The organism is Stappia stellulata (assembly GCF_020176715.1).
GTDB lineage: Bacteria > Pseudomonadota > Alphaproteobacteria > Rhizobiales > Stappiaceae > Stappia.
The window spans coordinates 1-56,516 of the sequence record NZ_JAIVMF010000006.1; the positions used below are offsets into that span (position 1 = coordinate 1).

At 66.1% G+C, this 56,516-nt stretch carries 52 protein-coding genes and 1 pseudogene (1 of these 53 running past the window's edge); 22 read left to right on the forward strand and 31 right to left on the reverse strand.

Annotation, left to right across the window (positions count from 1 at the left end; all coding sequences use genetic code 11):
- Together LC092_RS09225 and hemA are read right to left on the reverse strand one after the other, a co-directional pair.
- Positions 1 to 461 (reverse strand): transposase (locus tag LC092_RS09225; RefSeq protein WP_224806229.1); only part of this gene is annotated, 461 nt, incomplete at its 3' end.
- Positions 462 to 567: 106 nt separating this feature from the next.
- On the reverse strand, positions 568 to 1,788 hold the full coding sequence (gene hemA / locus LC092_RS09230) for a 5-aminolevulinate synthase (RefSeq protein ID WP_224806230.1): 1,221 nt from the start codon (positions 1,786 to 1,788) through the stop codon (positions 568 to 570).
- A 383-nt stretch (positions 1,789 to 2,171) separates the two neighbouring features.
- On the opposite strand from hemA, the gene trpS reads away from it, so the two are divergent.
- Together trpS and LC092_RS09240 are read left to right on the forward strand one after the other, a co-directional pair.
- Positions 2,172 to 3,248, forward strand: a complete 1,077-nt coding sequence (gene trpS / locus LC092_RS09235; RefSeq protein ID WP_224806231.1) for a tryptophan--tRNA ligase — start codon at positions 2,172 to 2,174, stop codon at positions 3,246 to 3,248.
- A 177-nt stretch (positions 3,249 to 3,425) separates the two neighbouring features.
- Positions 3,426 to 3,920 carry an MmcB family DNA repair protein gene (locus LC092_RS09240; protein ID WP_318245915.1) on the forward strand — a complete coding sequence of 165 codons (495 nt, stop codon included), beginning with the start codon at positions 3,426 to 3,428 and terminating at the stop codon, positions 3,918 to 3,920.
- Between the two features lie 43 nt (positions 3,921 to 3,963).
- On the opposite strand, the gene LC092_RS09245 is transcribed toward LC092_RS09240, so the two are convergent.
- Positions 3,964 to 4,515 (reverse strand): ActR/PrrA/RegA family redox response regulator transcription factor, encoded by a 552-nt coding sequence (locus LC092_RS09245; protein WP_224806232.1) that lies wholly within the window; start codon positions 4,513 to 4,515, stop codon positions 3,964 to 3,966.
- A gap of 38 nt (positions 4,516 to 4,553) precedes the next feature.
- Complete coding sequence (locus tag LC092_RS09250) at positions 4,554 to 5,981, reverse strand: ActS/PrrB/RegB family redox-sensitive histidine kinase (protein WP_224806233.1); 1,428 nt, start codon at positions 5,979 to 5,981, stop codon at positions 4,554 to 4,556.
- Between the two features lie 254 nt (positions 5,982 to 6,235).
- Here LC092_RS09250 and secB point away from each other — a divergent pair, with 254 nt between their 5' ends.
- The gene (gene secB, locus LC092_RS09255; protein ID WP_224806234.1) at positions 6,236 to 6,727 is read left to right on the forward strand and encodes a protein-export chaperone SecB; all 492 of its coding nucleotides are present in this window, start codon (positions 6,236 to 6,238) and stop codon (positions 6,725 to 6,727) included.
- A gap of 534 nt (positions 6,728 to 7,261) precedes the next feature.
- Here secB and LC092_RS09260 read toward each other — a convergent pair.
- From LC092_RS09260 to LC092_RS09325, 14 genes and pseudogenes are all read right to left on the reverse strand, one after another.
- Positions 7,262 to 7,599 (reverse strand): annotated as a pseudogene (locus LC092_RS09260) (transposase); the annotation flags it as partial.
- A 125-nt stretch (positions 7,600 to 7,724) separates the two neighbouring features.
- A complete protein-coding gene (locus LC092_RS09265) occupies positions 7,725 to 9,827 on the reverse strand; it encodes a methyl-accepting chemotaxis protein (RefSeq protein WP_224806235.1) in 2,103 nt (700 codons plus the stop codon).
- 222 nt (positions 9,828 to 10,049) lie between these two features.
- Positions 10,050 to 11,027: an ABC transporter substrate-binding protein gene (locus LC092_RS09270; protein ID WP_224806236.1), complete on the reverse strand. Its 978-nt coding sequence runs from the start codon at positions 11,025 to 11,027 to the stop codon at positions 10,050 to 10,052.
- Positions 11,028 to 11,061: 34 nt separating this feature from the next.
- The gene (locus LC092_RS09275; protein ID WP_224806237.1) at positions 11,062 to 12,219 is read right to left on the reverse strand and encodes an ABC transporter permease; all 1,158 of its coding nucleotides are present in this window, start codon (positions 12,217 to 12,219) and stop codon (positions 11,062 to 11,064) included.
- Positions 12,216 to 13,085: an ABC transporter permease gene (locus tag LC092_RS09280; RefSeq protein WP_224806412.1), complete on the reverse strand. Its 870-nt coding sequence runs from the start codon at positions 13,083 to 13,085 to the stop codon at positions 12,216 to 12,218. Before LC092_RS09280 ends, LC092_RS09275 begins: the two co-directional genes overlap by 4 nt.
- Before the next feature lie 148 nt (positions 13,086 to 13,233).
- A complete protein-coding gene (locus tag LC092_RS09285; RefSeq protein ID WP_224806238.1) occupies positions 13,234 to 13,848 on the reverse strand; it encodes a hypothetical protein in 615 nt (204 codons plus the stop codon).
- Positions 13,845 to 14,405 carry a hypothetical protein gene (locus tag LC092_RS09290; RefSeq protein WP_224806239.1) on the reverse strand — a complete coding sequence of 187 codons (561 nt, stop codon included), beginning with the start codon at positions 14,403 to 14,405 and terminating at the stop codon, positions 13,845 to 13,847. Before LC092_RS09290 ends, LC092_RS09285 begins: the two co-directional genes overlap by 4 nt.
- Complete coding sequence (locus tag LC092_RS09295) at positions 14,395 to 15,186, reverse strand: ABC transporter ATP-binding protein (RefSeq protein ID WP_224806240.1); 792 nt, start codon at positions 15,184 to 15,186, stop codon at positions 14,395 to 14,397. Before LC092_RS09295 ends, LC092_RS09290 begins: the two co-directional genes overlap by 11 nt.
- A gap of 47 nt (positions 15,187 to 15,233) precedes the next feature.
- Positions 15,234 to 15,983, reverse strand: coding sequence for a molybdopterin-dependent oxidoreductase (locus LC092_RS09300; RefSeq protein WP_224806241.1), 750 nt, complete (start codon positions 15,981 to 15,983; stop codon positions 15,234 to 15,236).
- 5 nt (positions 15,984 to 15,988) lie between these two features.
- Positions 15,989 to 17,446 carry a dihydropyrimidinase gene (hydA, locus tag LC092_RS09305; protein ID WP_224806242.1) on the reverse strand — a complete coding sequence of 486 codons (1,458 nt, stop codon included), beginning with the start codon at positions 17,444 to 17,446 and terminating at the stop codon, positions 15,989 to 15,991.
- A 95-nt stretch (positions 17,447 to 17,541) separates the two neighbouring features.
- Positions 17,542 to 18,798 (reverse strand): Zn-dependent hydrolase, encoded by a 1,257-nt coding sequence (locus LC092_RS09310; RefSeq protein WP_224806243.1) that lies wholly within the window; start codon positions 18,796 to 18,798, stop codon positions 17,542 to 17,544.
- A 10-nt stretch (positions 18,799 to 18,808) separates the two neighbouring features.
- Positions 18,809 to 19,099, reverse strand: coding sequence for a cupin domain-containing protein (locus LC092_RS09315; protein WP_224806244.1), 291 nt, complete (start codon positions 19,097 to 19,099; stop codon positions 18,809 to 18,811).
- 8 nt (positions 19,100 to 19,107) lie between these two features.
- Positions 19,108 to 20,604, reverse strand: coding sequence for a CoA-acylating methylmalonate-semialdehyde dehydrogenase (locus tag LC092_RS09320; protein WP_224806245.1), 1,497 nt, complete (start codon positions 20,602 to 20,604; stop codon positions 19,108 to 19,110).
- Positions 20,605 to 20,710: 106 nt separating this feature from the next.
- Entirely contained in the window at positions 20,711 to 22,036 is a 1,326-nt protein-coding gene (locus tag LC092_RS09325; protein ID WP_224806246.1) for an aspartate aminotransferase family protein, read from the reverse strand.
- Positions 22,037 to 22,437: 401 nt separating this feature from the next.
- Between LC092_RS09325 and LC092_RS09330 the strand changes: the two genes are divergently transcribed.
- The 3 genes from LC092_RS09330 to LC092_RS09340 all read left to right on the forward strand — a co-directional run bounded on the left by LC092_RS09330 (position 22,438) and on the right by LC092_RS09340 (position 24,678).
- Positions 22,438 to 23,124, forward strand: coding sequence for a TetR/AcrR family transcriptional regulator (locus LC092_RS09330; RefSeq protein WP_224806247.1), 687 nt, complete (start codon positions 22,438 to 22,440; stop codon positions 23,122 to 23,124).
- On the forward strand, positions 23,121 to 23,753 hold the full coding sequence (locus LC092_RS09335; protein ID WP_412103549.1) for a TetR family transcriptional regulator C-terminal domain-containing protein: 633 nt from the start codon (positions 23,121 to 23,123) through the stop codon (positions 23,751 to 23,753). The genes LC092_RS09330 and LC092_RS09335 overlap by 4 nt, the downstream gene beginning before the upstream one ends.
- 106 nt (positions 23,754 to 23,859) lie before the next feature.
- A complete protein-coding gene (locus tag LC092_RS09340) occupies positions 23,860 to 24,678 on the forward strand; it encodes a lytic transglycosylase domain-containing protein (RefSeq protein ID WP_224806249.1) in 819 nt (272 codons plus the stop codon).
- Positions 24,679 to 24,699: 21 nt separating this feature from the next.
- Here the strand turns inward: LC092_RS09340 and LC092_RS09345 are convergent, their stop codons facing one another.
- From LC092_RS09345 to LC092_RS09355, 3 genes are all read right to left on the reverse strand, one after another.
- On the reverse strand, positions 24,700 to 25,614 hold the full coding sequence (locus LC092_RS09345; protein WP_224806250.1) for a DMT family transporter: 915 nt from the start codon (positions 25,612 to 25,614) through the stop codon (positions 24,700 to 24,702).
- Positions 25,615 to 25,648: 34 nt separating this feature from the next.
- A complete protein-coding gene (preA, locus tag LC092_RS09350) occupies positions 25,649 to 26,959 on the reverse strand; it encodes an NAD-dependent dihydropyrimidine dehydrogenase subunit PreA (RefSeq protein WP_224806251.1) in 1,311 nt (436 codons plus the stop codon).
- 69 nt (positions 26,960 to 27,028) lie between these two features.
- Positions 27,029 to 28,384: an NAD(P)-dependent oxidoreductase gene (locus LC092_RS09355; RefSeq protein WP_224806252.1), complete on the reverse strand. Its 1,356-nt coding sequence runs from the start codon at positions 28,382 to 28,384 to the stop codon at positions 27,029 to 27,031.
- Between the two features lie 369 nt (positions 28,385 to 28,753).
- Between LC092_RS09355 and maiA the strand changes: the two genes are divergently transcribed.
- From maiA to LC092_RS09370, 3 genes are all read left to right on the forward strand, one after another.
- Positions 28,754 to 29,401, forward strand: a complete 648-nt coding sequence (gene maiA, locus LC092_RS09360; protein ID WP_224806253.1) for a maleylacetoacetate isomerase — start codon at positions 28,754 to 28,756, stop codon at positions 29,399 to 29,401.
- A gap of 47 nt (positions 29,402 to 29,448) precedes the next feature.
- The gene (locus LC092_RS09365) at positions 29,449 to 31,032 is read left to right on the forward strand and encodes a fused MFS/spermidine synthase (protein WP_224806254.1); all 1,584 of its coding nucleotides are present in this window, start codon (positions 29,449 to 29,451) and stop codon (positions 31,030 to 31,032) included.
- 90 nt (positions 31,033 to 31,122) lie between these two features.
- Positions 31,123 to 31,443: a heavy metal-binding domain-containing protein gene (locus LC092_RS09370; protein ID WP_224806255.1), complete on the forward strand. Its 321-nt coding sequence runs from the start codon at positions 31,123 to 31,125 to the stop codon at positions 31,441 to 31,443.
- A 113-nt stretch (positions 31,444 to 31,556) separates the two neighbouring features.
- On the opposite strand, the gene cysK is transcribed toward LC092_RS09370, so the two are convergent.
- The 4 genes from cysK to LC092_RS09390 all read right to left on the reverse strand — a co-directional run bounded on the left by cysK (position 31,557) and on the right by LC092_RS09390 (position 35,696).
- Positions 31,557 to 32,519, reverse strand: a complete 963-nt coding sequence (cysK, locus tag LC092_RS09375) for a cysteine synthase A (protein ID WP_224806256.1) — start codon at positions 32,517 to 32,519, stop codon at positions 31,557 to 31,559.
- A gap of 203 nt (positions 32,520 to 32,722) precedes the next feature.
- Positions 32,723 to 33,172, reverse strand: coding sequence for a dUTP diphosphatase (gene dut, locus LC092_RS09380; RefSeq protein ID WP_224806257.1), 450 nt, complete (start codon positions 33,170 to 33,172; stop codon positions 32,723 to 32,725).
- Positions 33,169 to 34,416, reverse strand: a complete 1,248-nt coding sequence (gene coaBC, locus LC092_RS09385; protein WP_224806258.1) for a bifunctional phosphopantothenoylcysteine decarboxylase/phosphopantothenate--cysteine ligase CoaBC — start codon at positions 34,414 to 34,416, stop codon at positions 33,169 to 33,171. Before coaBC ends, dut begins: the two co-directional genes overlap by 4 nt.
- Before the next feature lie 68 nt (positions 34,417 to 34,484).
- Positions 34,485 to 35,696: a penicillin-binding protein activator gene (locus LC092_RS09390; protein WP_318245916.1), complete on the reverse strand. Its 1,212-nt coding sequence runs from the start codon at positions 35,694 to 35,696 to the stop codon at positions 34,485 to 34,487.
- A gap of 145 nt (positions 35,697 to 35,841) precedes the next feature.
- On the opposite strand from LC092_RS09390, the gene rsmI reads away from it, so the two are divergent.
- The 7 genes from rsmI to LC092_RS09425 all read left to right on the forward strand — a co-directional run bounded on the left by rsmI (position 35,842) and on the right by LC092_RS09425 (position 43,666).
- A complete protein-coding gene (gene rsmI, locus LC092_RS09395; protein ID WP_224806259.1) occupies positions 35,842 to 36,792 on the forward strand; it encodes a 16S rRNA (cytidine(1402)-2'-O)-methyltransferase in 951 nt (316 codons plus the stop codon).
- 22 nt (positions 36,793 to 36,814) lie between these two features.
- A complete protein-coding gene (locus LC092_RS09400; RefSeq protein WP_224806260.1) occupies positions 36,815 to 36,988 on the forward strand; it encodes a hypothetical protein in 174 nt (57 codons plus the stop codon).
- A gap of 15 nt (positions 36,989 to 37,003) precedes the next feature.
- On the forward strand, positions 37,004 to 37,396 hold the full coding sequence (locus tag LC092_RS09405; RefSeq protein ID WP_224806261.1) for a YraN family protein: 393 nt from the start codon (positions 37,004 to 37,006) through the stop codon (positions 37,394 to 37,396).
- 99 nt (positions 37,397 to 37,495) lie between these two features.
- Positions 37,496 to 38,458 carry a glutathione synthase gene (gene gshB / locus LC092_RS09410; protein ID WP_224806262.1) on the forward strand — a complete coding sequence of 321 codons (963 nt, stop codon included), beginning with the start codon at positions 37,496 to 37,498 and terminating at the stop codon, positions 38,456 to 38,458.
- Positions 38,459 to 38,570: 112 nt separating this feature from the next.
- Complete coding sequence (locus LC092_RS09415; protein ID WP_224806263.1) at positions 38,571 to 40,097, forward strand: YifB family Mg chelatase-like AAA ATPase; 1,527 nt, start codon at positions 38,571 to 38,573, stop codon at positions 40,095 to 40,097.
- A 102-nt stretch (positions 40,098 to 40,199) separates the two neighbouring features.
- The gene (locus LC092_RS09420; protein ID WP_224806264.1) at positions 40,200 to 42,503 is read left to right on the forward strand and encodes an ATP-binding protein; all 2,304 of its coding nucleotides are present in this window, start codon (positions 40,200 to 40,202) and stop codon (positions 42,501 to 42,503) included.
- A gap of 224 nt (positions 42,504 to 42,727) precedes the next feature.
- The gene (locus LC092_RS09425; protein ID WP_224806265.1) at positions 42,728 to 43,666 is read left to right on the forward strand and encodes a GNAT family N-acetyltransferase; all 939 of its coding nucleotides are present in this window, start codon (positions 42,728 to 42,730) and stop codon (positions 43,664 to 43,666) included.
- Positions 43,667 to 43,675: 9 nt separating this feature from the next.
- On the opposite strand, the gene LC092_RS09430 is transcribed toward LC092_RS09425, so the two are convergent.
- Complete coding sequence (locus LC092_RS09430) at positions 43,676 to 44,152, reverse strand: GNAT family N-acetyltransferase (protein WP_224806266.1); 477 nt, start codon at positions 44,150 to 44,152, stop codon at positions 43,676 to 43,678.
- Positions 44,149 to 44,451, reverse strand: a complete 303-nt coding sequence (locus LC092_RS09435; RefSeq protein WP_224806267.1) for a DUF1330 domain-containing protein — start codon at positions 44,449 to 44,451, stop codon at positions 44,149 to 44,151. Before LC092_RS09435 ends, LC092_RS09430 begins: the two co-directional genes overlap by 4 nt.
- A 193-nt stretch (positions 44,452 to 44,644) precedes the next feature.
- Here LC092_RS09435 and LC092_RS09440 point away from each other — a divergent pair, with 193 nt between their 5' ends.
- Positions 44,645 to 46,843, forward strand: a complete 2,199-nt coding sequence (locus LC092_RS09440) for a transglycosylase domain-containing protein (RefSeq protein ID WP_412103550.1) — start codon at positions 44,645 to 44,647, stop codon at positions 46,841 to 46,843.
- Between the two features lie 23 nt (positions 46,844 to 46,866).
- On the opposite strand, the gene LC092_RS09445 is transcribed toward LC092_RS09440, so the two are convergent.
- The 4 genes from LC092_RS09445 to hrcA form a co-directional block, all read right to left on the reverse strand.
- Positions 46,867 to 48,054 carry a multidrug effflux MFS transporter gene (locus LC092_RS09445; protein ID WP_224806269.1) on the reverse strand — a complete coding sequence of 396 codons (1,188 nt, stop codon included), beginning with the start codon at positions 48,052 to 48,054 and terminating at the stop codon, positions 46,867 to 46,869.
- Positions 48,055 to 48,123: 69 nt separating this feature from the next.
- A complete protein-coding gene (locus LC092_RS09450) occupies positions 48,124 to 48,858 on the reverse strand; it encodes a M48 family metallopeptidase (protein ID WP_224806270.1) in 735 nt (244 codons plus the stop codon).
- Positions 48,858 to 49,664 carry a molybdopterin-synthase adenylyltransferase MoeB gene (locus LC092_RS09455; RefSeq protein WP_224806271.1) on the reverse strand — a complete coding sequence of 269 codons (807 nt, stop codon included), beginning with the start codon at positions 49,662 to 49,664 and terminating at the stop codon, positions 48,858 to 48,860. Before LC092_RS09455 ends, LC092_RS09450 begins: the two co-directional genes overlap by 1 nt.
- Before the next feature lie 95 nt (positions 49,665 to 49,759).
- On the reverse strand, positions 49,760 to 50,827 hold the full coding sequence (gene hrcA, locus LC092_RS09460; protein ID WP_224806272.1) for a heat-inducible transcriptional repressor HrcA: 1,068 nt from the start codon (positions 50,825 to 50,827) through the stop codon (positions 49,760 to 49,762).
- A gap of 263 nt (positions 50,828 to 51,090) precedes the next feature.
- Between hrcA and rph the strand changes: the two genes are divergently transcribed.
- The 5 genes from rph to LC092_RS09485 all read left to right on the forward strand — a co-directional run.
- Complete coding sequence (gene rph, locus LC092_RS09465; RefSeq protein WP_224806273.1) at positions 51,091 to 51,804, forward strand: ribonuclease PH; 714 nt, start codon at positions 51,091 to 51,093, stop codon at positions 51,802 to 51,804.
- A gap of 7 nt (positions 51,805 to 51,811) precedes the next feature.
- Positions 51,812 to 52,471 (forward strand): RdgB/HAM1 family non-canonical purine NTP pyrophosphatase, encoded by a 660-nt coding sequence (gene rdgB / locus LC092_RS09470; RefSeq protein WP_224806274.1) that lies wholly within the window; start codon positions 51,812 to 51,814, stop codon positions 52,469 to 52,471.
- Positions 52,468 to 53,625, forward strand: a complete 1,158-nt coding sequence (gene hemW, locus LC092_RS09475) for a radical SAM family heme chaperone HemW (RefSeq protein ID WP_224806275.1) — start codon at positions 52,468 to 52,470, stop codon at positions 53,623 to 53,625. The genes rdgB and hemW overlap by 4 nt, the downstream gene beginning before the upstream one ends.
- 257 nt (positions 53,626 to 53,882) lie before the next feature.
- On the forward strand, positions 53,883 to 55,478 hold the full coding sequence (phaZ, locus tag LC092_RS09480; RefSeq protein ID WP_412103563.1) for a polyhydroxyalkanoate depolymerase: 1,596 nt from the start codon (positions 53,883 to 53,885) through the stop codon (positions 55,476 to 55,478).
- Positions 55,479 to 55,900: 422 nt separating this feature from the next.
- Positions 55,901 to 56,516, forward strand: partial view of a methyltransferase domain-containing protein gene (locus tag LC092_RS09485; RefSeq protein WP_224806276.1) — the 5' portion only. Its footprint extends 176 nt past the window's final position; only the first 616 of its 792 coding nucleotides appear in the window; it begins with the start codon at positions 55,901 to 55,903; the stop codon falls past the right edge of the window.

The following is a 56,516-nucleotide window of genomic DNA, read 5'->3' on the forward strand; positions in this document are numbered from 1 at the left end:
GCATTCGCCTTCAGGTGGGTGCTGTCCGTGTAAAGAACCGTGCCATCCACCAACCCATGAGAAATCGCCTGCTCGACAATGTGATCGAAGATGTCCTGGGCAACGCTCGCGTCGTTGTAGCGCCGCCGCCGGTTCTGGCTCAGCGTCGAGGCATCGAACACCTTGTCCGTCAGCTTCAACCGCAAGAACCAACGGTAGGCCACGTTCACCTCGATCTCCCGCACAAGCTGGCGCTCTGAGCGGATGCCGAACAGGTAGCCGAGGAACAAAGCCTTGAACATCAACGTCGGATCCAGCGGCGGACGGCCGTTGTCCGCACAATAAAGATCCGCAACACGATCATGAATGAACGAAAACTCGATCACCGCGTCAATCTTGCGCAAAAGGTGATCGGCGGGAACAAGCTGCTCAAGCGTCACCATCTCGAGCGCTGTCTGATCCGGGCCGGGCTTCTTCAACATAAAAACAATGAATCAAAAACCCCCGGCCAAAGCCAGGGGTTTGTCAGCAGTCTGACGCCGGCCCATCGGACCGGCGTTTCGTGTTTTCAGCGATGCGTGAGGCGCGTCAGGCGACGGCGCGGCTGAGCGCGCATTGCGACCACAACGCTTCCAGCGCCCGCACCAGATGCTCGATGTCGGCGTCGGTGTGCAGCGGCGACGGCGTGATGCGAAGCCGCTCGGTTCCCTTGGGAACCGTCGGATAGTTGATCGGCTGGATGTAGACGCCATAGCTGTCGAGCAGGATGTCGGAGAGCATCTTGCACTTCACCGGATCCTTGACCATCACCGGAACGATATGGCTGGGGTTCGGCAAATGCGGGATCCCGAGAGCGTCGAGCCGGCGGCGCAGCGTCGCGACGCGGTTGCGCTGACGGCTGCGCAGGGCCTCGCCATCCGCGGACTTGAGGAACTGGATCGACGCGCGCGCGCCGGCAGCGAGCGACGGCGGCAGTGCCGTGGTGAAGATGAAGCCGGAGGCAAAGGAGCGCACGAAATCGCAGAGCGCTTCGGAAGCCGCGATATAGCCGCCCATCACGCCGAAAGCCTTGCCCAGCGTTCCCTCGATCACGGTCAGGCGGTCCATCAGCCCTTCGCGCTCGGCGATGCCGCCGCCGCGCGGACCGTAGAGGCCGACCGCATGCACCTCGTCGAGATAGGTCATGGCGCCGTATTTGTCGGCGACGTCGCAGATCTCCTTGATCGGCGCGATGTCGCCATCCATCGAGTAGACCGATTCGAAGGCGACCAGCTTCGGGCGGCCCGGCTCGATCTCGGCCAACTGACGCTCCAGATCGGCGACGTCATTGTGCTTCCAGATCCGCTTTTCCGCGCGCGAGTGGCGAATGCCCTCGATCATCGAAGCGTGATTGAGCGCGTCCGACAAAACCACGCAGCCGGGAAGGCGCGCGGCCAGCGTGCCGAGCGCGGCCCAGTTCGAGACATAGCCGGAGGTGAATAGAAGCGCCGCTTCCTTGCCGTGCAGGTCGGCAAGCTCCTGCTCGAGCAGGACGTGATAGTGGTTCGTGCCCGAGATGTTGCGCGTGCCGCCGGCGCCGGCGCCGCAGCGCGTGATCGCCTCATGCATCGCATCGGTCACGACCGCATTCTGACCCATGCCGAGATAGTCGTTCGAGCACCAGACCGAAACCTCATGCGCACCGTCGCCGGTATAGCGTGTCGCCCTGGGAAACTGTCCGGCATGCCGCTCGAGATCCGCGAACACGCGATAGCGGCCTTCTTCGTGCAAACCCTCGATTTCGCTCCGAAAGAAGCTCTCGTAATCCATTCCGGCCTCCGGGACCTCGTGCTTCCGCCCTGACGGTTCGAACCGCCGTGTCGTTGCGCGCGCCGTGCAGCCGCGACTTCATTTCCTTGCAGTCTATATCGCAAAAAAACACATTTAGTGAATTGGGAATATACCGGAAGGGTCGAAACGACGCATCTGCGCGCCATCCAAGTGCCTCGACAGCATGACGCTTGCGCCGCGATTCGCATAGAAGCCCTGCGCAAGCCTGAGGATCCCGGACCTTCGGGGCGCATACCCCTTGCCTCTTTACGGCCGCTTCTTCATAAGTCCGCGCGGGAGGCGCACCGCAATCCGCGGTGCGTCCCCGCCGGCACATCCTGTTCCGGCGCCCATCCCAAAGGTCCAAACTGGGGGACTGTGTTTTGACCAGCTTTTCGCCGCGCGTGTTTTCGGGCGTCCAGCCCACCGGCAACCTTCACCTTGGCAATTATCTCGGCGCGATCTCGCGTTTCGTTCCGCTGCAGGACGAAATGCCGACCATCTATTGCGTCGTCGACCTGCATGCCATCACCGCAAAGCACGATCCGGCGACCCTGTCGCGGACGACGCGCGAAGTGACGGCGGCCTATCTGGCGGCCGGGATCGATCCGAAGAAGGCGATCATCTTCAACCAGAGCCAGGTCAAGGAGCATGCCGAGCTTGCCTGGATCTTCAATTGCATCGCGCGCATGGGCTGGCTGAGCCGCATGACGCAGTTCAAGGAAAAGGCGGGCAAGAACCGGGAAAACGCCTCGGTGGGTCTCTTTGCCTATCCGACCCTGATGGCCGCCGACATTCTGGCCTATCGGGCCACCCATGTGCCGGTCGGCGACGACCAGAAGCAGCATCTGGAGCTGACCCGCGACATCGCGCAGAAGTTCAACAACGACTTCGCCGAGCGGATTGCGGAGCTCGGTCTCGGCGTGCCCAACCCGACCCCGAGCCCGGAACTCCCCGACGAACTCTTCTTCCCGCTGACGGAGCCGTTGATCGCGGGACCGGCGACGCGCATCATGTCGCTGCGCGACGGCACAAAGAAGATGTCAAAGTCCGACCCGTCCGACCTGTCGCGCATCAACCTGCGCGACACGGCCGACGACATCGCCAAGAAGATCCGCAAGGCCAAGACCGACCCCGAGCCGCTTCCGGGCGAGCCGGACGGTCTGGACGGCCGTGCGGAAGCCGCCAACCTCGTCGGTATCTACGCAGCCCTTTCCGGCGGAACCCGCGAGACGGTGCTTGGCGAATACGGCGGCCAGCCGTTTTCGGTGTTCAAGCCGGCGCTCGCCGATCTGGCGGTGGAGAAACTCGCGCCGATCGCCGACGAGATGAACCGGCTGCTCGCCGATCCGGCAAGCATCGATGCGGTTCTCAAGGACGGCGCGGAACGGGCCGGCGCCATCGCCGAAACCGTGCTCAAGGACGTGCGCGCGATCTGCGGCTTCCTCGACTGCCGTTGACGTTCGAAGCCGCGCGGAGCTTCGGTTCCGCGCGGACACGCGTCCGTTTGCCTCTTTCGGGACGCCTTCGATTGCCTTGCCAAACGCCCAGCCTCTTGTCCTGACCGGCGCCCGCCGGTTAGACTGCGACTGAACAAACCATGAACTTCAGGCGATGCAGGACGAGGAGCGCAGGACATGATGGCGAACCGGATCGAGCTTGACCAGCCGCTGGTCGATGGACGTCAGTCCGAGATGGCGATCCGTGTCTGGCGCGGCGCGGCGCGCCTGCTGCGTGCGCAAGGATTCGCCTGTATCGGCGAACTGACGCTCGCTTCCGGACGGCGCGCCGATCTGGCGGCGCTCGGGCCGGGCGGGGATATCTGGATCGTGGAGGTGAAATCGTCGCTTGCGGATCTGCGTGCCGACGACAAATGGCCGGACTACCGCGCCCATTGCGACCGGCTGTTTTTTGCCAGTCACCCCGGCGTTGGCCTCGATCCGTTCCCGCTCGATGCCGGGTTCATTCTCTCCGACGGCTTTGGTGCGGAGGTGCTGCGCGAGGCGCCGGAGCACAGGCTGGCTGCCGCCCGGCGAAAGGCCGTGATGCTGCGGTTCGCGCAGGCGGCAGCCAACCGGCTTCATGACGCGCTCGACCCGGGGGTGCGCGCGATGTCTCTCGACCTGCTCTAGAGTATGATGCCTGCGCGGCGGATTGCCCCGTGGCGGCACGGGGTCAGCGCGGCGCGCGCTTTGCCAGGATGCGCTGCAGCGTGCGCCGATGCATGTTGAGCCGCCTTGCGGTCTCCGACACATTGCGCCCGCACAATTCGTAGACCCGCTGGATGTGCTCCCAGCGCACGCGGTCCGCCGACATCGGGTTTTCCGGCGGCGGCGCCTTGTCCCCGCCGGAGGACATGAGAGCTGCAAGCACGTCGTCCGCGTCCGCGGGCTTTGCCAGATAGTCGACGGCGCCGAGCTTCACGGCCGTTACCGCGGTCGCGATATTGCCGTAACCGGTGAGAATGACAATCCGCGCTTCGGGACGGCGCGCCCTGAGGGCTTCAACCACATCGAGGCCGCTGCCGTCCTCCAGCCGCATGTCGACGACCGCATAATCCGGGGCGTCGATGCGCAGCTTGTCGAGCGCTTCTCGCACGCTGTCGGCGGTCTCCGTGACGAAGCCGCGCTTTTCCATGGCCCGTGCCAGCCGCTGCTGAAAGGGGCGATCGTCGTCGACGATCAGGAGGGTTCCGAGTTCGCTATCCGTGCCGGGTTCGTCGCTCATTCTTGGCGCACCATCGTAATCGTTTCATCTGCACACTGTTATATGGAGCTTTCCGGGCGGGGCAATTGTACGTCCGTCCCTTCGGCTGCGGCAATTTCGCCTGCGCCATCATGCCACGTAACGGCACCTGCGCCACGACCGCTCTGCACGACCCCGCGCGGCCAGGCGATGCGCACCACCGCGCCGCGGGTCGGCGGCGTGCGGTTGCGCAGGCGCAAATCCGCCCCCGTGCGCTCCAGCAGCGTCTTGGCGATGAAGAAGCCGAGCCCCAGGCCACCGCCGGTGTCGCCCTGCCCGGTGCGTTCGTCGCGCGGGCCGCGGGCGGTCACATAAGGCTCGCCCAGCCGGGTGATCACATCGGGAGCAAAGCCCGTGCCGTCGTCGGCGATCTCGATGGTGAGCTGGCGCGCATCCCAGCGCCCGGTGATCGTCACCTTGCTCCTGGCAAAGTCGACGGCATTCTCCAGGATGTTGCCGAGACCGTAGTGGATTGCCGGATTGCGCATGCCGATCGGTTCCGCGCCCTCGCCTTGCATGTCGACGGCGATGTCGATGCCGAAGGCCCGGCAGGGTTCCACCACCTCCTCGATGAGATGCGACAGCGGCTCCCCGCGAAAATGCTCGTCGCGGTCGTCCGACAGCGAGGAGAGCTTGGAGAGAATGTCCCGGCAGCGCTCCGCCTGCGACAGGATCAGCGCCAGGTCGTCGCGCAGCGTTTCGGGCATGTCGGTCCCCTGCGGTGCGCGCTCCATGTCGCGCATCAGCTCCTTGGCCGTCAGATAGACGGTGGCGAGCGGCGTGCCCAGTTCGTGCGCCGCCGCCGCGGCGAGGCCGTCGAGCGCATGCAGGTGCTGCTCGCGCGCAAGCACGAGCTCGCTCGCCGAAAGCGCATCGGAAAGCTGGCGCGCCTCTTCCGCCACCCGGTAGGCATAGGCGCCCATGAAGGCGATGGAACACATGAGCGCGACCCAGACGCCGGTCGCATAGACCCGGGGGAGGTGGAAGGTCTCTTCCTCCGGCCAGGGCAGGGGCTGGTGAAAGACGGTGAGCAGCGAGGCGATCGCGGCGGCGAACGCGCCGAGCGCCAGCGTGTTGCGCGACGACAGCCCTGTGGCCGAGACCATCACCGGCGCAAGCAGCAGGAAGGCGAAAGGGTTGCCGAGGCCGCCTGTCAGATAGAGGAGGCCACCGACCTGGGTAAGGTCAAAGCCCAGTTGCAGCGCCGCCGAGCGTTCCGACAGCCGGTGCGACTGGGGGGTGCGCACCTTCACATAGATATTGAGCCAGGCGGAGGCGATCACCAGCGCCATGCAAGGAGCGAGCGGAAACGGATACCCGAGACCGTAGTGGACGACCAGCAGGGCCGCGCTCTGGCCGGCGATGGCAAGCCAGCGCAGCCGCACCAGCGTGTCGAGCTTGAGGCGACGGTGGGGCGAGCCGAGATCCGGAGTGTCGGTTTGAACCATGGCGTTTCCAGCGCATGCGTGGGGCGGCAGTTTGCAGCGGTTTTCGCCCGTGGGGACACCTGCGTCAATCAAACCTTGTGCAGCCTGTCTCCCCCATGCTAGCCACCCGTCGACGGGTTTGCAGGTCTCTCGCGTGAACCGCTGGACCTTGCGCGACGCAGTGGACGCGGCCGTGCCATCCTTGGCCTGGCCTGCCGAACGGCCGGACACCCGGATACGGGACCGATACGGCAAGACAACACAGGACACCGAAAATGACCGAGACGAACGACGCGGCCGCGGGACAGGCCAACGAGGGGGCTTCCGCTCCCGGCATGAGCATCGTCGCCCAGTACATCAAGGATCTTTCCTTCGAAAACCCCAATGCACCGGGATCGCTCCAGCCCAAGGAACAGCCCAAGCTCGACATCAACGTCAATGTCGCGGCCCAGCCGATGGGCGAGAGCCAGTATGAGGTGGTGATCACCCTCACCGCCAACGCCAAGACGGCGGATATGGCCGTTTTCGCGATCGAGCTGGTCTATGCGGGCCTGTTCCGTGTCACCGGCGTTCCGGAAGAGCACATTCATCCCTTCGTGCTGATCGAATGCCCGCGCATGCTCTTCCCCTTCGCGCGCAACATTCTCGCCGATGCCTCGCGCAACGGCGGCTTCCCGCCGCTGATGCTCGACCCGATCGATTTCGCCGCGCTGTACCGGCAAAACATGGGTCAGGCGAACGAGGCAGCGGCCCAGAAGCCGAACTGAGCCTGCCGAGCCTGAAGGGGCGGCCCGCACGGACGCCTTCTTGAAGCGAGATACGAAAAAGCCGCGGAGCGATCCGCTGCTTTGGCCCCCTGACAAACCCCGTCATTTTTGGCGGGGTTTTTCTTTGGCACGGGTTTGCGGTGTTTTTTTGTTCGGGAGGTCCGCCGGCGACGAGTCGCGCGGCCTTGCGCCGGTGTTGGGTGGGATTTTGCGGTCAGCGCCACTGCGATCTTCTTGATGTCTTGAGCGGTGGCGGCGAGGAGGCATTGCACCTGCACCATCCACAGACATCAAAACCGTGCGTGCGGTGACCGTGAAGCTGTTTGGCGTCGACGCGGTCGCGGTGATCGGCCCGGGCATGACGGTTGGGGGGGGGGGGCGCTGCGCCCTAGCGTTTGAGGTACAGGAGGCGAGACGCGGGCAGGCCTTGCAGACGGCGGGGCCGGAGTTGTAATGGCGGTATCCGTTCCGCTCGGTCGTGGCGTAGGCGGGCATTTGGCCGTCAGGGCAACGGTGGCCATCGACGGCGCCCTCGTCGGCGAACTGTTTCCTGCGCATCATGCCGAGCGCGGTGGTGTCGGCAGGCTTCAGCCGCAAGACCCAGCGATAGGCGACGTTCACCTCGATCTCGCGCAGCACCTGGCGTTTCGGCCGGACGCCGAACAGATACCCCACGAATAGGGCCTTGAACATCAAGGTCGCATCAAGCGCCGGGCGACCGTTGTCCGGACAGCAAAGCCCCTCGACACGGCCATGAATGACCAAAAAACGATCACCGCGTCGATCTTGCGAGGAAGGTGATCCTTCGGAACCAGACTGTCGAGCGTTACCATCTCGAGGGTCGTCCGATCCGGCGTCGCTTGTCTCAACATAGCTGAGTGAATCAAAAACCCCGGCAAAAGCCAGGGCTTTGTCAGCAGTCTGGCGAATGGCGCGCCCCCAAGGCGCGCCATTCGCTTTTTTCGTCGGGTTGGACCGTTCGCACGGGACGAGGCCGTCAGCTCGCTTCGCGGATCCCCGCGAGGAAGGACTCGACCTTCTGCCGCAGCCGCTTTTCCTCATTCTGCAGCGCCTCCGCATCCTGGCGAATGCGTAGCGCCACGCCGCCGGTTGTCCGCGCGGCTTCCGACACACCGGCGATATTGCGTGAAACGTCCTGCGTGCCGGCGGTCGCTTCCTGAACATTCATGGCGATCTCGTTGGTCGCAGCCCCCTGTTGCTCGACACTCGCGGCGATGCTGCCGGAAATCCGGTTGATCTCCTCGATGGTGCGCGAAATCTCACGGATCGCACCCACCGCACCATCGGTTTCCGTCTGCACTTGCTGGATCTGGGTGACGATCTCATCGGTGGCCTTGGAGGTCTGGGTGGCGAGCTCCTTGACCTCGGCTGCAACGACCGCAAAGCCCTTGCCCGCCTCGCCGGCGCGCGCCGCCTCGATCGTGGCGTTCAGCGCCAGCAGGTTGGTCTGTTCGGCGATGTCGTTGATCAGTTTCACCACCTCGCCGATGCGGCTCGCAGCGACCGACAGGCCCTCGATCTTGGTGTTGGTTTGCTTTGCCTGCGACACCGCGCTTTCCGCGATATCGGCCGAGGTGCGCACCTGACGCGAGATCTCGGAAACGGAGGCGGACAGTTCCTCGGCGGCCGCCGCAACGGTACCGACATTGGAGGATGCCTCTTCGGAAGCAGCCGCCACCGCCGTGCTTTGCGCACTGGTGTTTTCCGCCGCGCCGGTCAACTCGCCGGCGGCAGCGTTCAGGTTCTCCACGGAGTGAGCCACCGATCGCAAGAGCTGCGCGGCCGAGGCATCGAAGTCGCTCGTCAGCCGGGCGACCTGTTCCGCGCGGGCAATTCGGCGCTTCTGCTCATCTTCCTGCTGGGCCGACAGGGCTTCCGCCTGCGCGGAGTTTTCGCGGAACACCTCCAGCGCCTTGCCGATGCGGCCGATCTCGTCGGCGCGGTCGGCAGTGTCGATGTCCACATCGTAGTTGCCATCGATCAGCGCCTGGATATGCTCCAGCGTGCGCTCCACTGGCCTGCGGATGATACGTTGGCCAACGATATAGAGTGCCGCGCCGACCCCGATGAGCAGAACCAAGCCGACCCCGACGACCCACATCACGATGGTCTGGGACGCCGCATGCAGGCTCGACAGCGGCACGCTGACGAGAACCGACCAAATCTGGCCCGTCTCGCCGATCTTGACCGGAATGACCATGCGCATCACGTCCTCGCCGAGCGCGCGGGACCAGCCGGTGTAGTCGAGCGCCCGTCCATCGGAGATCGCCGCCAGAGCCCGATCGAGGCCGGCGACCTCGTCATCGGCAAAGGCGGCGCGGAACGGTTTGCCGATCAACGAGGTGTCGGGATGCGCAACCCAGGTGCCGGCCTGCGACACGAGCGTGATCATGCCCGTATCGAGCGGCTTGATCTGCGCCAGTTCCTCCGAAAAACCGGTGGCGAAGACGTCGATGCCGGCGACACCCATCACCTTCGCGCCCAGCATGATCGGAGCGGACATGGACACGCCGATCGCGGTGTCGTTGCCGACAGGCCAGGTATAGGGTTCGGTCGCAAACAGCTCGCCGGTGCGATAGGTGTGATTGAACCACTCCTTGTCGGGCGCATCGGTGATCTCGCCCGTCGGACGATGTCCCAGCGACTCGTCCGGCTTGCGGAAGACATAGGGCCGCCACTGGCCGGTCGCGTCGTGCCAACTGTCGGCGTTGGCGAATTCGGCATTGCGGCCGTCAAGCTCGTCGGTGATGACAACGCCCCAGGCGCCCGAGAGGGTCTTGTCGCCGCGGACCTTCTGTTCGATGACCGCCGTCCAAGCCTGACGATCGGTCACGCCCTTGGCCTTGAGCGCGGTGAAGGTCTGCGCCAGACCTTCCGTGGTGGTCAGACCCTTTTCGAGCTGACGACGAATCGACTGCGCTTCGCGCTCGCCGACCGCCCTGGCCTCGCCAATGGCAATGTCCTTGGCGATACGCGAGGATTGCCAGGCAATGATGGAGATACCGCAGACAAGCGTCAGGAACAGCACAAGGCTGCTCGTGACGACGAGCTTTATCGTGATTGACGCATTCTTGAACATGGGGGCATCCGGTCGCTATTGGGCTGCGCCGGTTTCCACCCGACGCCTCTCAACACCGCTACGTTGCGTCGCCATAACAAGTGGTAAATGGCAACCTGTATTCTTGCCCCGGCCCTTCTTTCCAAAAAAATTTAGCGATGAATGAAGTATTTTTGGTTGCAATCACGCTCACGGCGCAGGATGTGATTGCACACCCTGCGCCGTGAATTGTCAGTACACTTCCTACATCTTGTCGGTCACCACGGTTGTGGTGGCGCCTTCCGGCTCCTTGGTGATCACCGGATCCGACCCGCCGCTGAGAAGCGTCATCACCGTGCGCTGGTAGTCCTCCAGGTCGAGGGTCCCGTCGGTGCCTTCGGTCAGCTTGTTGATCTCGCGCACCATGCGCCGCTGATGCTTCTCGGTCTGGGCACCGGTCGCATCGTTTTCCAGAACGATATCGGCGGCCTCGTCCGGGTTCTCGCGGGCATAGTTCCAGCCCTTCATCGAGGCACGCACGAAGCGGGCCATCTTGTCGACGAAGGCCGGATCTTCGAGGTTCTCCTCCAGAACATAGAGCCCGTCCTCCAGCGTCGCGGACCCCTGCTCCTCATACTTGAAGACGATCAGCTCCTCCTCGGGAATGCCCGCATCGATCACCTGCCAGTATTCGTTGTAGGTCATCGTCGAGATGCAGTCGGCCTGCTTCTGCAGGAGCGGATCGACGTTGAAGCCCTGCTTGAGCACGGTCACGCCATTGTCGCTGCCGTCGGTCGGAATGCCGAGCTGGCTCATCCACGACAGGAACGGATACTCGTTGCCGAAGAACCAGACGCCGAGCGTGCGCCCGCGGAAATCCTCCGGCTTGGTGATGCCGGTTTCCTTCAGGCAGGTCAGCATCATGCCCGACTTCTTGAACGGCTGGGCGATATTGACCAGCGGAACGCCGCGCTCGCGGCTGGCAAGGGCCGAGGGCATCCAGTCGACAACGACATCGGCGCCACCGCCGGCGATTACCTGCGGCGGAGCGATGTCCGGTCCGCCCGGCTTGATGGTGACGTCGAGACCTTCCTCTTCGTAGAAGCCCTTGTCCTGCGCCACGTAATAGCCGGCGAACTGGCCCTGCGTGACCCACTTCAGCTGCAGCGTGACCTCGTCGGCCGCCTGAGCCGGCCCGAGGACCAGGGCCATAGCGGCCGCGGCTAGCAAAGTCTTTCTCATGTCCTACTCCCTCTGGTTTCGGCCCCGCCGTCCGTTATCCCCGGACTGACGGATGCCAGAAGGTGACGACCCGTTCCACGAGCGCCACCAAGCCGTAGAAAAGCGATCCGGCGAGCGCCGCAACGGCAATCGACGCCCAGACCATGTCGACATTCATGCGCCCGACCTCGGTGGAAATGCGGAATCCCATTCCGACGATGGGCGTGCCGAAGAACTCCGCAACAATGGCCCCGATGAGCGCAAGCGTCGAGTTGATTTTCAAGGCATTGAAGATGAAGGGCATTGCCATCGGCAGCCGCATCTTGATCAACGTCTGGCGGTAGTCTGCCGCATATGTGTGCATCAGGTCGTGCTGGATGCGATCCGCTGCGGCAAGACCCGTCACCGTGTTCACCAGCATCGGAAAGAACGTCATGATGATGACGACGGCGGCCTTCGACGGCCAGTCGAAGCCGAACCACATCACCATGATCGGCGCCACGCCGATGATCGGCAGGGCCGACACCAGGTTTCCGATGGGCAGCAGCCCGCGCCGCAGGAACGGAACCCGGTCGACCAGAATGGCGACCACGAAGCCCGAGCCGCAGCCGATGGCGTATCCGATGAGCACGCCCTTGAGGAAGGTCTGCTGGAAATCCTTCCAGAGAATGTCGGGAGAGGCCAGCAGGCGGACCCAGACCTCGGAGGGCGGCGGCAGGAGCACGCGCGGCACGGCGAAGCCGACGACCAGCAACTGCCAAAGGATCAACAACCAGATGCCGAAGGTGAGCGGGATCGCCAGCGCCACGAGCCGCCGCAACGCCGGATCGCGCGGCTCCAGCGCCGCCATTTCCTCCACGCTCAGCCAGGCCATCGCCCAGGCGACGACCAGATAGGCCCAGAACCCCGCTCCCGCATCGCCCGCGTGCGGCGTGATCAGCCCGATCAGGGCAAAGGCGAGCGCATAGGACACGCCGCCGAGCCCGATGCAGGCATAGACGCGACCGACCCGGGCAAACCGGTAGGCCGCAAGCAGCACGATGGCCGCCCCCACCGCCAGCGCGAGCGATGGCGTGTCGATCAGGTCGAGCCGAAGGCTTTCACCGCGGATGACCGGAAGCAGGATCGCCACCACGGCGAGGCCGAGCGCGCCGGTCGACAGGATCCCGGCGACGGGGCTCTTCGCGCTTGCACGTTGTGCAACAGATGTCATTGTGCCATCCCCATTCGCTTGAGAGCACTCCGCTCGGCCAGCCCGATCAGCGACACCAGCGCCGCGGCGAGGACCGCAGCGACGATCAGCGCCGACCAGATCTGTACGGTCTGACCGTAGTAGGAGCCGGCGAGCAGGCGCGCGCCGAGCCCGGCGACCGCGCCGGTCGGCAATTCGCCGACGATGGCGCCGACAAGGCTCGCCGCAACGCCAACCTTCATCGAGGCGAAAAGATAAGGCGCAGCCGACGGCAGGCGCAGCTTCCACAGCGTCTGCGACGCCGATGCCGAATAGGTCTTCATCAGGTCGAGCTGGATGATTTCCGGCGAGCGCAGGCCCTTCACCATGCCGACGGTAACTGGAAAGAACGACAGATAGGTCGAGATCAGCGCCTTGGGCAGAAGACCCGAAATCCCGATCGCGTTCAGCACCACGATGATCATCGGCGCGATGGCGAGGATCGGGATCGTTTGCGACGCAATCACCCAGGGCATCAGGCTCTTGTCGAGCACACGGCTGTGCACGATCCCGATGGCGAGCAGGATGCCGAGCACCGTTCCCATCAGGAAACCGAGCAGCGTGGAGGAAAGCGTGATCGAGCTGTGATAGACGAGGCTGCGCTTGGAGGTGATGCTCTTTTCCGCCGTGGTCTCCCAGATCTCGACCGCAACTTGATGCGGCGACGGCAGCACCGGACGGTCCTGCGCCAGCGTATCGGTGACGAGTTGGACGATGGAAACGTCCTCCACACCGCCGCGCTTGTAGATGTCGCGCTGGAACGGCGTGTTGAGCAGCACGGCGGCGAGATACCAGCCCGCCAGCAGCACGGCGACCACGACAAGGACAGGTCCGGCGGTGCCCGACATCAGTCCGGCAAAGGGGGAGCGGGCCAGGGGAGAGAGGGTCGCTGATGTCATGTCCGCACCTCCGCTCGGGCGTGTGGCGCACCAACCGCCTTGCCGGATGTCGACACGGTGCGCTTGCGGGACCGGCCGAGGATTCGGCTGTACCTCTTCATGCGGGCTCTCCCTGCTGTTTGAGCCAGGTTTCGATTGCTTCCATGAGGACCCCGGCTGCCGCGGGACCGAGCGCGGCGCCCAGATAGACCGTCTCGCCATCATGATCGAAGGCAAGCGCGCCATAGCGACCGAGTGGAATCCCGGCACCGTCTTCCTGCGGGGTCTCCGGATCGCCGGTAATCATGTTGCGCCGAAGATTTCGAATCAGGTCCGCGTGGTAGTGGCGGCTGACGCCGACCCAGGGGAGGATCACCCGCTTGGTCAGGATGCCGTCGCGCAGGATCACCACCTCGCGCCCGACAAGCATCCAAAGGAAGGCCGCAGCGGTTGCGACCCATCCACCCGCCCAGACCACGCACCACACACCGATGAACATCGCAAAGACCGCCGGCCCGGCGAGCGAGCCAAGAAAGGCGAAGAACGACACGACGCCGGCAAAGGTCCACGCCGCCAACCAGACCCCCAGAAAGACCACGACCGGGCCCGGGCGACGCGAGGGAATATCGATGCGCGTTCCAACGTCATCGGAATAGACACATACGCGACCGAACTGGAGCGTGTGTCCCGCCTGCGGCACGTCATTGCGCGAATCGAGCGACGTCGCGGTCATTCCTCGCGTCCCCGTTCCATCCGCTCCAGAAGCACAGTCCGCACGGCCCCGGCCTGCTCCAGCGAGATGCCGGACACCAGGCGCCGGGACGCGCCGTCGGCGGTCTTCACGTCGAGACCGTAGCCCGGCCAGTCGACCGGTTTGGTCTTGGCCTTGCCGTATTCCGTCTGGCCCATCGACACACTGGCGAGCTCGCTGAAGGGCCACCGCCGCGTCGGAGCGAGCGGCACGGCGCCAAGGCCGGGCAGCACCAGCATCGAGGTTGCCTCGACGTCCGATTGCCGGATCTTCAGCAGGACCGTTCCAAAATTCGCCCGTGCGAGCTCATAGAGCATGTAGCCGAGCAGACCGGCCATCGCGAGGGTCACGATATCGAGATGCGACGCGGCATAGGCCGCCGTCGCGACGGCGAGAAAGACGACGGGAATGCCGGCCACCACGGTGGCGATCGGCCTTTGATGCGAGGCCACCGTGAACCGCTCGACGTCGCCGTCGCGCGTCCGCGTCATCTCGGTCGCCCGCCAGCCGATCCCGAACCGCATGGTCTCAGTCATCATAGGAATGCCCCGCCCTGAGGCCTTCGCGCACCCGGTGGGCGATTTTCAGGAACTCCGGCGTTTCGCGGATGTCGAGCGTGCGGTCGCGCGGCAGGTCGCTTTCGATCACGTCGTAGATACGGCCGGGTCGCGGACACAGCACGACGATCTTGGTGGAGAGGAACACGGCTTCGGGAATCGAGTGGGTGACGAAGACCACCGTCTTGTTGGTCTTGTCCCACAGCTTCAGGAGCTGTTCGTTGAGGTGATCGCGGACGATCTCGTCCAATGCGCCGAAGGGCTCGTCCATCAGGAGCAGGTCGGGATCGAAGGAGAGCGCGCGTGCGATGGAGGCGCGCTGCTGCATGCCGCCGGAAAGCTGCCAAGGGTACTTGCGCTCGAAGCCGGCGAGATTGACCAGCTCCATGTTCTTCCTGATGCGCTCCTCGCGCTCCGCCTTTCCCATGCCCATGATCTCGAGCGGCAGCGCGATGTTGTCGGAGATGGTACGCCAGGGATAAAGGGCGGCGGCCTGAAAGACGTAGCCATAGGCGCGCTTCAGCCGCGCCTCGTCCGGCGTCATGCCGTTGACGGAGATCGATCCGCCGGTCGGCTGCTCCAGATCGGCGATCACGCGCAAGAGCGTGGTCTTGCCGCAGCCCGACGGGCCGATGAAGGAGACGAACTCGCCCTCGCCGATGGCGAGATCGATGTCGGAGAGCGCGTGGACGGGACCGTCGTTGGTCTCGAAAGTCAGCGACAGGTTGGCGATGTCGATGACTGTATCGGCGTTTGTTGACATTGACTCTCTTCCCTTGGGTGCCGCTCCGGCGACGGCCGCGGCCCTCGTCATTGCTGCCCCGCGCTGAGATCGGTGTTTTTGTCCCCAACGTCACCGCCGGACGATGTCCCAAGCGAACGCCGGGCGTCATATTTCCTCATCGCGCGACGAAACAGAAAGGCGTTTGGAGCGATCAGGGGACGATACAGGTATCTCAGGATCCACCCCGGCACCCCGGACCCGCGTTCCTCGAGGGCGACACGCCCCCTCGGGTGGACGAGAAAGCCGAGACCCGGAGGGCGGAAATCGCTCTGCTCCCTGACGAACTTCAGTTTGGCGACGTGTTTGGCATTCTTGTAGCCATAATGTGCCGGAGCCACGAGACGCAGCGGCGCGCCGTGCTCAACCGTGAGCGCCACTCCGTTCAAACGGTCGGCGAGAAGCACATCCGCGGCGCGCAGGTCCTCAAGCGGGAGGGACGTCGCGTAGCCGTCTTGGCACGTCACGATAACGACGCGCGCCGCCTCCCCGATGCCCGCGACCCGGTCGATCTCCGCCAGCACATCGGCAAGCAGATACCCTTCCCAAACAAGGCCGGTACAGGACCATGAGGTCACGCAATGAAAGTCGCTGACCTGGCTTGTTCTCCGGACATGGGGCAGCAGGTCTTCCAGACGCACCTCCCGCTCAACCTCGCCACAGATCCGAACGCCGACCTCCCCGGCGTCGTCGGGAAACCGGTGCGCGAAGGGTGTCAGGCCAAACCTGGGGAAATCCCGCCTTCGTCGCTGTCCGACCGGAAGGGATGTCTCGCCCATCGCGATCAAACGCCGGTTGCCGGAATGCCGGTGCGCTCCACCTTGCGCGGCGCGGTGAGTTCTTTCCAGGTCGACAGCGCCCTGTTCACCGCCTGGAACGGCGTGCGCTTGACGAACTGGCCGTGGCCCTGCTTTTCGATGACCTTGCCGTCCGCGAAGCCGACGCGGCCGCGGGTCAGCGTGAAGCGCGGCAGGCCCTTCACATGCTTGCCCTCGAAGACGTTGTAGTCGATCGCCGAGACCTGATTGGCCGCCGTAATGGTTTTTTCCTTCGCCGGATCCCAGACAACGATATCCGCATCGGCGCCGACCAGGATCGCGCCCTTTCTGGGATAGATGTTGAGGATCTTGGCGATGTTGGTCGAGGTCACGGCAACGAATTCGTTCATCGTCAGCCGCCCGGTGGCGACGCCATGGGTCCACAGCATCGGCATGCGGTCTTCCAGACCGCCGGTGCCGTTGGGGATCTTGGTGAAGTCGCCGACGCCGTAGCGCTTCTGTTCGGTGGAGAAGGCGCAGTGGTCGGTCGCAACCACCTGCAGCGTGCCCGCCTGAAGGCCGGCCCAGAGGCTGTCCTGATGCTTCTTGTCGCGGAACGGCGGCGACATCACGCGGCGTGCGGCGTGGTCCCAGTCGGGGTGGCGGTATTCGCTGTCGTCCAGCGTCAGGTGCTGGATCAACGGCTCGCCGTAGCAGCGGATGCCGTTCTGCTTGGCCCGGCGGATCGCCTCATGCGCCTGTTCCGACGAGGTGTGCACCACATAGAGCGGCACGCCGGCCATGTCGGCGATCATGATCGCGCGGTTGGTCGCCTCGCCCTCGACCTCGGGCGGACGGGAATAGGCATGCGCCTCCGGCCCGTTGTTGCCTTCCGCCAGAAGCCGCGTGGAGAGATCGGCGACGACATCGCCGTTTTCGGCATGCACCATCGGCAGCGCGCCGAGGGCCGCACAGCGCTGGAAGGAGGCGAACATCTCGTCGTCCTCGATCATCAGCGCGCCCTTGTAGGCCATGAAGTGCTTGAAGGTGTTGATGCCGCGCTCGTGAACGACGGTCTCCATCTCGTTGAAGACCTGCTCGCTCCACCAGGTGATCGCCATGTGGAAGGAGTAATCACAATGGGCCATCGTCGACTTGTTGTCCCACATCTGGATGGCTTCCAGCAGGGACTGCTGCGGTGCGGGCAGGCAGAAGTCGACGACCATCGACGTACCGCCGGCAAGGGCGGCCTTGGTGCCACTGTCGAAATTGTCGGTCGAATAGGTGCCCATGAAGGGCATTTCCAGATGCACATGCGGGTCGATGCCGCCCGGCATGACATAGCAGCCGGTGGCATCCAGCACCTCGTCGCCGGAAAGGTTCGGGCCGATCTCGACGATCTTGCCGCCCTCGACCTTGACGTCCGCCTCATAGGTCAGGTCTGCCGTGACGACAGTTCCGCCCTTGATCACTTTGCTGGTCATGGCTTGATCCCTCTGTCTGGTGTGTCCGCGAGGCCTCTTGTCGGACCTTTCGGTTGTCTAGGGGGCGGCGCGCCAATCGGCGCGCCAAATGGTGTTCATTCCGCGATCTCCGCCGCGTCCAGCACCGCGTGCAGCAGCACGTCGGCGCCGGCGGTGGCCCAGTCCTTGGAAATCTCCTCCGCCTCGTTGTGCGACAGGCCGTCGACGCAGGGGCACATGATCATCGCCGTCGGCGCGACGCGGTTGATCCAGCAGGCGTCGTGACCGGCACCCGAGATGATGTCCCGGTGCGAATAGCCGAGCCGTTCCGCCGCATTGCGCACGGCCTTGACGCAGGTCTCGTCGAAGGTGACGGGATCGAAATGGCCGACGGATTCAATCTCGACGGAAAGGCCCAGTTCCTCGGCGATCTTCGGGGCCTTGGCCTCGAATTCCGCCTTCATGCCGTCGAGCGTGTCCTGGTCGGGCGAGCGGAAGTCGATGGTGAAGACCACCTTGCCGGGAATGACGTTGCGCGAGTTGGGATGGACATCGCAATGGCCGATGGCGCCGACCGCGCGCGGCTGGTTCTTCATCGCGATCTCATGCACCAGCTCGGTCATGCGCGCCATGCCGAGACCGGCGTTCCTGCGCATCGGCATCGGCGTGGAGCCGGTGTGGCTGTCCTTGCCGGTCACCGTCACCTGCAACCACCACAGGCCCTGGCCGTGGGTGACGACGCCGATGTCCTTGTCCTCCGCTTCCAGGATCGGCCCTTGCTCGATGTGCAGCTCGAACATGGCGTGGATCTCGTCCTTGCGCGATCCCACCGGCTCGTCGCCGACCCAGCCGATCCGCTTCAGCTCGTCGCCGAACTTCTTGCCGTCCGCATCGACCCGGTCATAGGCCCAGTCCTCGTCGTGCATGCCGGCGAAAACGCCGGAGGCAAGCATGGCGGGCGCAAACCGCGTGCCTTCCTCGTTGGTCCAGTTGACGACGACGATCGGCCGTTTGGTCTTGATGTTGAGGTCGTTGAGCGTGCGGATCAGCTCCAGCCCGCCGAGAACGCCGAGGACGCCGTCGTATTTGCCGCCCGTCGGCTGCGTGTCGAGATGCGAGCCGACATAGACGGGCTTTGCGTCGGGATCCGTTCCCTCGCGGCGGGCAAACATGTTGCCCATCGTGTCGACGCCCATCGACATGCCGGCCGCGTCGCACCACGACTGATAGAGCCTGCGGCCCTCGTTGTCGGCATCGGTCAGCGTCTGGCGGTTGTTGCCGCCGGCAACACCCGGTCCGATCTTCGCCATCTCCATCAGGCTGTCCCACAGCCGGTCGCCGTCGATGCGGATGTTCTTTCCAGGTGCGCTCATCACGCCTCTCCTAACTCTTGAGTTCGACTTCGACGAAGCTCATCGGAGCATCGCCGCCGTTGACGACATTGTGTTCGACCCCGGCGGGACGGCGGTAGGCCGCCCCTGCCGGCATCTCCACCCGGCGGGCCGCGCCGCCGGGCTCCTCCAGCAGGAAATGACAGTCCGTCACGGGCGTCACGACATAGTCCATGTCGTGACGGTGCCAGCCGGTCTCCGCGCCCGGCGCGAAGTCCCAGCGGGTGACGCGCACCCGCTCGTCGTCGACCAGCACCTCAGATGTGGCGGAAGGACGGGTCATCGCTGCCGTCAATCCATGTTCGGGAAGGTGTAGACCGCCCCGTCCTTGATGCCGGCGGGCCAGCGGGTCGTGACCGTCTTGAGCCGGGTGTTGAAGCGCACGCCCTCCTCACCGTAGATCGAATGATCGCCGAACAGCGAGCGCTTCCAGCCACCGAAGGAAAAGTAAGCGACCGGCACGGGGATCGGCACGTTGATGCCGACCATGCCGACCTCGATGCCGTCGGCGAAGGCGCGGGCGGCATCGCCGTCGCGGGTGAAAATCGCCGTGCCGTTGCCGTATTCATGCTCGTTGATCAGCGACAGGGCTTCCTCGTAGCCCTTGGCGCGCACCACCGAGAGCACCGGACCGAAGATCTCTTCCTTGTAGATCGTCATGTCCTTCGTGACGCGGTCGAACAGCGTGCCGCCGACGAAATAGCCGTTCTCATAGCCCTGAAGCGTGAAGCCGCGCCCGTCAACCAGAAGCTCCGCGCCTTCCTTCTCGCCCTGGTCGATGTAACCCAGCACCTTGCGCATGTGCTGTTCGGTGACGACCGGGCCCATTTCGGCATCCTTGTCGGTGGCCGGGCCGATTTTCAGCGCCTGCACGCGCGGGATCAGCTTTTCCACCAGCCGGTCGGCGGTTTCCTCGCCGATGGGAACGGCAACCGAGATCGCCATGCAGCGCTCGCCGGCGGAGCCGTAGCCCGCGCCCATCAGGGCATCGGCGGCCTGGTCCATGTCGGCGTCGGGCATCACCACCATGTGGTTCTTGGCGCCGCCCAGCGCCTGGACCCGCTTTCCGTGCGCCGTGCCGGTGGAATAGACGTATTCGGCAATCGGCGTGGAGCCGACGAAGGAGAGCGCCTTCACGTCCGGGTGGGTCAGGAGCACGTCGACGGCTTCCTTGTCGCCATGCACGACGTTCAGCACGCCATCGGGGAACCCGGCCTTCTGGAAGAGATCGTAGACCACCATCACGGCGGAGGGATCGCGCTCGGACGGCTTGAGGACGAAGGTGTTCCCGCAGGCAACCGAGATCGGATACATCCAAAGCGGCACCATCGCCGGGAAATTGAACGGCGTGATGCCGGCGACGACGCCGAGCGGCTGGCGGTCGGAATAGCTGTCGATGGCCGGACCGACGTTGCGGGCGAAATCGCCCTTCAGCAGATGCGGGATGCCGCAGGCGAATTCCACCACCTCGATGCCGCGCGCCACTTCGCCCAGCGCATCGTCATGGGTCTTGCCGTGTTCGGCGGAAATCGCGCGGGCGATGTCGTCGGCATGGGCGGACAGAAGTTCCTTGAAGCGGAACATGCAGCGTGCCCGCTTCGCCGGAGGCGTGTCGCGCCAGGCCGGGAAGGCCGCCTTGGCCGCGGCAATCGCCTCGGCGACTTCGTCGGCGGTCGACAGGTGCAGCGTCGCGCTCTGTTCACCGGTGGCGGGATTGTAGATCGCGGCCGTGCGGGCGGAACGGGAGGGGGCACGTGTGCCGCCGATGGCATTTTCAATGACTGTCATGTTCGGTTCCTGGTCCGTGGCCGGGCCGAAATCTGCCGCCCCGCCATCGTTTCGTGTGAGCTTGCGCAGGCCGCACCGGTGACCGGTGCGGCCTGCGGTCCGGGATCTAGTCCAGGGCTTCCAGAACGGTGCGGAGGGTATCGACCAGCCGGTCGATCTCGCTCTTCTCGATGATCAGCGGCGGCGACAGCGCGATGATGTCGCCGGTGGTGCGGATCAGGACGCCGGCCTCATAGGCATTGAGGAAGGCGGTGAAGGCCCGCTTCGTCGGCTCACCGGCCATCGGCTCCAGCTCGATCGCGCCGATCAGGCCGATGTTGCGGATGTCGATGACGTGGCGCGTGCCTTTCAGCGAATGCAGCGCGTCGGCCCAATAGTCCTCAAGCTCGGCGGCGCGGGTCAGGAGCCCCTCTTCCTCATAGGTGTCGAGCGTGCCGAGCGCGGCTGCGCAGGCCACCGGATGACCGGAATAGGTGTAACCGTGGAAGAACTCGATGAGGTGTTCCGGCCCGGTCATGAAGGCCTGATGCACGTCGCTGGAACAGAACACAGCCCCCATCGGAATGACGCCGTTGGTGATGCCCTTGGCGGTGGTGACCAAGTCCGGCACCACGCCGAAATGATCGACCGCGAAGGGGGAGCCCAGGCGTCCGAACCCGGTGATCACCTCGTCGAAGATCAACAGGATGCCATGCTGGTCGCAGATCTCGCGCAACCGCTTGAGATAGCCCTTCGGCGGGATCAGCACGCCGGTGGAGCCGGCAACCGGCTCCACGATCACCGCCGCGATGGTCGACGGGTCATGCAGCTGGACGAGACGGATGAGTTCCTCGGCATATTCCGCGCCATTGTCCGGCTGGCCGCGCGAGAAGGCGTTGCGCTCCAGATCGTGGGTGTGGCGAATGTGGTCGACGCCGCCGAGAAGCGTGCCGAACATCTTGCGGTTGGCGACGATGCCGCCGACGGAAATGCCGCCGAAATTGACGCCGTGATAGCCGCGCTCGCGGCCGATCAACCGGGTGCGGGAGCCCTCGCCGCGAACGCGGTGATAGGCAATCGCCATTTTCAGCGCCGTCTCGACGGATTCGGAGCCGGAATTGGTGAAAAACACATGGTCGAGCGGCGAGGGCATCAGCGCCGACAGGCGCGCGGCCAGCTCGAAGGCATGCGGATGACCCATCTGGAAGGCCGGCGCATAGTCGAGCTCGGCAATCTGGCGCTGCACCGCCTCGGTGATGCGGGGCCGCGCATGACCGGCGTTGCAGCACCACAGCCCGGCCGTACCGTCCAGCACCTGACGACCGTCGGCGGTCTTGTAGTACATGCCCTCCGCGCCGACAAAGAGGCGCGGGTTCTTCTTGAACTGGCGGTTTGCCGTAAACGGCATCCAGAAGGCGTCGAGATTGTTGCTGGTCAGCGCCGGCTGCGACATGGGTCCTCCGATCGCCCGCGCTTTGTTCCCGGCGGGCGCCCTGTTGTCTGTGATGCGATCGGCTTCGCGACAGGGCGCGGGACAAATCCCGCGCGCACGGCCGCTTGGTGCCGGCACGAAGCCTAGCACCGCCCATCGTTCCCCGTCTTCCCGCGCGTCGCGACCTTGCACAGCATGACAGCTTGCGCGCCGCACAGGCAGCTCCCGCACCGGAGCGCGAGGGCTGAAATCTGGAAGGTCGCGGCCGTCGGTCTTGTTGTTTTGTGCCGGCGGTCCGTCTCATGTTATCCATTGCGTCAGGCCAAAAAACCTGACCAAATGGTCAAAATGAGCCTAGGAAGGCTTGACCACATGGTCAAGATCAATTTTTGGCTGTTGTGCCGAATTGGCGATCAGGGACGATGCGCGCCAGGGACAAGACACAGAAGAGCGCCGTTCGCGAAGAGAACGAACGCGCCATCCTCAAGGCGGCCGAGGAGGTCTTCGCCGAACGCGGCTTCCGGGGCGCGACCACCGGCGTGATCGCCGACCGCGCCGGCATCCCCAAGGCCAACCTGCATTACTACTTCCCGACAAAGGAAGCGCTCTACCGCCGCGTGGTGGAGCACATCTTCAATGTCTGGCTCGATGCGGCCAACACCTTCGACGAGAGCGACGATCCGGTCGAAGCGCTCACCGCCTATATCTCGGCGAAAATGGACATCTCCCGCGCGCATCCGATGGGGTCGAAGGTCTGGGCCAACGAGATCCTGCACAAGGCGCCGGTGATCCAGGACTATCTGGAGACCACCTTGCGCGACTGGACCGCATCGCGGGCCGCCGTCATCGACCGCTGGGTGACGGAGGGCAAGATCGCGCCGGTCAACGCCCGCTACCTGCTCTACATGATCTGGGCGACGACCCAGCATTACGCCGACTTCAATCACCAGATCGATACGCTGAACGGCGGCACGCCGTTGGACGATGCCCAGTTCGAGGACGCCAAGAAGACGGTGATCGGCATCGTCCTTGCCGGCATCGGCGCCAAACCGCCCGCAGCCCCCTCCCCTGCGCCCGCGCCGGCCGAACCCGCGCGTGCGGAGGCATGAGCGTGGACGACCAGCCGCGGCGCACACGCATTCAGGAGAGAAACCGGGCGCGCATCCTGGAGGCGGCGCTCGGGACCTTCGCCCGCTTCGGCTATCGCGGCACCCGTGTCGACCAGATCGCCAGCGACGCGGGCATGTCGAAGTCGAACCTGCTTTATTATTTCGGCTCCAAGTCGGAGATCTACAAGGCGGTGCTCGCCGGCCTGCTGGACCGCTGGCTCGCCCCCTTGCGCACGCTTGACCCCGACGGCGACCCGCGCCGCGAGCTGACGGCCTATATCGAGCAAAAGCTGCGCTTTTCCGCCAACGAACCGGAAGCCTCGCGCCTCTTTGCCAATGAGGTGATGCAGGGCGCACCGATGATCCGCGACGTGCTCGAGGGGCCGCTCAAGGCGCTTGTCGAGGAAAAGGCGGAGGTGCTGCGCCACTGGGCGAAGGCGGGAAAGATCCGCGACGTTGATCCCTATCACCTGATCTTCCTGATCTGGGCGACGACCCAGCACTACGCCGATTTCGCGCCGCAGATCGAGGCGCTGACCGGGTCCGGCATTCACGACGACCGGTTTCGCAAGGGCGCGCTGGAAACCCTGTCGGCGCTTCTCCTTGAGGGGCTCCTGCCCCGCGCTTGATCTGAACGCCCGCGCGGGTCATCCTCAACAGACACAGTCGCGCGTGCGCGGCCGACCCTTGACTGCGCACGCCCGAGCGCGACGCGCCAAGCTTGCGAGGATACCCATGCGTGGTTCTCAGATTCTTGTCGCCGGCGCCCTGTGTCTCGGCCTCTCCCTCGGCGCGACCGGCGCGCTGGCGGCCTCCTGCGGCAACACCGCGCAGGGTTTTCCGGCCTGGCTTGCGGATTTCCAGCGCAAGGCGGTGGCGTCGGGGGTTTCCTCCAGAACGGTGAAGGCCGCGCTCGGCGGTCTGCGCTACAACACCAAGGTGATCCGCCGCGACCGCAACCAGAAATCCTTTAAACTGAGCTTCCAGCAGTTCCTGGCGCGCCGCGCGCCGCCGAGCACCATCGCGATCGGCCGCAAGCGGCTGCGCCAGCATGCGGTCGTGCTCGACCGGGTGGAGCGCAAATACGGCGTGCCGAAGGAAATCATCGTCTCGATCTGGGGGCTTGAGTCGGGCTTCGGTCGCTTCATGGGCGACATTCCGATTTTCTCGTCGCTGGCCACCCTTGCTTACGACTGCCGGCGGTCGGCATTCTTCACCAACGAGCTTATGAGCGCGCTCCGGATCGCCGACCGCGGCGCCATGAGCATTCGCGACATGAAGGGCGCCTGGGCCGGCGAGATCGGCCAGACGCAGTTCCTCGCCTCCAGCTATGAGCGCTTTGCAGTCGATTTCGACGGTGACGGCCGGCCCAACCTGATCCGCAGCAAGCCGGACGTCTTCGCCTCGACGGCGAACTTCCTGCGCCGGCATGGCTGGCGCAAGGGCGCTGACTGGTCGCCGGGCACGGCGAACTACGGGGTGCTGCGCGACTGGAACCGGGCGGAGGTCTATCGCAAGACCATCGCCTATATGGCCACGCAGCTGCGCAACTGACCGGCGCGTCTTCCGACCGGGTCAGCCCCTTTTGTGCGTGTCTCGCTGCAGGATCAGCGTCGCGACCGCCGTCACCGCAACGCCGGCGAGCGTCAGCATGCCGGGCCAGGGCGCGCCCAGCGCCAGCGTCTCGAACAGGACGAAGGACGGCAGCAGATAGGTGTAGGCCATCACCGGACCCGACGGCAGGCGCAGGCTCGCATAGGTGGCGAAGAAGAAGCTGGACGCGGTCGGGAAGACTGCCAGATAGGCAACGCCGATGAAGGCGCGGGCCGGCACCTCCGGCCAGTTCGTCTGCAGCAGGTCGTCGTGGCCGTAGACCAGCAGGATCACCGCGCCGCAGGCGAGGATCCAGAAATTGAACACCTCCAGCGGTTCGCCGCGATTGAGGAGGCGCATCAGCGGCGAATAGAACGCGTAGGACATCACCCCGAAGAGAAAGATCGTTTCTCCTGTGCCGATCTCGAAGCGCAGGAGCCGGCCGATGTCTGACCCGAACAGCACCAGGATCGCGCCCGCCGCACCGAGGGCAAGACAGGCCGCCTGACGGCGCGACACGGTCTGGCGGAGCAGGAGATAGCCGGCAATCGCGGTGAAGGCCGGCAGCAGCGTGAAGACGGCGCCGGCATTGAGCGCGCTGGTGTAGCGCAGCGCCTCGAACATCGTCACGAAGAAGATGTTCAGCACCACCGCGATCAGGATATAGACCGGAAAGCGCGACAGTTTCGGGCGCTGCCAAAGCCCCTTCCAGGTGGCGATACCAGCGAAGATCGCCGCCGCCAGACAGAAGCGCAAGGCGGTGAGCACCGCCGGAGCCAGGTCCCCGGTGATGGCATGGCCGACCGGAAAGGACGTCGAGACGAGGAACACGAAACCGAGCATCGCCAGATGGGCGCGCCCGGTTCCCATATCTGCCCTGTCGGCGGAGACGCTCATCGCGCGCTCCGCCGGCACGGTTCCAGGAGCGATGTCACTCGGCCGCTTCCATCACCCGGTTCGGATTGTTGGGATGCGTGGTCCAATTGGCGTAATCCGGTTCGATCTTCTTGCCGGTTCGCGGATCCGTGCCCTCGGTCATCTGCACCATGGAGATGCAATCCTCCACCGGACAGACCGAGACGCACAGATTGCAACCGACGCATTCCTCGTCGATCACCTCGAAATGACGCAAGCCGTCCTTCATCGAGGTGATGGCCTGATGCGAGGTGTCCTCGCAGGCGATATGACAGCGGCCGCACTTGATGCAAGCGTCCTGGTCGATCTGCGCCTTGACCACATAGTTGAGGTTAAGCTGCTGCCAGTCCGTCACATTGGGCACGGCCCGGCCGACAACCTGGTCGACGCTGGTGTAGCCCTTCTCGTCCATCCAGTCGCTGAGGCCGTCCTTCATCTCCTCGACGATCTTGAAGCCATAGGTCATCGCCGCCGTGCAGACCTGCACGGTGCCCGCGCCCAGGGCCATGAACTCGGCCGCGTCCTTCCAGGTGGTCACCCCTCCGATGCCGGAGATCGGCAGGCCGTGGGTTTCCGGGTCGCGGGCGATTTCCGCCACCATGTTGAGCGCGATCGGCTTGACCGCCGGACCGCAGTAGCCGCCATGAGCGCCGCGTCCGTCGATGGTGGGTTCGGGCGCCATCTGGTCGAGGTCGACCGAGACGATGGAGTTGATCGTGTTGATCAGCGAAACGGCGTCCGCACCGCCGGCCTTCGCCGCCTGGGCAGGCTTGCGAATGTCGGTGATATTCGGCGTCAGCTTGACGATGACGGGCATGCGGCTGTGCTGCTTGCACCAGCGGGTGACCATCTCGATGTATTCGGGCACCTGGCCGACGGCCGAGCCCATGCCGCGTTCCGACATGCCGTGCGGGCAACCAAAGTTCAGCTCGATGCCGTCGGCCTCGGTGTCCTCGACCTTCTTGAGGATGTCGATCCAGCTCTGCTCCTCGCAGGGCACCATCAGCGAGACGACCATCGCCCGGTCCGACCAGTCGCGCTTGACCTGCTTGATCTCGCGCAGGTTGACCTCAAGCGGCCGGTCGGTGATCAGCTCGATGTTGTTGAAGCCGATCAGGTTGCGGTCGCGTCCGTGGATCGCGCCGTAGCGCGGGCCGTTGACGTTGACCACCGCCGGGTCCTCGCCCAGCGTTTTCCAGACTACGCCGCCCCAGCCCGCCTTGAAGGCGCGCACGACGTTGTATTCCTTGTCTGTCGGCGGCGCGGAGGCCAGCCAGAACGGGTTCGGCGACTTGATGCCGATGAAATTTGTGCTGAGATCAGCCATTTCGTGATCCTCCCCACGGGATTTCGACCGCGGTTGAACTATGAGGGTGACGCACGCGGTGCTTGTCGGTCAAGCGCTCAACGCGGCGTGAATGGAACGGGCGGCAACCTTGCCATCCTCGACGGCGGCAACGGTGAGGTCCTCGCCCCCGGCGATGCAGTCGCCGCCGGCCCAGACCCCGGCCACCGAGGTGCGGCGGTCGTCGTCGACGTTGATCCGGCCGCTGTCGAGCGACAGCGCCTCGGCTCCGCCGAGCGCATCGGGGACGAAGGTCTGGCCAATGGCCTTGAAGACTTGATCGGCCTCAAGCGTCACTGTCTCTCCGGTGCCGGAAAGCCGTCCGGAGGCATCCTGCGCGGTGCGTTCCAGTTCGATGCCCGCGACATGGCCGCCCTCGCCGAGAAGTCGTTTGGGCTGGAACCACTCGCGGATCACGACGCCGTTGGTCAGCGCCACTTCCTGCTCGTAGGCACTCGCCTTCATCGCATCCCGGTCACGGCGGTAGGCGATGGTCACTTCCTCCGCGCCCAGCCGCTTGGCCTGGACGGCGATGTCGATGGCGGTCATGCCGCCGCCGATCACCACGACCTTGCGGCCGACCGGCAGCTTCGCAAGGTCCTTTGCCTGGCGCAGCTCCGCGATATAGGCGACCGCGTCGATCACCCCGTTGAGGTCCTCGCCTTCGGCTCTGAGCGCGTTGACGCCGGGAAGGCCCATGCCGAGAAACACCGCGTCGAACTCCTTGCGCAGTCCGGCGAGCGTGATGTCGCGCCCCAGCGCCTTGCCGCACTGGACGTCGATGCCACCGATCGAAAGCACGAAGTCGACTTCGGTTTGCGCGAAGTCGTTGGTCGTCTTGTAGGCGGCGATGCCGTATTCGTTGAGACCGCCAAGCTTCTCGCGCGCGTCGAAGATGGTGACGTCATGCCCCTCGCAAGCAAGCGCATGGGCACAGCTCAACCCGGCCGGACCGCCGCCGACGATCGCGACCGTCTTGCCGGTCGACGCGGCGCGGCTGTAGGGGTGCCGGTCGGGCCGCTCGAGATAGGTGTCGGTCGCATAGCGCTGTAACAGGCCGATCTGGACCGGCTTGTCCTCCGCCAGATTGCGGACGCAGGCTTCCTCGCACAGCGTTTCGGTAGGACAGACGCGGGCGCACATCCCGCCCAGGATGTTTTCCGCGAAGATCGTCTTGGCCGAGCCGACGGGGTTCCCCGTCGAGATCTGGCGGATGAACTTCGGGATATCGATCGAGGTCGGGCAGGCGATCGTGCAGGGCGCGTCGTAGCAGAAGTAGCAGCGATCCGCCTCGACGCTGGCCTCATGCGTGCCGAGCGGCGGGTGCAGATCGTCGAAGTTTTCAAGATAGTCGTCAGGCGAGAGGCGGCCCGTGCGGATATCGGGCCCCGGGAGTGCGTCAGCCATGGCTGCACCTTATGCGAAGGCCGGAGCCGCGAAGGGACCTCCGGCGCAGTGTTCTCCTCAAGAAGCCGACGGTGCGACGCATTTCGCGTTCTTCGGTCGCCGGCCAGGCGATTGCGCGCGGCGCGTCTCTCGTTGGGCGGAAACGCGTCCACAGTCGATATTGGAGCCGAATTTTGACCAAATAGTCAAATTTTTTGTCGTACAAGTATTTCCGGGCGGTTCGGGCCTGCGCAAGCCCATGATTTCGGGCGGGTTTTCGACGGCAGGCTGCCGCGCCCCCTTGGCCTTGTGAGATGCCCGTGCGATACGCTTTGTGCAAGGACCATTCGGCGGGTGCCATGCGACCTCGCCACCACAGGAGGACAATCCGTGACCCGACCCGTGCTTTTCGACTACTGGCGTTCCTCGGCAAGCTACCGGGTGCGGATCGCGCTGAACCTCCTCGGCGTCGCGCATGACACCGTCGCCGTCGACCTGCTCAAGGGCGCGCAGCGGGACGCGGACAACCGGGCCCGCAACCCGCAAGGCCTGGTGCCGTCGCTGGAAATCGACGGCAGCGTCCTGACGCAGTCGCTCGCGATCATCGAATATCTGCACGAAACCCGGGAGGGGAGCGCCCTGCTGCCCGCCACGGCGTTTGAGCGGCAGCGCGTACGGGCGATCAGCCACGCGATCGCGATGGAGATCCATCCGGTCTGCAATCTCAATGTCGTCGCCCATGCGGTGAAGCTGATGGGCGGTGGAGATGCGGAAAAAATCGACTGGATGCAGACCTTCATCACCAAAGGGCTGACCGCCGTCGAGCAGATGCTGAGCGACGGCAAGGCCGGCACCTTCTGCCACGGCAACGCGCCGACGATGGCCGACCTCTGCCTCGTGCCGCAGCTCTACAATGCCCGGCGCTGGGGCGTCGACCTGACGGCCATGCCGCGCATGGTCGAGATCGATGCGGCCTGCAACCAGATCGAGGCCTTCGCCGCCGCGCATCCCGACCGCATCGGCCCGCCGGCCGACTGACATGCATGAGGCTGGATGGTCCGGCGGCGACGGGCTAGGCTTGGTCCATGGCAGTTGAACCCGCTTCCGCGCAACCCGCGAAATCCGCTTCCCGGTCCGACACCGTGCCGCTGTGGTTCCTGCTGGCCGCACAGTTCCTTGTCGCCGCCGCCGGCCTCGTGGTCGAAATCGTCGCAGGGCGGATGCTGGCGCCCTATGTCGGCATGTCGCTCTACACCTGGACCGCGGTGATCGCCGTGGTGCTTGCCGGCTTTTCCGCCGGACACTGGATCGGCGGGCTGGTCGCCGACCGCCCCCAGCGCACGGCTCTTGCGTGGCTTGCCATATCGGGCGCATTGGGCGCGCTCACGACGCTCGCCGCACTTCCGCTGATCCGGCTGGTGTCCGCCCCCGTACTCGGCGCAATCCCCGGACCCATCGGCGGCATTGTCGCCCTCACCGCGCTGCTGTTCTTCCTGCCGAGCTTCGCCGCCGGCATTCCCTCGCCGATCCTGGCGCGGCTTGCCATTGAGGACCGGGCGCGCAGCGGACGCGCGCTCGGCGCGCTGCATGCGCTCAGCGCCATCGGCGCCATCGCCGGAACCCTGTCGGCGGGCTATCTGTTCATTTCGTGGATCGGCACGGTCTGGACGCTGGTGGTCGTTGCGGGCGCCTATGCCGCCTTCGCCCTTGCCTGCCTGGCGATGCTGCGTCGCCACGCCAGACCGGAGCCTGCGGGGCGCGACATCGCCTCCGCAGCGACGGCGCTCACGCTTTTCGCCCTCGCAGCCCTTGCCGCGACGCCCTTCACGCCGGCGAGCGCCTGTACGGTGGAAAGCCGCTACTATTGCATCCGCTCCATCGATGTCGGCGCCGACGTCGGCGCGCCGGCGCGTCTGATGGTGCTCGATCATCTCGGCCACGGGCTGAACGTGCTGGGCGAGCCGACGCGCCTTGAAATGCCCTATGCGGCGACCATCGACGCCATCGCCCGCGCCCGGCTGGGCGGAGCGCCGGAGCGCGCCTTCTTCATCGGCGGCGGTGCGCTGACGTTGCCGCGCGCCTGGAGCGCGGATGGCGCGCGGCCCGGTCTCGTCGTGGCCGAGATCGACCCGCTGGTGACGGCCATCGCCAAGGCCGACTTCGACGTCGACACATCGCGCTTCACCATCACCCATGCGGATGCACGGGTGGCGCTTGCGGGTCTCGACGGATTTCAGGTCGTCGTCGGCGATGCCTTCACCGATATCGCCGTTCCGGCGCATCTCGTCACCCGCGAATTCTACCAGGAAATCGCAGGCAGTCTGGCGCCGGACGGCTTCTACCTGATGAACCTGATCGACCATACCGACAGCCTGAAGGCGCTGGCCGCCAGCGTGCGCACGCTGAAACAGGTGTTTCCCGCCGTGGAAGTCTGGGTCGAGGTGGAGGATTTCTCCACCGGCGGACGAACGACCTTCGTGTTGATGGCCGGCTCCGCGCCATCGCCGACCGGTCGCATGACGCTCGCCCCGACCGCGCCGGACGTGCCGGGCCGGATTATCGGACGCATCCCGCCGCACCGCGTGGATGGCCTTGTCGCCACGCTCGATCCGCCTGTGCTGACCGACGACTACGCGCCCATCGACCGGCTGATCGGGGCACGGCCGTAGCGCGCCCGCCGGCGAACCCGGCCGTCTTGATCTGCCGCCGCCGACCCGCCACATCCTTCTCGCACACCGGCCGAGAAAGGACCCGACGACATGCTGATGACGACCACCAACACCCTGCAGGGACACGAGATCTCCGACTACAAGGGGATCGTGACCGGGGAAGCCATCCTCGGCGCCAACATCTTCAAGGATCTCTTCGCCGGTATCCGCGACATCGTCGGCGGTCGATCCGGCGCCTATGAGGAAGAGCTGCAGCGCGCCCGCCAGATCGCGATGGACGAAATGCAGGCGCGCGCCGCAAGCCTCGGCGCCAACGCCGTGATCGGCGTCGACCTGGACTATGAAACGGTCGGGCAGAACGGCTCGATGCTGATGGTCAGCGCAACGGGAACGGCCGTGGTTGTCCGCTGACATCCGCCTCGACCCGCACCGGGATACGAAAACGGCGGGACCCGAGGCCCCGCCGTTTGATTGCGCTGGTTGTTCAGTCCTGCACCCGATAAGGCCGGCGCTGGTTTCGGCCGTCACTCAAGCCCGTCGAACAGCGCCGTCGACAGATAGCGCTCGGCGAAGGACGGAATGATCACCACGATGCGCTTGCCGGCCATTTCGCCGCGCGCGCCCAGCTTGAGGGCGGCAGCAAGAGCCGCACCGGAGGAGATCCCGACCGGCAGCCCCTCGATCCGCGCGGCCTTGCGCGCCATCTCGAAGGCTTCGTCATTGCTGATCTGAACCACCTCGTCATAAACTTCGGTATTGAGAACACTCGGCACGAAGCCGGCACCAATGCCCTGGATCTTGTGCGGCCCGGGCGTGCCGCCGGACAGGATCGGGCTGTCGGTCGGCTCGACGGCGACGACATGCAGGTCGGGCTTGCGCGCCTTGAGGACTTCACTCACGCCGGTGATCGTGCCACCGGTGCCGATGCCGGACACGAAGGCGTCGATCTTGCCGCCGGTGTCGTTCCAGATTTCCTCGGCCGTCGTCTTGCGGTGGATCTCGGGGTTGGCCGGATTGTCGAACTGCTGCGGCATCACCGCGCCGTCGATTTCAGAGACGAGTTCCTCGGCGCGGGCGATGGCGCCCTTCATGCCCTTCGGGCCTTCGGTCAACTCCAGTTCCGCGCCGAGCAGCTTCAGCATCTTGCGGCGCTCGATGGACATGGTCTCCGGCATCACCAGGATCAGGCGGTAGCCCTTGGCGGCGGCGACGAAGGCAAGCGCGATGCCGGTGTTGCCCGACGTCGGCTCGACCAGCGTCGTCTTGCCCGGCGCGATGGTGCCGCGCGCTTCCAGCGCCTCGATCATGGCGACGCCGATGCGGTCCTTGACGCTGGAGATCGGGTTGAAGAACTCGAGCTTGCCCAGGATCTCGGCCTTGACGCCCGCGTCTTCCGCCAGCCGGTCCAGCCGCACGAGCGGCGTATCGCCGATGGTCTCGGTGATCGAGGCATAGATCCGGCCACGGCCGGGAGTGCGTTCGCTCATGTCAGGCTCCCAGATTTTTCGCGGCGCACGGGGCGCGGCGCTTCGTTCATGTCGACGAACTTAGGCATTCGTCCAGGACGAGGCGAGGAATGCAATTTTCCCGAAACGCCTCTTCGCCGAATGTGATTTCGATAAGGCCGGCATGCAAGGCAATGATTTGCCCGACCACCGCCCGCAGGCACCGCAGCTCGGGGGCACCGGTGTCAGCGTGGACCCGTCGAGCCGAACCCGCCGGCACCGCGGGCCGTGTCGTCGAGATCGGCGACCTCGACAAGCTCCGCCCGCGCAACCGGCGCCACCACCATCTGCGCGATGCGGCTGCCGCGCTCGACGGTAAAGGGCGCGTCGCCGAGGTTGATCAGGATCACCTTGATCTCGCCGCGATAATCCGCGTCGATGGTTCCCGGCGTGTTCAGCACGGTCACGCCGTGCTTCGCCGCCAGCCCGGAGCGGGGCCGCACCTGCGCCTCCGTGCCCTCGGGCAACGCAATGGCGATCCCCGTCGGCACAAGCGCACGGGCCCCTGGCTGCAGCACCAGCGGGTCGTCATTCGCAGCCAGCAGGTCCATGCCGGCCGCCGCCGCGCTCTGATAGGCGGGGAGCGGCAGGTCCTTCCCGTGCGGCAGACGGCGCAGCCGAAGAGACAGTGTCATGCCGATCCTCGCGAAAGAGACGAGAGCCGACGCGCGATTTCGGCGACGAGACGCCGCGCGACCTCTTCCTTGGGAAGCGTCGGCCAGTCCGTCACCCCTTCCGGAGCGACCAGGTAGACGGTGTTGGCATCGCCACCCATCACGCCACGCTCGGGAGAGACGTCGTTGGCGACGATCAGATCGGCCCCCTTGCGCGCCAGTTTGGCGCGGGCGTTTTCCACCACATCGCTGGTTTCGGCGGCAAAGCCGACGACCAGGCGCGGGCGCAGGGTCTGATGGTGACCGACGCTTGCGAGAATATCCGGGTTTTCGGCAAGCTCCAGCGGCGGAACTCCGCCGCTGCCGTCCTTCTTGATCTTGCCGCTGCTTGCGGTGGCCGCGCGCCAGTCGGCGACCGCCGCCGCCATCACGCCGACATCGGCCGGCAGCGCCGCATCCACGGCCGCCAGCATCTCGCGGGCTGTTTCGACGCGAACGACGTCGACGCCCGGCGGATCGGCAAGCGTCACCGGTCCGCTCACCAGCGTGACCCGGGCCCCCGCGCGCACCATTTCGGCAGCGATGGCATGCCCCTGCTTGCCGGACGAGCGATTGGCGATGTAGCGCACGGGGTCGATCGGCTCATGGGTCGGCCCGGAGGTGATCAGCACGTGCCGGCCAGAAAGCGGCCCTTGTGCGGGAGGGTGGCCCGCCTCGCCACGCAGCACGCGCTCCGCCGCCGCCACGATTTCCAGCGGTTCGGACATGCGCCCGACGCCAGCCTCGCCGCGCTCCGCCATTTCGCCAACGCCCGGCCCGACGAAATGAATGCCGTCGGCCGCCAGCGTCTCGCTGTTGCGGCGGGTCGCCGGATGGGCCCACATCGCCGGATTCATGGCCGGCGCGAGAAGCACCGGCTTGTTGCAGGCCAGAAGAACCGCCGTCGCCAGATCGCCGGCAAGGCCCGTCGCCATCTTGGCCATCAGGTCGGCCGTAGCCGGCGCGACGATCACCAGATCGGCCTCGCGCGACAGACGGATGTGGCCAACGTCATGTTCGTCGTCCCGGTCGAAGAGATCGCAAAACACCGTGTCGCCGGTCAGCGCGCCGACGGACATCGGGGTGATGAACTGGCGCGCACCCTCGGTCATCACCGCCCGCACCCGGGCGCCGCGTTCGCGCAGGCGCCGGATCAGGTCGAGGCTCTTGTAGGCCGCGATCCCGCCGCCAATGATCAGGAGAATACGGCTGTCTTCAAGGCTCACCAGAGGGTCTCCGGGATCGATATCGGCGGCGACATGCCGCGATCGGAAGGAATGACGCCCAGCGCGCCTCAGCCGCCGGCGCCGAAGGAGCGCGGCGCGGGCGCGATGATGCGCGATCCGGACCCGGTGACCTCGTAGATCGCCAGTCCGCGTTCGTTGGTTCCCTGCCGGTCGAAGCGGAACACGCCGTCGATGCCGAGGAAGCCGTCGCGGTTGGTCAGCACCCGCTCGGAGAAGCGCGCCGCGCCTGCGGACCGCACGAGACCGGCTGCGAGGATCGTTGCGTCATAGGCGAGCGAGGCATTGCGCGGCGGACGGCTGCCGTAGGCACTCTGGTAGCGCTCGGCGAAAGCCTGGAAGCCGGTGCCGTCGGGCCCCGGATACCAGGCGCCGGTCAGCGGCGGCGCATTGAGCACCTGCGGCGTGTCCCACTGGCCGCTGCCGAGCAGTCTGGTCGAGGCGAGATTGACCCCACCCGACGACAGCGCCTGCGCGACGAAGGGCGCAACATTGCCGGCGGGAACGAAGACGGCGTCGATCTGGCTGGCGTTTGCCGCAATGCTCGCTGCCTTGGCCGCGATATCCGTCGTGTCGTTGCCCTGCACCTTGTAGCGCTCGATGGAGACGATACGCGCGCCGGCGCGCCCGACGTCCTGGCGGAACGCGGCTTCCACCACCGCGCCATAGGTGTCGTCCGGCAAAAGCGCGGCGAAGGAGCGCTTGCCCTGGCGGGCTGCATAGGAAACCACGCGGGTGACGTCGCTGCGCGGCAGGAAGCTCAGCAGATAGACGCCACGCGAGGCAACGGATTCGTCGCTGGAAAAGGCAACCACCGGAACGCCGGAAGACCGTGCCACGGAGGCCGCGCCGCCGACGGCCGGCGCGAACACCGGCCCGATGATCAGCTCCGCGCCTTCGGAGATAGCCGCCTGCGCGGCCTGTTGTCCGCCCTGCGCCGTGCCGCCGGTGTCCTTGATCAGGATCTGGATGTCCGCGCCCTGAAAGTCCTGAAGCGCGAATTCGGCGGTGTTGCGGAACACGGTCGCGATCGAGGTCGCGCTGCCGCCGCCGCTCATCGGCAGCAGCATGCCGACCCGCACGGACCCGGTGCCGATGGTCTGGCCGCTTGGCACCGGCTGTCCGCCGGGCGTCGAGGGATAGCCCGGATAGTCGCCCAGCCCCGATCCCGTGCAGCTTGCGAGCAGGGTCGCCGCGGCCAGCGCCGCACCCAGCGCGGCCTTGCGCGCCCCGTGTTCGACGTCGCGAATGATACGAAACACTGCGCCAGATCTCCCCGATATCCGCAGTCCCAGACCCGCCGGCACCGACCATGCGGGAAAAGATGCTTATCAGCCTGTTCCCGCCGCTGCAAATTCTCAAGCGAAGCTTGGCGTGTCAGGTGTTTCCTGTCAAAACGATCCCATCATGGCTTCTTCCAACGCACCCAGCCCGCCGCCGGATGGCGACGACGATCCGCGGCCTTCTGAAACGCCTCGCGGCGAGGGCGGTTTTCACATCGGCCGGCAGGCGTTTCAGGCGCCGAGACCCGCATCCGCGCTCTATATCGTCTCGACGCCGATCGGAAATCTCGGGGACATCACCGTGCGGGCGCTGGAAACGCTTGCCGCCTGCGATCTCGTCGCCTGCGAGGACACGCGCGTCACCGCCACGCTGATGCAGCGCTTCGGCCTGCGCACGCCGCTCACCGCCTATCACGAGCACAATGCGGCCCGCGTGCGCCCGCGCCTGCTTGCAACGCTCGAGAATGGCGGCAGCGTCGCGCTTGTGTCCGACGCCGGCACGCCGCTGATCTCCGATCCGGGCTACCGTCTGGTGCGCGACGTCGTCGAGGCGGGGCACCGCGTCGTTCCGATCCCGGGCGCAAGCGCGCCGCTCGCCGCGCTGGTCGGCGCCGGCCTGCCGTCCGACACCGTGTGCTTTTCCGGCTTCCTGCCGCAAAAAAGCGGCCAGCGCCGCACGCGGCTCGGCGAACTGGCCCGCCTGCCGGCGACGCTGGTGATCTTCGAAAGCCCGCGGCGCCTTGCCGCGTCGCTCGCCGACATGGCCGATGTGCTCGGCGGCGAGCGCGAGGCTGTCGTCGCCCGCGAACTCACCAAACGCTTCGAGACCTTCGAGCGCGGCACGCTCGCCGAGCTTTGCGAACGCTACGCGGATACCGCCGTCAAGGGCGAGATCGTCGTCTGCATCGCGCCGCCCGGCGATCAGACCGAAGCCGATCCGGAAGACGCCGATGCGCTCCTCACCGAGGCGCTCAAGGACATGAAGGCCGCGGCCGCTGCGAAACACGTCGCGCAGATGACCGGCGTCGACCGCAAAACGCTCTACAAGCGGGCGATGGAACTGAAAGCGCAATGACGGCCACGCGCCGGGGGGATGAATGACCAAGATCATCATGGTGTTTTTTGCGCTGGTGGCGACGATCCAGGTGATCAAGCCGCTTGGCTGGCCCGGCCTGAAACGGCGCAAGGACGCCTGGAAACTGGCCGTCGGCGGGTTTCTGGTGACGCTCTTCGCCGTCATCCTCGCCGCGACCTTCCAGCCGAGCCTCTAGGCGGAGCAAGATGCAATGGCCGGCGCACCCCAGCCCTCTGCCAGCCGCAAACGCCGCTCCGCCTATCTGTGGGGCCTGCGCGCCGAAACGCTGGCTGCCGTCGCGCTGCGCCTGAAGGGCTGGAAGCTTCTGGCGCGCCGCTACAAGGCGGGCAACGGCGAGATCGACATCATTGCCCGCAAGGGCGACACCATCGCCTTCATCGAGGTCAAGGCCCGCGCCACCCGCGAGGCGGCGCTGGCGGCCATCACCGCACAGGGGCAACGGCGGATCGCGGCCGCCGCACGCGTCTGGCAGGCCGGGCGCGAGGACACGGATGCGGCCACGCTGCGGTTCGACGCGGTGCTTGTTGTGCCGCGCCGCTGGCCGATCCACATCGCCGACGCCTTCACCGCTGCGGAGCGATGACGCTTCGTCCGGGCGCGCGCGTCTGGACAAAGCCCCCCCGTGCCCGCATATGCTGGGGCAACCCTCTTTCCCTTGCCGCTTCCGGCGCCGGAGTTCCCCATGCCCTCGACGACACCGCTCAAGATCGCGGTCCAGATGGACCATATCTCCTCGATCAACATCGCCGGCGACAGCGCCTTCGCGCTGATGCTGGAGGCACAGGCGCGCGGTCACACGCTCTATCACTACACGCCGGACAGGCTGGCGATGACCGGCGACCGGGTCACCGCCGCGCTCGAACCGGTCAAGGTGCGCGACGAGGCGGGGCGCCACTTCGAGCTGGGCGAGGCCAGCGTCACGGACCTTCTCGAGATGGATGTCGTCCTGATGCGCCAGGACCCGCCCTTCGACATGGCCTATGTCGCGGCAACGCACATGCTGGAAAAGATCCATCCGAAGACCCTTGTGGTCAACGATCCGGCCTCGGTGCGCAACGCCCCGGAAAAGCTCTTCGTCACCGAATTCGCCGATCTCATGCCGCCGACGCTGATCACGCGCGACCGGGCCGCGATTGACGCTTTCCGCGCCGAACACAAGGACATCGTCATGAAGCCGCTGTTCGGCCACGGCGGCGCGGCGGTCTTCCGCATCACCCAGGACGACCTTAACTACGGCTCGCTCTACGATTTCTTCGCCGCGACCTTCCGCGAACCCTGGGTGATCCAGCGGTTCCTGCCCAATGTCGACAAGGGCGACAAGCGCATCCTGCTGGTCGACGGCGAATTTGCCGGCGCCGTGAACCGGGTGCCGCAAGCCGGCGACCTGCGCTCCAACATGGTGCGCGGCGGTGCCGCGCGCGAGGCCGACCTGACGGAGCGCGAACGCGAGATCTGCGCGCGGCTCGGACCGGCCCTGCGCGAAAAGGGGCTGATCCTGGTCGGGATCGATGTCATCGACGGAAACCTGACCGAGATCAACGTGACCGCCCCGACCGGCATCCGCGCGGTCGCAAAGCTCGGCGGCCCGGATGTCGCAGCAATCCTGTGGGACAGCGTGGAAGCCAAACGCACGGCGCGCGGCTGATCTGACCGGCGGCGGGCCGCACAGACGTGCGGTTGTGCACCCTCTCCGGTTGCGCTAGGTTGCAATTTTTCCAAATTGCAAGTGACCGAGGCGCGGCTGGAGGGGTTGTAAGATGGTGTCACGCGTCGCGACGGTGGCGTTTCAGGGCATCGAGGCCAAGCCGGTAGACGTCCAGGTTCAGATCGGCCCGGGACAGGTCGCCTTCACCATCGTCGGACTTCCCGACAAGGCCGTGGGCGAAAGCCGCGAGCGGGTGCGCTCGGCGCTGCTCGCCTCAGGCCTGGCGCTTCCGGCCAAACGCGTCACCGTCAATCTGGCTCCCGCTGACCTTCCCAAGGAAGGCTCCCACTTCGACCTGCCGATTGCCCTTGCCCTGATGGCGGCGATGGGGGCTGTCCCTGCCGCCGATCTCGACGGCTACATGGTGCTCGGCGAGCTGGCGCTGGACGGTTCGATTTCCCCCGTCGCCGGGGTTCTGCCGGCGGCCATCGCCGCCAATACGGCGGACAAGGGCCTGATCTGCCCCGCCCCTTGCGGACCGGAAGCCGCCTGGGCCGACGAGGCGATGGATATCCTCGCACCGGCCTCGCTGATTCAGCTGGCCAATCACTTCAAGGGCACGCAGATGCTCTCGCGCCCGACGCCGAAGCTGAGGGCGGATCCCGCCGCCCTGCCCGATCTGTCGGAGGTCAGGGGGCAGGAAACCGCGAAGCGCGCGCTGGAGATCGCGGCGGCCGGCGGGCACAACCTGCTGATGATCGGGCCGCCCGGCGCCGGCAAATCCATGCTGGCAAGCCGACTGCCCTCGATCCTGCCGCCGCTGTCGCCGCGCGAGCTGCTGGAGGTATCGATGATCGCCTCCATCGCCGGGGAGCTTTCCGACGGGCGGCTGTCGGAGCGCAGGCCCTACCGGGCGCCGCATCATTCGGCCTCGATGGCCGCCCTTGTCGGCGGCGGACTGCGGGCAAGGCCCGGCGAGGTCTCGCTTGCCCACAATGGTGTGCTCTTCCTGGATGAACTCCCGGAATTCCAGCCACAGGTGCTGGATGGATTGCGCCAGCCGCTGGAGAGCGGCGAAAGCGTGATCGTGCGGGCCAATCACCGCACGACCTACCCCTCGCGCGTGCAGCTGATCGCGGCGATGAACCCCTGCCGCTGCGGCCATGCCGGGGAACCCGGACATGTGTGCAAGCGCGGCGCGCGCTGCGCCAGCGAGTATCAGGGGCGGATCTCCGGACCGCTGCTGGACCGCCTCGACCTGCGCATCGACGTTCCGGCGCTCTCCGCCGTCGACCTGATTCGTCCGGACACCGCCGAAAGCTCCGCCGCCGTGGCCGCCCGCGTGCTCGCGGCCCGCCAGATCCAGAGCGCGCGCTACATGGCGCTCGGCTCCACCGCCCGCACCAACGCCCAGGCCGGACCGCGCCTGATCGAGGAGGTCGCCAGACCCGACCGGGCCGGCCTGGACCTGCTGCAGGGCGCCGCCGAAACGCTGCGCCTGTCGGCGCGCGGCTATCACCGGGTGCTGAAGGTGGCACGCACGCTCGCCGATCTCGACGGCGAGGAAACCGTCAGCCGGATGCACCTGGCGGAAGCGCTCAGCTACCGTGGCGCGGCACTCGACCGGCAGGCAGCTTAAGGCGCGGCCGGCCCCGCCGCCCACCCGGCGAAACGCTTTCTCAATCTCTGCAGACGAGACTCATCCCTCAATCGCGCCGCGCGCCATCGGGAGTAGAGTTTCGTGTCCCCGCAATCGCTCAACCGCAAGGCCTCGTCCAGGCGGCACCGGCAGTCCGTCGGGACCCATGAGGCCCGCACCGGCGATGACAGCCCCGGCAGCCGTGACGCGACCGCACCGACAAGTGGCGCCCTGCGGCGCGCAATCACATTCGCGGTCGCAACCGCCGGGTTTCTCGCCGGCGCGTTGGCGGTCCTCTGGGTCGTGCCGGAAGCCGCACGCCAGGCTGTCGCCGGAACCTTTCTCGTCATGACCGGCATGGGCCTCGCCGCCGTTGCCCTGGTGCAGGCGCGGGCCCGGTCCCGGGCAAGCGACGTTTCGGCACGGGTCACCGCGCTGTCGGCAGAAACCGAAGCGCTTCGCGATGAGATCTGGCACCTGAAGGAAAGCGACGCCCGGCATCGCGACGTGCTCGACACGCTGGGAGATGTGGTGACCCGCTGGCGCGAGGGCGGCGATGTCGTCTACGCCAATGACGCGGCGCTGAAACTGTTTCCCGACGGGCGGATCGACGCCCTTCATGCGCCCGCCGCCGACGAGGGCCCCGCCGGATATCCCGATATTCGCATCGAAACCGCGAGCGGGCCGCGCTGGTTCGCTCGCCGGGACGTCGCCGTGCGCGACGGGCGCAGCGGCGAGCCGCTGATCCAGACGATCCTGCGCGACGTCACCGACCGGCGCCAGATCGAGGACGCGCTGGTCGCTGCCCGCAACCAGGCGGAAACCGCAAGCGCCTCCAAGAGCCGTTTCCTGGCAACCGTGAGTCACGAGATCCGCACGCCGCTGAACGGCATTCTCGGCATGGCCGGACTGCTGCGGGACACGCGGCTGACCGCCGAGCAACGCAGCTACGTCGAGGCGGTGCGCAGTTCCGGCGAGATCCTGCTGCTCCTGATCAGCGAGGTGCTCGACATGTCGAAGATCGAGGCCGGCCGCCTCGATCTGGCACCTGCCCCGACCGATATCGCGCTGCTGGCGGAAAGCGTCGTGGAACTGCTCAGTCCCCGCGCACAGACCAAGGGGCTGGAAATCGCCTGTTTCGTCGCCCCGGAACTGCCCGACAGACTTGTCGTCGACGCCGTGCGCCTCAGGCAGATCCTGTTCAACCTTGCCGGAAACGGCCTGAAGTTCACAGAAGAGGGCGGCGTCGAGATCGCGCTGGAAAGCGAACCCGACCCGTCCGGCGATGGCGCACCCCGGCTGGCGATCAGCGTCCGCGACACCGGTATCGGCTTTGCCGCCGGCGAAGCCGAGCGGCTGTTCGAGGAATTCGAGCAGATCGACCACGGACCGGCGCGCCGCTTCGACGGCGCCGGTCTTGGCCTGTCCATCTCGCGCCGGCTGGCGCGGCTGATGGGCGGCGAGATCACCGCAACGGCCGCGGAAGGCTCCGGCGCCTGTTTCCGCGTCACCCTGCCGCTTGTGCCGGCGCCGCCGACATCCCCCGACACACGGCCGATCCAACCGGACGCCGGGGTCGACCTTGCCGGAAAAACCATCGTTCTGGTGACCCGCAGCCGGGTGGAAGGCCCCCTGATCGCACGCCGGCTCCAGGCGGAAGGGGCAAGGGCGCAACTGATCCCGGCCGGCGACGAGGCCAGCGACGAGGCGCTTGCCGCCTGCGACCTCATTCTCCTCGACCCGCTCGCCGTCGCCGACGCTGGGGCCTGGCTTGCCGGCGCGCGGGCGGCAGGCGTTGCCGCGCCGGCCATCGTCCTGATCACACCGGCGGAGCGCGAGCGCCTTCCGCGTTTGCGGGCGGCCGGCTTCGGCGCCTATCTCATCCGACCGATCCGCTCCGCCTCCCTGGTTCAGGTGGCCCGCGCGGTTCTGGCGCGCGGCGACACGCAGGCCGCGTGGGACCTTCTTCGCGACGACCGTTCCGAGGACCGGCCGGACCCGGAAAAAAGCGCCCCGACGCGGCCGCTGCGGCTTCTGGTTGCCGACGACAACGACATCAACCGCATGCTCACGGAAGCGCTGGTGCGCAAGCTCGGACACGAGCCCGTGGTGGTCAGCGACGGTGCGGAAGCCCTCGACGCGGTGCGCTGCAACACCGGCTTCGACATGCTCCTGATGGATCTTCACATGCCGGGCGTCGACGGCCTGACCGCGATCCGCCGGTTCCGGGAGCTGGAACGCCAGGCGCGGCGCGCGCGCGTCCCGGTCCTCGCCGTCACCGCGGACGTCACGCCGGAAGCCGAGGAAGCGGCGCTCGCCGCGGGCGCGGACGCGGTGCTGACGAAGCCGATCGACCCCGAGTTGCTGGCGGGCCATCTGCGCGGCGTGGGCGCGGGCGCCGGCTGATTGCGGCGATCCGGCAGTCCCTGTGGGCAAGGGCCGCCTTGATGTCACATTGTCACGCAAGTGTCGGGAAAGTATGGTCTACGACGAAGCCGTGAAAGCGGCCTTCCGGGCGGCGCGTCTCGTGACTCTCGATCCCTTTTCAGGAGACAGGCAGACGCGAACGCGACAAACGTATGTCCGGCGCAGATTGCGCGCCTGCCGGTGGCAAGTCGGGGAAAAACGCCATGTCCATGCAGCGATCGGGTCTCCTGTCTCCGCGCAGCCTCGTGCGGAAATTCATGCCGGCCGCCGCGCTCAAGCCGGCCTGGCTGCCGCGCCCGTCCGCGGTCACCGTCGAGCGCGCGACAACGAGCCTCGGCCGCATCGGATCTCTGGAAGTCCGGCTGGCGCGCAGCACGCGCGAAATCCGCAAGGCCCAGATGCTGCGCTACCATGTGTTCTACGAGGAAATGTCGGCAATCGCCGATGCCGAGACCCAGGCCACACGCCGCGATATCGACGCCTACGACGGGATCTGCGATCATCTGCTGGTGCTCGATCATGACGCGGTCGAGCGAAACGCCCCGTTCGGGCGCAAGAAGCCGCGGATCGTCGGCACCTACCGCCTGCTTCGGCAGGAGGTCGCCGCGCGCAAGGGCGGTTTCTATACGGCCGACGAATTCGACATCCAGGCGCTGGTCGACCGGCACCCGGGCCTGCGCTTTCTCGAGCTCGGGCGCTCCTGCGTGCTCAAGCCCTACCGGACGAAACGCACGGTCGAACTGCTCTGGCACGGGATCTGGGCCTATGTCCTCATGCACAGGATCGACGTCATGGTCGGCTGCGCTTCGATCGCGGGAACCGAGCCAGACGGAATCGCCGAGCAACTGGCCTTCCTGCACCACAATGCCCGGCCGCCGCAGGACTGGCAGGTCCGGGCCGTCGACCACCGCTACGTCGACATGAACCGGATGGCGAAAGCCGAGATCAACGACCGCCAGGCCCTTCGCGACCTGCCGCCGCTGATCAAGGGCTATCTGCGGCTTGGCGCCTATATCGGCGACGGCGCGGTGGTCGACCGCCAGTTCGGGACAACCGATGTGCTGATCGTCATGCCGGTCGCGGCGCTCAACAGCCGCTATGTCAATCACTACGGCGCCGACGCACAGCGCTACGCAAGCTAGCTCACGGGTTCAAAGCCTGCGCGCCCAGGCCGACAGCCCCCGGGCATCGGAGAGAGCGCGCAAGCCGCCCTCCAGCCGGTCGCCGTCGAGGCGCAGGAAGCCGAATCTTTCCAGGAAATCCGCCTGTCCGCTCGGCGCAAGGGTGAGAAGCGCCGGATAATAGGCCCATTGACCATATCCGATGGCGGCGGCCAGCAGCGATCTTGCGACGCCGCGGCCGCGAAGCGACCGATCCACCCCGAGAGCTGAGAGCCATAGCGCGCCATCCAGTTCGCCGGCGGCGGCGAAGGCCACCGGCCGACGGCTCTGGAACGCGGCCCAGACCCGCCCCTCCGGCGCCAGCACATCGAGTTCGGCGAGCAGATCGGCGCCGTCGGACGCAGGCATCCAGGCATCGCGGTCGCCAGCTGCCTGCCACAACGCATGAACCCGGTCGACTTCCTCGCGCTCCACGGCGCGAATGACGAAGGCGCCCGTCTCGCTCAAGGCTGGGGACCGTCGTAGCCCTCGATGACGATCAGGTCGGATACGGAGGCTTTTTCCCGCAGGCTCTTGGCATGGGCATAGGCGTCGCTGCGATAGCAGGCAAGCGCCCGATCGTAGCTGTCGAACTCGATCACCACATTACGCGCGCGGGCCGCGCCCTCGACACATTCGAACGCGCCGCCGCGCACCAGAAACCGCGCGCCATAGGCCCGGAACGCCTCGGCGTTGGCGGCGACATAATCCTTGTAGGCGTCCATGTCGGTCACATCGACCCGGCCGATCCAATATCCCTTTGCCATGCGCGCGATCTCCTCCTGAGTGTCCAGATCAAGGGGTAGGGGCTTCACCGGCCAGTGTAAAGGCCGCCGCCACCGGGCCAAGCGGGCGCGTCGGGCCGACACGCTTAACACCCCCTTAAATTGCCGCATTTAGACTTCAGATCCGCAGACATTCACAAGGGACAGTCTGCCCCGCATCAACCAGATCGGACCCATGGCTCGAGGATCGTCACGCAGAAGCCGGCAAGAGCCGCGCCTCGACATGCACGCCTCCGACCGCACCGGTGGCACGCTCGACATGCGCCTGACCAAGGCGGACCGGCCGGGCGCCGTCGGCAAGAAGCCGGCGCGCCCCGCATCCGCCAAGCGCGGATCCGGACAGAGCGGCGGATCCGGCGGCGGTTCGCGCCGCAAGACGGGCAGCGCGCGCAAGCGCACGCGATCGGCACGCGCGCGGCGGGGCGGCCTGGGCGGTTTCCTGCGCCGCGTCGCCTATTGGAGCGTCGTGCTGTGCATCTGGGGCGGCATCGCCGGCATCGGCGTGCTCGGCTATTACGCCGCCTATCTGCCGCCGACCTCCGAATGGAAGGTGCCGCAGCGCCCGCCGAACGTGCGCATCGTCGCGGCCGACGGAACGCTGGTGGCCAACCGCGGCGACACCGGCGGCGAGGCCGTGCGGCTTGAGCAGCTCCCGCCCTATCTGCCGCAGGCGGTGATCGCCATCGAGGACCGACGCTTCCATTCGCACTTCGGCCTCGACCCCATCGGCCTCGCCCGTGCGATGGTCACCAATGTCACGACCGGGCGGCTGGTCCAGGGCGGCTCGACGCTGACCCAGCAGCTTGCCAAGAACCTCTTCCTGGAGCCGGATCGCACGCTGAAACGCAAGGTTCAGGAGGCCGTTCTCGCGCTCTGGCTGGAGGCCAATCACTCCAAGGAAGAAATCCTGGAGATGTATCTGAACCGGGTCTATCTCGGGGCCGGCGCCTATGGCGTTGATGCCGCCGCGCGGCGCTATTTCGACAAGTCCGCGCGCATGCTCAACGTCGCCGAGGCGGCAACACTCGCCGGTCTTCTGAAGGCGCCTTCGCGCTATGCCCCGACACGCAATCCCGACCTTGCGGCGGCACGCGCGGCGACCGTGCTCGCGGCCATGGCGGAGGAAGGTTATCTCACCGAGCGTGAGGCAACCGACGCCATCGCCGCGCCGATGCGCGTCGTTACCCATCACACGTCGGCGAGCGAAAACTATGTCGCGGACTGGGTGATGGAGCTCCTGCCGAGCTACGTCGGCGGCATCGAGCAGGACATCATCGTCGACACCACCATCGACCTCGGACTTCAGATCGTGGCGGAAGACGCGCTTCGCCGGACGCTTGCCGACGAGGGAACGAAGCGCGGCGTCGAACAGGGCGCCATCGTCACGCTCGACCGCTCCGGGGCCGTCAAGGCGCTGGTGGGCGGGCGCGACTATGCCCGCAGCCAGTTCAACCGCGCGGTCAACGCCCATCGCCAGCCGGGCTCCGCCTTCAAGCCCTTCGTCTATCTCGCCGCGCTCGAACGCGGGCTGACCCCGAACACCATGCGGGTCGACGAGCCGGTCAGGATCGGCAAATGGGCGCCGAAGAACTATTCGAAATCCTATCGCGGACCGGTCAGCCTCACCGAGGCGCTGTCGCTGTCGCTCAACACGGTCGCGGCCAAACTGGCGGACGAGGTCGGTCCGCGCGCGATCATCCGCAGCGCCCGCAAGCTCGGCATCACCTCGCCGATGCAGTCGAACCTCTCCATCGCGCTCGGCACGTCGGAGGTCACGCCGCTGGAAATCGCCGCCGCCTATGTGCCGTTTTCCAACGGCGGCTATGCCATCGTCCCGCATGTCATCCGCTCGATCCGCACCTCCGACGGCAAGCTGCTCTATGCCCGACAGGGCGATGGCGCGGGTCGCGTCATCGACCACAGCACCTTGTCGGACATGAACATGATGATGGCGGAAACGCTGCTGACCGGAACGGGGCGCGCGGCGCAGCTTGAGGGTCGACCGGCCGGCGGAAAGACCGGCACCAGCCAGGATTTCCGCGACGGATGGTTCATCGGCTACACGGGAACCTTCACCACCGCCGTCTGGCTCGGCAATGACAACAATTCGCCGACGAAACGGGCAACCGGTGGCTCGCTGCCGGCAAAAATCTGGAAAGAGGTGATGACGGCCGGTCATCAGGGACTTGCGGTCGCGGGCCTGCCGGGCGTGTCCGACCGTCCCCTGACGGTGGCACAGCCGGCGCGCAACCCGAACGCGCCCGTGCCGGTCGCTCCGGCCGAGGGCGATCCCGACCGACGCCTGCCGCCGATGCGAGATGACGCACAGGGCGGCGGGCCGCTCGACCTGCTCAACCGGATCTTCGGCGGCTAGGAAAGCCCACCGCAGCCGATCCCTTACAGCGCGCGGCGTGCGCCGCGGGTCGTGAAGAAGACAAGGGCCGCGAGAAAGCCATGGACGGCGATGATCGCGGCCAGCGCCAGGCCCGAGCCGTCGAGCGAGGCACTGACGCCGATGCCGATCACAGCGGCCGTTGCCATCTGCCCGATACCCATGAGCGAAGAGGCCGTGCCGGCACGCTCCGGAAAGGGCATCAGTGCCGCCGCCTGGGATTGCGGCAGCGCGAGGCCGACGCCGGCCATATAGATCATCATCGGGGCGACGACAGAGGCGGCCGAGGGCGCGAGGCCAAGCGCGATCAGCATCGCCGCTCCGCCAACCGCCAGACAACCGACGCCAAGCGCAATCGTTCGCTCCACGCCGTGGCGCGGCGCGACCTTCTGGCCGATCACGGTTCCGCAGACATAGGCGCCCGCGCAGATGCCGAAGGCGATGCCGTAGACCGACGGCGTCAATCCATAGCCGTCCTGCAGCACGAAGGACGATCCCGAAATGAAGGCGAAGAGGCCGGAATAGGTCAGCGTGACGATGATCAGATAGGCACGAAACAGCCCGTGGCGCAGCAACGAGGCAAAGCCGCGCAACAGCGCGGCCGGCGAGAACCGCTCGGTTTCGGGCTGCTTCAGGGTTTCCGGAAGTCCGCGCGCGATGGCAAGCATCACCACCACGGCGAAGACGAGCGAGACCAGAAAGACGAACCGCCAGCCGCCGGCACTTGCGATCAGACCGCCGAAGAACGGCGCGATCGCCGGGGCAAGGCCCATGATCGAGCCCATGCGGGCGAGTTCCTGGCCGGCACGCGGCCCCTCATAGAGATCGCGCACCACGGCGCGTGCCAGAACCACGGGACCTGCCGCGCCGAAGGCCTGCAGGAACCGTGCGACAATCAGGATCTCCACCGTCGGCGCCAGCGTGCAGGCGAGGCTCGCCACGGCATAGATGGCAAGACCCGTGAGCAGGACGGGCTTGCGTCCGAGCCGGTCGGCGAGCGGACCGTAGAAGATCTGTCCAACGGCGAAGCCGACCAGAAACATCGACAGCGTCAGCTGGACGGAGGCATTGACGGTTCCCAGGTCGCGCATGATGCCGGGCAGGGCCGGGAGATACATGTCGGTCGACAGCGGTCCGAGCGCCGTCAGGCAGGCAAGCAGGATCGTCAGCAACCACGTGTCCGGCTTGAGCATGCGAAACATCCCTGAGGCATTCGGCGAGAGCGGCCGGAATCGGCCGCGAAAGGAAATGGCGGGCGGCGGTCAGCCGTAAAGATGCAGGGAGCCCCCCTCCTGCCGCAACCAGGCGCGGGCCTCGTCCGTCTGCGGGGCGAGATCCCGGCACAGGCGCCAGAAGGCCGGTCCGTGGTTCATCTCGGCGAGATGGGCAACCTCATGCGCTGCGACGTAATCCAGGATCGCGGGCGGCGCAAGCACGAGACGCCAGCAAAACGACAGCTGCCCGGTGGCGCTGCAGGAGCCCCAGCGGCTGCGGGTGTCGCGAAGGGTGATCCCGGACGGCTGGCGGCCGAGCGTTGTCGCATGCAGCGCGACCGCCGTCTCCAGATCCCGCCGCGCCTCCCGCTTCAGCCAGTCGCGCAGCCGGCGCGGCAGATGGTCGGGCCCGCCGGGAACGCTGAGAACCGGCCCGCTTTCACCGTCGCGTACCCGCACCAGTCCGCGCAGCCCGTCGGCGGCCTCGATGACATGCTCGACACCGCGGAAGGGGAGGCTCGATCCGTCGGCAAAGGGCGTGATGTCCGCGCGCTTTTCAAGCTGACCCGCAAGCCAGCCGCGCTGCCGCTCGGCAAAGGCCCGCGCCGTCTCCAGCGTGCCGCGTGCCGGCACCGTCAGCACCGGGTCGCCGCCGCTGGCGGGAACCCGGAGGATGTAGCGTTTGGCGCGCGGATTGCGCACCAGCCGGACCGTCAGGCGCCGGGCATCAAGTGTCAGGTCCAGCGCATCCGGAAGGGGGTCGGTCGCGCGAAACCAGCGCATCACCCGCGCCCCGCCAGATCGTCATAGCGAAGCGGTGCTTCGCCGTTCAGCGGATTTTTCGCCGACCAGCGGTAGCGGATCGTCTCGAAGCGCATGTCGCGCGCATCGACCAGAAGCAGCCGCCCGACCAGCCCCTCGCCAAAGCCGGCGATCTCCTTGATCGCCTCCATCGCCTGCATGGTTCCGATCATGCCGGTGAGCGCGCCCAGAACGCCGGCTTCCGCGCAGGTCGGCACGATGCCCTCGGCGGGACGGTCAGGGAAGATGCAGCGATAGGTCGGATTCGGCGTGCCGTCGGCAGCGGTCTCGTGAGGTTTCAGCAATGTCAGCGACCCGTCGAGACGTCCGACCGCTCCCGTCACCAACGGCTTTTTGGCGAAGAAACAGGCATCCGAAACCAGATAGCGGGTGGCAAAATTGTCCGACCCGTCGACCACGAGATCATAGCGCGAAATCAGCGTCAGCGCATTGTGCGGCGCGAGCCGTTCCGCATGGGGCTCGACCTTGACGTGCGGATTGAGCCGCGAGATCGCCTCCGCGGCGCTGGCGACCTTGGGTTCGCCAAGCTGGTCGGTGTCATGGATGACCTGACGCTGCAGGTTGGACAGCGAGACGGTGTCATTGTCGACGACCCCGAGCGTTCCGACGCCGGCGGCGGCGAGATACTGAAGCACGGGCGAGCCGAGACCGCCCGCGCCGATGACCAGCACGCGGGCAGCTTTCAGTTTCTGCTGTCCCGGACCGCCCACGTCCTGAAGGACGATATGACGGGCGTAGCGTTCGAGTTCGGCAGGGCTCAGGCTCATGTCAGGCTCGTTCTTGAAATTCGTGAGGCCAGCGGCCGCGACAGGGCGCTGCGGCGGGACGCACGCCCGGCGGCATGCCACCTTGTCACGGCATATCAGCGCAGCAGGCGTCCGACCAGACGGGCGGTGTAATCGACCATCGGAATGATGCGCGCGTAGTTCAGCCGGGTCGGGCCGATCACGCCGAGAACGCCGATGATCCGTTCGTCCTGGTCCCGGAACGGCGAGACGACGATGGAGGATCCCGAGAGGGAAAACAGCTTGTTCTCCGACCCGATGAAGATGCGCACCCCGTCGCCGCCCTCGGCAGCGGTCAATAGCTGGATCAGGTCGCGCTTGTTTTCCAGATCGTCGAACAGCAGGCGGATGCGCTCAAGGTCCTGTTCCGCCTCCAGATCCGACAAAAGGTTGGAGCGGCCGCGCACGATGAGCGAACCAACCTCGCCCCCGGTTCCCGCCCGCGTCGCGATGCCGAGTTCGACGAGTTTGGCGGTGAGTTCGTCGAGTTCCGCCTGATGCCGGTCGCGCTGCGCCTCAAGCTCGACGCGGGCCTCCGCCAGCGTGCGGCCCCGAATCAGGTTGGTGAGATAATTCGACGCCTCGATCAGCGCCGATTGCGGCAGGCCGGGCGGCAGGTCGACGATGCGATTTTCAACCGAGCCGTCGTCGGCCACCAGAACCACCAGCGCCTTCAGCGGCTCGATGCGGACGAATTCGACATGGCGCAGGCGCGCATCGGCCTTGTGGGTGAAGACCACACCGGCACCGCGCGACAGGCCGGACAGCATCTGGCTGGCTTCCGTCAGCAATTGTTCCGAGGTGCGTTCGCTCTGGGCGGCCTTCACCTGGATCTCGATCTGCGAGCGCTCCTCGCGGGTGAGATCGCCGACCTCCAGCAGCGCATCGACAAAGAAACGCAAGCCGCCCTCGGTCGGCAGGCGTCCGGCGGAGGTATGCGGCGCATAGAGCAATCCGGCATGCTCCAGATCCGACATGATATTGCGGATGGAGGCCGGAGACAGGCGGATCGACGGGTGACGGGAGAGATTGCGCGAGCCAACGGGCTCGCCCGTGTCCAGGTAGCTCTCGACAATCGCCCGGAAAATCTCGCGCGAGCGCTGGTCCAGCTCGCTCAGGCTGACGGAGGGAACACCCAATGTCACGTTTGCATTCCTCGTTTTCCAGATCGCAACGGCTGACAGGCCATTCGACCTTCCCCGGAATATAACGCGTCTTTGCGCGATAGAGAGGTCCTGTCTTGCATTTTTCGGGCACCTCGACCCGGAAGCGGCGCGCTCCGGCGCGTCGGCGCGCGCGACCATAGGCAGAGAAGCGTTTTCTCGCGGCTCCGTTTGCATTAGAAGTGCGGCCAACACACGGCGGGCGCAAGCGACGCGCCGCCAGAACCGGCAGGAAAGGGATCCACATGCGGCCATCCAAACGTGCAGCAGACGAGTTGCGCGCCGTCACACTGGAGCGCGGCGTCTCGAAACACGCGGAAGGCTCGTGCCTCGTCAAGTTCGGCGACACCCATGTCCTGTGCACCGCAAGCCTCGAGGAGCGCATTCCGCCGTGGCTGCGCGGGCAGAACCGCGGGTGGGTCACGGCCGAATACGGCATGCTGCCGCGCGCCACCGGCGACCGCATGCGCCGCGAGGCCTCCGCCGGCAAGCAGTCCGGCCGCACCCAGGAAATTCAGCGCCTGATCGGTCGCTCGCTGCGCGCGGTCGTCGATCTGCCGTCGCTCGGCGAACGCCAGATCTCGGTCGATTGCGACGTTCTCCAGGCCGATGGCGGCACGCGCACGGCCGCGATCACCGGCGCCTGGGTGGCGCTGAAGGATTGCATCGAGTGGATGCGGGCGCGCGAGATGGTCTCCGCGCCGGTGCTGAAGGACCATATCGCCGCGATTTCCTGCGGCATCTACGGCGGCAAGCCGGTGCTCGACCTCGATTATCTTGAAGATTCCGACGCCGACACCGATGCGAATTTCGTGATGACCGGCTCCGGCGGCATCGTCGAGATCCAGGGCACGGCGGAGGGCACGCCCTTCTCAGAAGAGGAATTCGCCCAGCTGCTGGCCCTTGCCAAGAAGGGGATCGGGCAGTTGGTCGATTTCCAGAAAATGGCGATTTCCTGAGGATCCCATGTCCAACGCCAGTGAGACACCGCACCGCCGGCTCGAGCCGGGCCGCATCGTGATCGCCAGCCACAATCCCGGCAAGTTGCGCGAGATCGAGGATCTCATGGCGCCCTACGGGTTTAAGGTGGTTTCCGCCGGCGCGCTCGACCTGCCCGAGCCGGAAGAGACCGGCACGACCTTCGAGGCCAACGCCGAACTGAAGGCCGTCGCGGCGGCGACCGCCAGCGGCCTGCCGGCCCTTGCCGACGACAGTGGCTTTTGCGTCGCGGCCCTTGACGGTCAGCCGGGCGTCTATTCGGCGCGCTGGGGCGGTCCGGAGAAGGACTTCGCCATGGCCATGCGCACGGTGGAGGAAAAGCTGCAGGCGGCCGGCGCCACGACCGACGCACAGCGGCGCGGATCCTTCGTCGCGGTGCTGTGCCTGGCGTGGCCGGACGGGGAAAGCGTGTTCTTCCGCGGCGAGATCGAAGGACAGATCGTCTGGCCGCCGCGCGGCGACGGCGGGTTCGGCTACGACCCGATGTTCCAGCCCGACGGTCACAGCCGCACCTTCGCGGAAATGTCGCCGGAGGAGAAACACGGCCGCTCGCTGGACGGCCCGGCCCTGTCCCATCGTGCCCGCGCCTTTCAGACGTTTTCGAAAGCCTGCCTGGAGAGCGCATGACTTACGAGGGCGACGGCGGGTTCGGCATCTATGTGCATTGGCCGTTCTGCGAGGCCAAATGCCCCTATTGCGATTTCAACAGTCACGTCCGCCATGCGGGCGTCGACCAGCCCCGCTTCGCGCGCGCCTTCGAGCGTGAACTGAAGACCTTTGCCGAGCGCACGCGCGGACGGCGGGTCGATTCCATCTTTCTGGGCGGCGGCACGCCGTCGCTGATGGATCCGGCGACGGTCGCCCGCGTGCTCGACGCGATCTCCGGGCTGTGGAGCGTGGCTCCCGATGCGGAAATCACAATGGAGGCCAACCCCTCCTCCGTCGAGGCAACCCGCTTCAAGGGCTATCGCGCGGCCGGCGTCAACCGGCTGTCGCTCGGCGTCCAGGCGCTGAACGATCCGGACCTGAAACGCCTCGGGCGCCTGCATGATGTCGCTCAGGCCAAAACGGCGATCGGCATCGCCCGCGACACGTTTCCGCGCATTTCCTTCGACCTGATCTACGCGCGGCCCGACCAGACGGCACGCGATTGGCAGGCGGAACTCTCCGAGGCCATCGATCTCGCGGCCGACCATCTGTCGCTCTATCAACTGACGATCGAGCAGGGCACGCCCTATTTCGAGCTTCAGCGCACCGGCAAGCTGATCGTGCCCGATCCGGACACCGCCGCCCATCTCTACGACCTGACGCAGGACATCTGCGAGACGCGCGGCATGCCGGCCTATGAGGTGTCGAACCACGCCGTTCCCGGCGCGGAATCGCGCCACAATCTCGTCTACTGGCGCTACGGCGACTATGTCGGCGTCGGTCCCGGCGCGCATGGGCGCCTGACGGGGGGCAACGGCAAGTTCGCGACCGCGACGGAGCGCCACCCGGAAACCTGGCTCGAGGCTGTCGAGACCCGCGGCGACGGCCTGGTCGAGGATCAGGCGCTGACCCAGGAAGAACAGGGCGACGAATATCTGGTGATGGGCCTGCGGCTGGTGGAAGGCATCGACCTGACCCGCTACGAGGCCATCGCCGGCCGGGCAATCGATTCAAGGCGCATCGCCCAGCTTGTGGAACATGGCATGGTGGAGCATCTGGAGGACAATCGGGTCCGCGCCACGCCGGCCGGATTCCTCGTTCTTGACGCCGTCGTCGCCGACCTGGCCGCCTGACAGGGCAGATTTCACGAGAATCGAAAGATTTTTTGCATCGCAACAGGTTGCGCGCGCATCCCTTTTCGTCCGAGCGCGGCATTTTTGCAGCAATTGCGGAGTATCGACCTCCGTCGCGGTTGATGCGACGCAATCTCTTTGTCATATTATTTTGCAATGCGAAATAAATGTCGCGGCCGTCCGTGCGACAGGGCCGGGACCAAAGAAGGGTCGATCGCGTGCCATTCTATCATATGTATGAATTCAATCACGCGGCCATGAGTCCGATGCGGGCGACGGCCGACATGACCCGCCTCTATTTCCAGAACCCGCTCAACCCGCTCACCCATACGCCCCTCGGCCGTTCGGTCGCAGCCGGGTGCGAGCTGGTCGAGCGCATGACGCGGCGCTACGGAAAACCGGAATTCGGGCTCGACGAAACCACCGTCAGCGGCGTCAAGGTTCCGGTCCGCGAGGAAGTGGTCTGGAGCAAGCCGTTCTGCAATCTGCTGCATTTCGACCGCAAGCTCGGCACGAAGCAGCGCCAGGATCCCAGGATCCTCATCATCGCGCCGATGTCGGGCCACTATGCGACCTTGCTGCGCGGCACGGTGGAAACGCTTCTTCCGCGCGCCGATGTCTATATCACCGACTGGATCGACGCGCGCATGGTGCCTGCAAACCAGGGCCGCTTCGATCTCGACGACTACATCGACTACGTCATCGAGATGCTGCATTTCCTGGGTCCGGACACCCATGTGATGGCGGTCTGCCAGCCCTCGGTGCCCGTGCTTGCCGCCGTCGCCGTGATGGAGGGGCACGACGATCCGATGGCACCGGCGACAATGACGCTGATGGGCGGGCCGATCGACACGCGGATCAATCCGACGGCGGTCAACAAGCTTGCCGAAAGCAAGGGCATCGACTGGTTCCGCCGCAACGTGATCATGAAGGTTCCCTTCCCGCAACCGGGCTTCATGCGCGACGTCTATCCGGGCTTTCTGCAACTCTCGGGCTTCATGAGCATGAACCTCGACCGACACATGACAGCCCATCACGAGTACTTCCAGCACCTGATCGACGGAGACGGCGACAGCGCGGAGAAGCACCGCGAGTTCTACGACGAGTATCTCGCGGTGATGGATCTCACCGCGGAGTTCTACTTGCAGACCGTGGAGACGGTGTTCATCACCCACGCCCTTCCGAAAGGCGAGTTCCGCCATCGCGGCGAGCTCGTCGATTGCAGCAAGATCCGTCGTACGGCGCTGCTCACGGTGGAAGGCGAGAAGGACGACATCACCGGCGGCGGCCAGACCAAGGCGGCGCACGACCTGTGCACCGGCCTCGCCGCCGACATGCAGGCCCATTACACGCAGCCCGCGGTCGGCCACTACGGGGTGTTCAACGGATCGCGCTTCCGCTCGGAAATCGCCCCGCGGGTGATGGATTTCATCCGCACCCACTACAAGCGTCCGAACAACGCGCCCGCGCTGCCGGAAAGCCCGTTTGAAGTGGCTGTTGCGACCAAGACCGGCTCGACCGCGCCAGCCGCCAGCGCCACTCAGGAAAAGCCCGCCACAAAGGCAAAGCCGGCCCCCCGGGCAAAGGCCGGAAAGCTCAGCGATCCGCTTGCCGAGGTGCTTCTGGCGGAGCCGCAGGGCGCGGCTGACGATCTCACCGCAATCAGCGGCGTTGGTCCGAAGCTGCAAACCGCCCTGAACGGCGCCGGCATTTTCCACTATTGGCAGATTGCCGCGCTGACCGATGCGCAGATCGCAGCGCTCGACAGCAAGCTCGACTTCCGCGGACGGATCGAACGCGACGGCTGGATCGAGCAGGCGCGCAAGCTGGCGAAGCAACCGGCCGAGGGCTGAACGCATTCCGTCTGTTGTACGTGTGTTCGACTGCCATTTTGGGGCGGGACCGTTACGGTCCCGCCCCTTTTTTCGTTCCGGTTCCTGCAACACCGCCATTGCGGGGAGAGGACCGCCAGTCTGTGGCCCGCGCCACTGATCTGCGGATCGCTTCTAAACGGCCTGGATCATTTCGACGGCCGCCCCTTTTCCGGCAGGACGCGCTCAGGCGGGGCGGCGCGGCGCGTTTCCGGTTGACAATCCGCGATATACAACTTTAGATTTTAAATTGTCGAGCGATACACCCGGGTTACAGCCCTCGACCGGGCTGCGGATTCCTCAAGGTATACGCCGGAATCGCGCGCACCCAAAGGGGGGGCGAAACGGCGCTTGCGGAGCGCTGAAGGCAAATTCGCGCGACAGGATGCAAGCGGGAGCAGGCAATGGAAGCGCAGGTAGAAAACGCCAAGCCGGAAAAGCGCGCGACAGCAACGTCCCGGCGGGGCGAGGCCGACGCGGGTCAGATTGCCAGCGTGGGCAACAACATCACCGCGGCCAATGCCGGCTGGACCTTCGGCGGCCAGACGCCCAATCACTTTGCCGATCACGTGCGCCGCTCCATCCCGATGTATGCCGAGGGGCACAAGCTCGCCTGTGAGTTGAGCGACTACTTCGTTCAGGACGGCACCGCCTGTTACGAGCTTGGCAGCTCGGTCGGCGAGCTGATTGCCAAGGTCGCGACCCGGCATGCGGCGCATCAGAATGTCCGCTGGGTCGGCATCGACAGCGTCGAGGCGATGACGCTGAAGGCGCGCGAGGAACATGGCCATCTCGGCATCGAGTTCGTCACCTCCGATATTCTGCGGTTCGCCTTCGAGCGCGCAAATCTCTTCCTGTCCTACTACACGATCCAGTTCACCCCGCTGGCGGTTCGGGCGCAACTGATCCGGAAACTCTACGATTCCCTGCTGCCCGGCGGCGGACTGATCATGTTCGAGAAGGTCCGGGGATCGGATCCGGTGGCGCAGGATCTTCTCTCCAGCCTCTATGTCGACTTCA

What these genes read in the sequence shown, in the direction of transcription:
- hemA (WP_224806230.1), bottom strand. Translation starts at nt 1,788, where the DNA reads ATGGATTACGAGAGCTTCTTTCGGAGCGAAATCGAGGGTTTGCACGAA.
- LC092_RS09240 (WP_318245915.1), top strand. Translation starts at nt 3,426, where the DNA reads ATGATGGCGAACCGGATCGAGCTTGACCAGCCGCTGGTCGATGGACGT.
- LC092_RS09245 (WP_224806232.1), bottom strand. Translation starts at nt 4,515, where the DNA reads ATGAGCGACGAACCCGGCACGGATAGCGAACTCGGAACCCTCCTGATC.
- LC092_RS09250 (WP_224806233.1), bottom strand. Translation starts at nt 5,981, where the DNA reads ATGGTTCAAACCGACACTCCGGATCTCGGCTCGCCCCACCGTCGCCTC.
- secB (WP_224806234.1), top strand. Translation starts at nt 6,236, where the DNA reads ATGACCGAGACGAACGACGCGGCCGCGGGACAGGCCAACGAGGGGGCT.
- LC092_RS09265 (WP_224806235.1), bottom strand. Translation starts at nt 9,827, where the DNA reads ATGTTCAAGAATGCGTCAATCACGATAAAGCTCGTCGTCACGAGCAGC.
- LC092_RS09270 (WP_224806236.1), bottom strand. Translation starts at nt 11,027, where the DNA reads ATGAGAAAGACTTTGCTAGCCGCGGCCGCTATGGCCCTGGTCCTCGGG.
- LC092_RS09275 (WP_224806237.1), bottom strand. Translation starts at nt 12,219, where the DNA reads ATGACATCTGTTGCACAACGTGCAAGCGCGAAGAGCCCCGTCGCCGGG.
- LC092_RS09280 (WP_224806412.1), bottom strand. Translation starts at nt 13,085, where the DNA reads ATGTCGGGCACCGCCGGACCTGTCCTTGTCGTGGTCGCCGTGCTGCTG.
- LC092_RS09285 (WP_224806238.1), bottom strand. Translation starts at nt 13,848, where the DNA reads ATGACCGCGACGTCGCTCGATTCGCGCAATGACGTGCCGCAGGCGGGA.
- LC092_RS09290 (WP_224806239.1), bottom strand. Translation starts at nt 14,405, where the DNA reads ATGATGACTGAGACCATGCGGTTCGGGATCGGCTGGCGGGCGACCGAG.
- LC092_RS09295 (WP_224806240.1), bottom strand. Translation starts at nt 15,186, where the DNA reads ATGTCAACAAACGCCGATACAGTCATCGACATCGCCAACCTGTCGCTG.
- LC092_RS09300 (WP_224806241.1), bottom strand. Translation starts at nt 15,983, where the DNA reads ATGGGCGAGACATCCCTTCCGGTCGGACAGCGACGAAGGCGGGATTTC.
- hydA (WP_224806242.1), bottom strand. Translation starts at nt 17,446, where the DNA reads ATGACCAGCAAAGTGATCAAGGGCGGAACTGTCGTCACGGCAGACCTG.
- LC092_RS09310 (WP_224806243.1), bottom strand. Translation starts at nt 18,798, where the DNA reads ATGAGCGCACCTGGAAAGAACATCCGCATCGACGGCGACCGGCTGTGG.
- LC092_RS09315 (WP_224806244.1), bottom strand. Translation starts at nt 19,099, where the DNA reads ATGACCCGTCCTTCCGCCACATCTGAGGTGCTGGTCGACGACGAGCGG.
- LC092_RS09320 (WP_224806245.1), bottom strand. Translation starts at nt 20,604, where the DNA reads ATGACAGTCATTGAAAATGCCATCGGCGGCACACGTGCCCCCTCCCGT.
- LC092_RS09325 (WP_224806246.1), bottom strand. Translation starts at nt 22,036, where the DNA reads ATGTCGCAGCCGGCGCTGACCAGCAACAATCTCGACGCCTTCTGGATG.
- LC092_RS09330 (WP_224806247.1), top strand. Translation starts at nt 22,438, where the DNA reads ATGCGCGCCAGGGACAAGACACAGAAGAGCGCCGTTCGCGAAGAGAAC.
- LC092_RS09335 (WP_412103549.1), top strand. Translation starts at nt 23,121, where the DNA reads ATGAGCGTGGACGACCAGCCGCGGCGCACACGCATTCAGGAGAGAAAC.
- LC092_RS09340 (WP_224806249.1), top strand. Translation starts at nt 23,860, where the DNA reads ATGCGTGGTTCTCAGATTCTTGTCGCCGGCGCCCTGTGTCTCGGCCTC.
- LC092_RS09345 (WP_224806250.1), bottom strand. Translation starts at nt 25,614, where the DNA reads ATGAGCGTCTCCGCCGACAGGGCAGATATGGGAACCGGGCGCGCCCAT.
- preA (WP_224806251.1), bottom strand. Translation starts at nt 26,959, where the DNA reads ATGGCTGATCTCAGCACAAATTTCATCGGCATCAAGTCGCCGAACCCG.
- LC092_RS09355 (WP_224806252.1), bottom strand. Translation starts at nt 28,384, where the DNA reads ATGGCTGACGCACTCCCGGGGCCCGATATCCGCACGGGCCGCCTCTCG.
- LC092_RS09365 (WP_224806254.1), top strand. Translation starts at nt 29,449, where the DNA reads ATGGCAGTTGAACCCGCTTCCGCGCAACCCGCGAAATCCGCTTCCCGG.
- LC092_RS09370 (WP_224806255.1), top strand. Translation starts at nt 31,123, where the DNA reads ATGCTGATGACGACCACCAACACCCTGCAGGGACACGAGATCTCCGAC.
- cysK (WP_224806256.1), bottom strand. Translation starts at nt 32,519, where the DNA reads ATGAGCGAACGCACTCCCGGCCGTGGCCGGATCTATGCCTCGATCACC.
- dut (WP_224806257.1), bottom strand. Translation starts at nt 33,172, where the DNA reads ATGACACTGTCTCTTCGGCTGCGCCGTCTGCCGCACGGGAAGGACCTG.
- rsmI (WP_224806259.1), top strand. Translation starts at nt 35,842, where the DNA reads ATGGCTTCTTCCAACGCACCCAGCCCGCCGCCGGATGGCGACGACGAT.
- LC092_RS09400 (WP_224806260.1), top strand. Translation starts at nt 36,815, where the DNA reads ATGACCAAGATCATCATGGTGTTTTTTGCGCTGGTGGCGACGATCCAG.
- LC092_RS09405 (WP_224806261.1), top strand. Translation starts at nt 37,004, where the DNA reads ATGGCCGGCGCACCCCAGCCCTCTGCCAGCCGCAAACGCCGCTCCGCC.
- gshB (WP_224806262.1), top strand. Translation starts at nt 37,496, where the DNA reads ATGCCCTCGACGACACCGCTCAAGATCGCGGTCCAGATGGACCATATC.
- LC092_RS09415 (WP_224806263.1), top strand. Translation starts at nt 38,571, where the DNA reads ATGGTGTCACGCGTCGCGACGGTGGCGTTTCAGGGCATCGAGGCCAAG.
- LC092_RS09425 (WP_224806265.1), top strand. Translation starts at nt 42,728, where the DNA reads ATGTCCATGCAGCGATCGGGTCTCCTGTCTCCGCGCAGCCTCGTGCGG.
- LC092_RS09435 (WP_224806267.1), bottom strand. Translation starts at nt 44,451, where the DNA reads ATGGCAAAGGGATATTGGATCGGCCGGGTCGATGTGACCGACATGGAC.
- LC092_RS09440 (WP_412103550.1), top strand. Translation starts at nt 44,645, where the DNA reads ATGGCTCGAGGATCGTCACGCAGAAGCCGGCAAGAGCCGCGCCTCGAC.
- LC092_RS09445 (WP_224806269.1), bottom strand. Translation starts at nt 48,054, where the DNA reads ATGCTCAAGCCGGACACGTGGTTGCTGACGATCCTGCTTGCCTGCCTG.
- LC092_RS09450 (WP_224806270.1), bottom strand. Translation starts at nt 48,858, where the DNA reads ATGCGCTGGTTTCGCGCGACCGACCCCCTTCCGGATGCGCTGGACCTG.
- LC092_RS09455 (WP_224806271.1), bottom strand. Translation starts at nt 49,664, where the DNA reads ATGAGCCTGAGCCCTGCCGAACTCGAACGCTACGCCCGTCATATCGTC.
- rph (WP_224806273.1), top strand. Translation starts at nt 51,091, where the DNA reads ATGCGGCCATCCAAACGTGCAGCAGACGAGTTGCGCGCCGTCACACTG.
- rdgB (WP_224806274.1), top strand. Translation starts at nt 51,812, where the DNA reads ATGTCCAACGCCAGTGAGACACCGCACCGCCGGCTCGAGCCGGGCCGC.
- hemW (WP_224806275.1), top strand. Translation starts at nt 52,468, where the DNA reads ATGACTTACGAGGGCGACGGCGGGTTCGGCATCTATGTGCATTGGCCG.
- phaZ (WP_412103563.1), top strand. Translation starts at nt 53,883, where the DNA reads ATGAGTCCGATGCGGGCGACGGCCGACATGACCCGCCTCTATTTCCAG.